Raw genomic sequence first — 56199 nt, 5'->3', positions numbered from 1 at the left:
GGATTGCCGCCGGCTCGACCTCCACACCAGTCTCCTCGAGCACCTCGCGCACCGCGGCCATGTGAGGCTCCTCGCTCGGGTCCGCGATGCCGGTCACCGGGGTCCAGTTCCCATTGTCGGCGCGGCGCACGAGCAGCACGTCCGGCACTGCCCAGTCGGAGGTGTCCGCTGAATCGCGCAACACCACCGCGCACACGCTGGGCACCCACATCAGGTCGGTGCCGATCTTTTTACGGGTTTCCACAATGAACTCCGGGATAGGCATGGGTGCGAGTGTACAATCCCTTCCGATATGAGCACTTCCGTGACCGAACCCGAACAGCCCACGCGCACCTTCCTGCAGCGCGTGCCCACGCCGGTGTTTGTCACGGTCTACGGCGCACTCGTCGTCGCCGCGGTGGTGGGGGCCGTGTTCGGGCTGCGATACACCGCAGACGCGGAAAGCACCGAGGTGTCCCTGCCACAACCGGTGCGCCCGTTTAACCCGGCCCCGGCCGATCCTGCCAATGTGGCGGCGAGTGTGCGCCCCCACCTGATCCAGAACCTGCAGGTGGGCAAAACCAACACTGGTGTGATGGCGCGTGGCGATCTCGCCGAGTACGTCATGAGCGATTCCACCGAGTTCGCCGGCCACGTCTCACGCCTGCTCGAGCAGAACTGCCTAGACACGCTCGAGCTGACCACCCCAGACGGCATGCGGGTGAACTTCTGGGGCTTTTGCTTTGCGACGATACCCGCTACCACCATCCAAAACACCTTCGATTTCGCGGTGGCCCAAGGCGCTGACTCCGCGTCCTTCGCCGTCTACCCCGCCCAGAACAACTTCCACGAAATCAGACTGATCTGGACCGACGCGGAAGCAACCGGCTACGACGCGAAGCAACTCGAGCGGCAGTGGAAGCAACTCGACCGCCCCGACGAGATCGACCGCATCGCGTTCTTCGGCTACTACGACGACGAGGTCATCGTGGTGGACAACGACAAGAAGGACGGCAGGTCCACCAAGACGTTCCCCGCCGGTGAGGCGTTCAACGAGAAGTGGGGCCTCGAGCGCTAACTACCAGCGCGCATTACCAGCTATGATTACCAGCGCTGGGGCACGAGATCCGCGTCAGGCACGACGTGGTTGATCACGGCCATCACCTGGTTGATGTTGGAGTAGCTCATCAGCAGCGGATCCTCCATGCCTTCGAAGCACTCCTCCCCCGCACGGCCAGCCTCGGTGCCTGAGACCACTCCGATGACCGTGGCCCGGCCGTTGATCTCGGTGAACACTGGCCCGCCCGAGTCGCCCGAAGCGGCGCAGACGGAGGCGATGTCGCCGTGGGTTTGGGCCTCGGCGTCGTCGTCAAGGTTCACGATCTGCACACGCTGGGTCGCCTCAAACTTGCCGCAGGTGTAGCCGGTGGTCGCGCCGGTTTTGCACACGCGGTCGAGATCGTGCAGGTCCTTGGCGATACCGGTTGCGATCGGAGCACCAACGACATCCATGAACCGCTCGGCATCGGTGATCTCGATGATGCCAACATCGATACCTCTCGTTTCCTCATTCGCGTCGCCGTACATGCCGGAATAGATGAACTTGCCCACCTCGTGCGCGTAGTCGAAGGCGGTCTCCGCATTCGTCGGCCACACAAGGTCACCCGCACGCCCGCAGTGGCCCGCAGTCACGGCATAGGCTCGGCCGTCAGCGCCAGTAAACGAGAACGCTGCAGTGCACGACTGAGCGGTGAAGTGCTCACCCGGCTCCGGGTAATGGTCCGTGGACTGAATGCGCGTACCCGGCGCCCACGGCGCGAATGCAGGCACGAGCACATTGCTCTCCTCCACCGGTGCAGGCGGAGCCTCATCCGGCGTTTGCACACGCTCAAGCGCGTGGCGCTCCTCCACCGTGGGAGTTGGGAATTGGCTCGTGGTCAGCCCGAGCCACACCACCATCGCAACAGCAGCAAGCGTTGCGACGATCACCGTAATCCACCCACCGGTCCGCAAACCCGTACGCCGCTGAGTGGGCGGCGCAGACAGAGCAGGCTGCGCGGGCGTGCCGGGCACGCCGGGCATGTCCGGGAACTGCCACTGCTGGCCATCCTCCGGCTGGTAGCGCCGCGCCAGGTTGTCGCCGCCTGCCTGATGTTCAGGGAAGGTCAAGCGCGAGCCTTACTTGTCGGCGTCGGAGTTTTCGGCGTCGGTGTCGTCGTCAAGAAAAAACTTGTCACCCTTGGCGGCTTCCTCGGCCTGGATCTTGATGTCGCGCAGGAACTTCTCCGGATCGAACTCCGTGTACTGCTCAGGGCCTGCGAACTGCTCTTGTGCCATCGATGGGGATCCTTTCCTAGACGTCCGTGCGCTCGATTGCGTCGGCGATGAATGCCTTGACCTGCTCGGCGTCATTCGGCAGATCCACAACGTGGCGCTCGGCGTCCATAATCGCGGCGAAGCGCTCCGGCACCTCCGGAAGCTCGCCAATTGCCTCCACAATGGTATCCGCGAATTTCACCGGCAGCGCAGTCTCCAGCACAACAATGGGAGTTTCTACGCTGTCTGCCAGCTGCTGCGCCACGAACACGCCGTCGGCGGTGTGCGGGTCAATAACCACGCCGTACTCGTCCTTGATGCGCTTGATCGTGGCAATGCGGTCCGCATGCGTCGAGGTGCCCGAGCCGAAACCGTACTTGTCGGTGATGCGCTCAAGCGTATCGGTGTCCAGCGCGAAGCCGCCCTCTTTGACCTTGGTGCCGAAGAGCTCGCGGGTGGTGTCCGCGTCGCGGTCCAGCGCGTCGAAGATCATGCGCTCAAAGTTCGACGCCTTGGAAATATCCATCGACGGCGACGAGGTGGCGTACGTGTCGGCTGCGGAACGCGGGCGGTAATCACCGGTGGTGAAGAACTCGTGCAGGACGTTGTTCTCGTTCGTCGCCACGATCAGGCGATCAAGCGGCAGCCCCATCTGCTTGGCAATGTGGCCTGCGCACACGTTGCCAAAGTTACCGGTAGGCACGCAGATCGAAACCTGCTCCTCGTTCGTCTTCGTCGTCTTGAGGTATGTGGCGATGTAGTACACCACCTGCGCAAGCAAACGCGCGAAGTTAATGGAGTTGACCGCGCCGATCGAGTACTTCGACTTAAACTCCGCGTCCGCGCTGACTTCCTTGACCACGTCCTGGCAATCATCGAAAACGCCGTCGAGCGCGATGTTGAAAATGTTCGGGTCATCCAGGCCGAACATCTGGGCCTGCTGGAACGGGGTCATACGCCCGGCCGGGGTGAGCATGAACACGCGGATGTTGTCGCGGCCACGCATGGCGTACTCGGCCGACGAGCCGGTATCGCCCGAGGTCGCGCCCAGAATATTGATCTCTTCGCCGCGGCGCCCGAGTTCGTACTCGAAGAGCTCGCCGAGCAGCTGCATCGCCATGTCCTTAAACGCAGCGGTCGGACCTTCGGAGAGGTGCGCGATGTGCAGGCCGTCGTTCAGACGCGTAACCGGCACGATCTCCTCGTCCGCGAACACCGGGGTGCGGTACGCACGCTTGGCAATCGCCTCAAGGTCCGCTGCCGGGATGTCATCGACGAACAGCTTCAATACCTCTGCGGCAAGTGCGGCGTAGCCGTCGTTGGCCAAAAGGGTGCGCCACTCGTCGAGAAGCGCCGGCGAAAGTGTCGGGTACACCGCCGGCATAAACAGCCCGCCGTCCGGGCTTAAGCCGGTGAGCAGGATGTCAGTGAAGGAACGGGCCTGGGCAGTTGCGTCGCGCGTCGAAATGAAGTCCACGCCGGGCAGTCTACGTGATCGGTGTATGCCCTTGGCCGGAATGGGCATTTACGTTCAGCGTCGGCAGGCCCGGAAAGCCGCACTTTGGTGCGGTCGTGGGGCCTCGATTCGTTCATATGCAGGGCTCGATATGCGTAACTGCAGGTCAGCGCAAAATCGGAAAAACGGCATGAAAGGTATCTCCAAAGCCGTGACCAGGAATTACGCATATCGAGCCCTGCATATGAACGTTGGAGGGGCGGTGGTGCGTGAGCGCGCGACGGCGGGGTGCTGCACCGGTGTGGCTCTGCGCTAGTGGCGCGGGGGCTCCTGGCGGCCGGTGAGGATGTCCACGACGGAGCGGATTGCGGCGTCGCCAAGCGGTGCCACCGAGCGCTCCTTCGGCTGCTCCGGTGTGGATGCCCGGCGCGGGCTCGGCTCGACGGTGACGTTAAGCGTCGTGTCGTCGAGTTCGAGCTTTGCGGACGGGTCGATGCCGGCGACGCGGGCGGCGTCGACGAGTGCGACGAGGTCGGCGAAGGTTGCGTTGTCAAGGTCGATAGTCATGTTCACTGCCATGCCCACAGAGCTTATTGATTCCGCAACCGCCGCGCCTAGTCGAATTCCAGAGACTGCTTTTCGCCCCAGAACACCTCCTCCACCACGCGGTGGGCGCGCCGGGTGATGCGCAGGTAGTCCTCGAGAAACTCTTGCTGGTCGTCGGGGTCGTATCCGGCAGAGCCAGCGACCTGAGCCAGTTGCGGGCCCGGTGCGGGGAGCTGGTCCTCACGCTTGCCGGAGACGAGCACAATAGCGTTGCGGGCGCGGGTCGCGGTGAGCCACGCGGTGCGCAGGGTTCGCGCCTTGTCGGCGGAAAGCACCTCGGGGTCGTCGAGCTCCACGAGGAAGTCCAGTGCGTCAAGTGTGGACGGGGTGCGCAGTTCGTGATGACGATGCGCGTGCGCCATGGTGATCAGTTGGACGGTCCACTCCACATCGGCAAGTGCGCCGCGGCCAAGTTTGGTGTGGGTGGCCCGGTCGGCGCCACGGGGCAGGCGTTCGTTGTCTACGCGGGCTTTGATGCGGCGGATCTCGCGAATATCGGCAGGTGTTGCGCCGGCCTCGGGGTAGCGGAACTCGGCGATGGCCGAAAGGAAGCGCTCCCCTACCTCGCGGTCGCCGGCGACGACGTTGGCGCGAAGGAGTGCTTGGCGCTCCCAGACTTCGCCCCACTCGCGGTAGTAACGCACGTAGGAGGCAATGGTGCGCGTCACAGGGCCGGATCGACCCTCGGGGCGCAGACCCAGGTCCACCTCTAGCGGCGGGTCGCCGGATGGTTTGGACAGGCGGGTACGGATCTGGTCGAGCACCTTCGTGGCCCAAGCGATGGCTTCTGTTTCGTCGACGCCGTCTGCTGGTTCGGTGACCACCATGACGTCGGCGTCAGAGCCGTAGCCCAACTCGGCGCCGCCAAGCCGGCCCATCCCGATCACGGCGATTCGTGCGGGGGCCTCGTCGAGACCAGCGGCGGCAGTGGTCGAATACACCTCTGCCTGCAGCGCTGCTTCGAGCACCGCGTCCCACACGTAGGTCAGTTCCAGGCAAACCTGGCGTACCTCCATCAGGCCTAGCAGGTCGGCGGCAGCGATACGAGCCAACTCGGCCCGGCGCAGGGAGCGCGCCACCGACACCGCTTTCTCCGGGTCGGCTTGGTGGCGCTTCGCCGAGGCAATGATCGCCTTATGCACCTGATCCGGAGCCACCTCAAGCAGGCGCGGTCCTGCGGAGCCATCCCCAAGCAGTTTCACCACGTCAGGTGCGGAAATGATCAGGTCGGAGGTGTACGGGGAGGTGCCAAGGATGTGCATGAGACGTTGGGAGGCCACGCCTTCGTCGCGAAGCATGCGCAAGAACCAACTGCGATCCACCGCTGCCTCGGAGAGTTTGCGGTAGTTGAGTAGGCCCTGGTCGGGGTCGGCGGTGTCGGCCAGCCAATGCATGAGTGTGGGCAGCAGGATCTCCTGCAGTTTCGCCTTGCGGGACGTGCCCTTGATCAGCGCGGTCAGGTGGTCAAACGCGCGCGCCGGGTGGCGGTAGCCCAAGGCTGCCAACTGGTCTTTCACACCGGCAGCGGAAAGTGTTGCTTCGCCGACGGTGAGGTCCACCACGGCGTCCAGCAGCGGGCGGTAGAAGAGACGCTCGTGCAGCGTGGCCACCTCGTGGCGGATGGCCTTGAGGTGCCGGTTCATCGCATCAGGCGCGGACCCACGCGGGCCGGCAGAAAAGCCTGCGGCGCGGGCGAGCCACCGGTTGCGTTTCTCGTCGTCTGCTTCCGGCAGTTGATGGGTGCGCTTGAAACGCTGCAGTTGGAGACGGTGCTCGAGCAGCCGCAAGAACTCGTAGGCGTCGGTGAGCACCTTGGCGTCCTCGCGGCCCACGTATCCTCCCTTGGCCAGGTCGGCGAGGGCTTCGAGGGTGTTGCGGGCACGCAGGGTGTCGTCGATACGCCCGTGCACGAGTTGGAGGAGTTGCACGGCGAACTCGACGTCGCGAAGCCCACCGGGGCCGAGCTTGAGTTCACGGTCGCGCACGTCTGCGGGCACGTTTTCCAGCACGCGGCGGCGCATGGCTTGGACGTCTTCGACGAAGGAGTCGCGCTGGGACGCCTCCCACACCAGCGGCGACAACGCGTCCGAATACGCCTGGCCCAGATCCATCGATCCGGTCATCGGACGGGCCTTGAGCAGTGCCTGGAACTCCCAGGTCTGCGCCCACTTTTTGTAGTACGCCACGTGCGAATCAAGCGTGCGCACCAGGGCTCCGGCTGCCCCTTCGGGCCGCAGGTTCGCGTCCACTTCGAAGAAGCAGGCGGAGCCGATGCGCATCATCTCGCTGGCCACGCGCGTGATCTTGGTGGTCACAGGCTCGGCGACGAACACGACGTCCACATCCGAGATGTAGTTCAGCTCCCACGCGCCGCACTTGCCCATGGCGATCACGGCCAGGTCAGCGTCGATGTCCTCGTCGCCGTAGACTTCCCGCACCGCGACCGCAAGTGCCGCCGTGAGCGCCGCATCCGCCAGGTCCGTGAGCCGGTCCGTGGTGTAGGCGTACGTCATTGGTTCGCCCTCGCCGAAGCCCTTCACCGCGGCGAAAGTGCCGGCCAGGTCTGCGGCTGCAACGCGCATCACGAGGTTGCGGTGGGCTGTACGGAGCTTTTGCTTTGCGACGCCAACCTCACCCACCTCAGCCCGATACAGGCCCGGCCCGTCCGCATCCACGCCAACCGCGCCGAGCATGGCGCGGAACATGTCGGGGCGGGACGGGAGGTCGTCGCAAAGCAATCGCCACTGCTCAGGATTGGCAATGAGGTGATCCGACAGCGCTGTCGAGCCACCGAGCAGCGCGAAGAAGCGCGTGCGGAAGATCGAGTTCGCGCGCAGTTCGGCAAGCAGCTCGTCCCACGAATCCAGCGCCTCGTGCAGGCGGTAGGCGTTGTTGAGTGCCAGATCCGGATCCGCGGCACCCGCCAACGTGTAGCCAAGCTCCTCGGCATCAAAACCGAGCTCGGCTAAGTCCTCGGCGGCGCGCGGGCTGGTCAGGCCAAGTTTCGCGGGCTTCACTACAGATCAATCCCGGTTTCGATCTCCCACGGGGTGATCTTCGAGGTGTACTCGTGCCACTCCTGCCATTTGGCGCGCAAGAAGAATTCGAAGACCTGCTCGCCAAGCACTTCCGCCATGAACTCGGAGCGCTCCAGGTGGCGCAACGCCTGATCGAGCGAGGTCGGCAGGTCCCGGTACCCCATGGCGCGGCGCTCGCGGCGGGTCAGCGCGAACACGTCGTCGCGTGCTGGCTCGTCGAGCTCGTAGCCTTCCTCGATCCCCTTCAGGCCAGCGGCGAGGATGGCCGCGTACGCAAGGTAGGGGTTGCAGGCAGAATCCAGCGAGCGCACCTCCGCCCGGCGCGATTCCGCCTTGTGCAGGCGGTAGGTGGGCACGCGCACCATCGCGGAACGGTTCGAAATGCCCCAGGTCGCGGCGGTGGGTGCCTCGGAGCCGAACTGGAGGCGCTTGTACGAATTCACCCACTGGTTGGTCACCGCGGAGATTTCGCTGGCGTGCTCGATAATGCCGGCGATGAACTGACGGCCGGTTTTGGAGAGGCTGATTTCGTCGTCAGGATCGTGGAACGCGTTGGTGTCGCCTTCGAACAGGGAGAAGTGCGTGTGCATCGCCGAGCCCTCGAGGTCCCCGAATGGCTTGGGCATGAAGGTTGCGTGCACCCCGTTGATCTCCGCGACGGTCTTGACCAGGTAGCGGAAGGTCAGGATGTTGTCCGCCATGGTCAGCGCGTCGGTGTGGCGCAGGTCGATCTCCTGCTGGCCTGGGGATCCCTCGTGGTGGGAGAACTCGGTGACAATGCCCATGTACTCCAGCGCGGATACCGCCATGCGTCGCAGGCGCGGGGCCTCGTTGCGTTTGGCCTGGTCGAAGTAGCCGCCTTTGTCCGCTGGTGTTGGTGGCTGGTCGCCCTGGCCGGGTTTGACCACGTAGAACTCGATTTCGGGGCTAGCCAAAAACTCGAATCCCATGTCGCGGGCGTTGTTGATCTGGCGGCGCAGCACGTGGCGCGGGTCCGCGAACAGCGGGCCGCCGTCGGGCATGGTGATGTCGCAAAACATGCGCGCGGTCTGCAGACCAGAGTCCTCATCGAACGGCAACGGCTGGTACGTCGACGGGTCCGGGCGCAGCAACGTGTCCGACTCGGAGACGCGAGAGAAGCCCTCGATTGAGGAGCCGTCAAACCCCACGCCCTCCTCGAATGCGCTCTCGAGTTCCGCAGGCGACATCATCACCGTTTTCAGCGAGCCGAAAATATCGGTGAACCATAGGCGGATAAAGGCAATGTCTTGCTGCTCGACGAGTCGCAGCACGTTGTCGGTTTGGGCGCTCATGGCACATAACTGTAGCGGGCGCCGCGATTCGAAAACGGGCCAAGCGCAAATCGGCGTGCGCGCTAGACTCGGAGGCATTACATGCGCTGAAACTGCGTCGATCACATGTCGAACCCGCGTCGGTGAGGAGAGCACACACATCATGTCCGAACAGGCTGAACAGACACCCCAGAACTTCCTTGAGGTGGAGATCAAGTTGGCGGTGGACGAGGACACCGGCATTCCAGATCTCATCCAACTGCCGGGGGTGACGTCGATTGAGTCCACGCAGGAGCACAACCTGTCCGCGGTCTACTACGACACTGCGGATCTACGCCTGACGCGTTCCAAGATCACGCTGCGTCGCCGCACCGGCGGTTCGGATGACGGCTGGCACATCAAGTTGCCGCAGGAGGGTGGCCGCAAGGAGGTGCGCATGCCTCTCGACGACCCCACGACCGTGCCCGAAGCCCTCCTTTCGGAAGTTCGTGCCATTGTGCGCACGGAACCGCTAGAGCCGATCGCCCAGGTGGATAACCGCCGCGTAGAGATCACGCTTGCAGGCGAGGGCCGCCCTGTTGCGGAGTTTTGCGACGACCACGTCACCGCCTGGTCCCTCCTTCCAGGTGGTGAGCGCACCACCTGGCGCGAATGGGAGCTCGAACTCGCCGACGCCCTTGCGGGCACCGAGGCGGGCGATGACCTGATTACCCAGGCAGGGTCCTTCCTGATCTCTGCGGGCGCGCGCAAGTCCTCCTCGCCGTCGAAGTTGGCCACCGCGCTTGGTGATTCGATCAAGTCCGCTCCCCTGCCCCCACACGTCCAAGGCGAAGTTGAGGAGGGGACGCCGGCGGCGGCGGTGGTGTCGTCGCTACGCAAACAGCGCGATGCGATCGTCGGTTGGGAGCCACGCGTGCGTGCCGATGAGTTCGATTCCGTCCACCAACTGCGCGTGGCCACCCGCGAGATGCGCTCCCTACTGGAGACGTTCGAGGGCATCCTCGAAGGCGAAGCACTCGCGGCGCTGGAGGATGAACTGAAGTACTCCGCGGGCGTGCTCGGAGTGGCACGCGATGCGGAGGTTGTGGAGGAGCGTTTCCTCGCGCTGCTGGATTCGGACGAGTCTGGTCTTATCGACGACACCGCGCGCGCCCACATCGAACACGACATGCGCCACGACTACGAGGCCGCCCACGCCGACATTGTGGAGATGCTGGACTCCGAGCGGTTCATGTCGCTGCTGGATGCCGTAGATGCGTTGCTTGCGGAGCCGCCGGTGGCGGTTACTGGCGGCGCTGGGGATGCCGATGGTGCCAAGTCGGAGAAGAAACAATCCAAGGAGGTCCTCTACGACCACCTCAAGCGCGGCTACAAGAAGTTGAAGAAGCGCCACAACAAGGTCGCCGAATACTACGACGACACCACCCTGCCGCTGCACGAGCGCGAGGACTACGTCCACGACGTGCGCAAGGCCGCCAAGAAGCTGCGCTACTCCGCAGTCGCCGCCCAGGAAGCAGGCCTGAAGGCAGGGCGTTTGGCCAAGGCGTGCAAGGCGCTGCAAAGCCAGTTGGGTGACTTCCAGGACGCGGTGACCTCACGCGACCGCATCGAGCGACTCGCCAACGAGGCCCGTGAGCGCGGCGAGGACACCTTCTCCTACGGCATGCTCTACCAGCGCGAACTCGACCGCGGTGAGGAAGCGCTTCGTGATTACGACGACACCGTGCGCGAAGTACGCAAGGCGTTTAAGAAGATCAAGCCGTAACGCACGGCCCGGCGGGGCTTACTTCTCCCAAGAAGGGGTCTCGCCCCAGTCATCGTCGGCTTCGTCGGCGGCATCCGCTGCCTTGTTGCGCTGCGCCGCGATCGCCAGCGCGTTCTCGGCCTCCTCGCGCGAGGCGTACGGGCCCATGCGGTTATCCCAGGATGCTTCCTTGCCCTGGGTGACCTCGCCGGTGGACGGGTTGTAGTAGTACTGCTCGTCGGCCATGATCTGCTCCTTTATGTTCGTTGCTTTTACCGCCCCTACCCTACCGAGACGGTTGGTAGTGTGGTGGCCGTTAAGGAGCGTGTAATGGCAGCATTTCAAACCCCCAAAACTTCCCCCGCCCAGCGCGTCCGCGCAGCTCACCCAGGTGACGGGCATGTGGCGTCCGCGCCGGCGACGTGGGTGTTGATCGGCGAGAACGTTGACCACTTTGGTGGTGTGACGTTGGCTGGGACGGCGTCGCTACGTGCGGCTGCGGCGGCGAGCCCGCGTGACGACGACACCATCGCCCTGACCGCCCGCGGCCCCTTCGGCGACTTCACCGCCAAAACAACCCTGGCCGCGCTGCACGAGGACGAGATTGAGGACCCGCTCGCACGACGCTGGACTGGGCTGGTGCAGTCGCTGATCCAACGCCAGGTTCTCTCCCGCGACACTGCAGGCCTGGACATTACGGTGGAGTCCGACGTGCCGCTCGGTGCCGGTCTTGGCTCACTGTACGCCGCCGACGCCGCGATCGCGCTGGCGTTGGCGGGCGGTCACGGCGACATCGATACCGCCCCCTTCCGCACCCGGCTCGCGGAGATCTGCTCGCACGCCGTAGCCACCTACTCATCGCTGGCGGTGCTGCGCGCTCGCCACTCCGTGGCCCTGCGTGGCGGTGGCACAGGCGTAAGTGTTCTCGACTACGCCGACGGGTCACTGACCGAAGCGCCCCACCCCGCCCGCCACGGCGTGCGCGTGTTCTCCCTGGCCAAGGAATTGGGCAAGCCGTACGACGTGCAGACTAAGGCGATTGCGAACCGTCGCGAGTTTATCGACGCCGCCTGCTCCAACTTCGGCGTCGAATCCCTGCGTCAACTGCCCGATGCCACCAACCGCGTCGTCCAGTGGGTCGAGGCGCGCCGCTCCGTCGGCGATGAGACTGCACCCGATCCCGACGTTGCCCGCCAGTGGGTGCAGTTCTGCGAAACCGAAACGCTGCGCTCCCTTGCCGCTGCCAAGGCGCTGCGCTCCCGGCGCGCCAACGAACTGTTCACGCTGCTGAACTCCCCCGCCGAGGCCCACGACCTGACCACCCCGGACGCGCTGGTCGCCCTGGCGCGCGAGCGTGGTGCCGTCGCTGCCCGCCCAGCCGCCACGGGCACCTCCGACGCGGTGATCGCGTTCGTGCCGGTGCAAGACGCCGACACGTTCGCCGCCACCATGGCGAAGGACCTCGAGGTCGTGGAGATCACCCCGGGTGAGGTCGCCCGCCTCGAGGTGTAAGCGCTAGTCCAGCGCTAGTCCGCGGGCCAGGCGAAGCCGACCTCGCGGGCGTCGGTGTCGGCGTGGACGAGTGAGAACTTCGTGGATACGCTTTCCTCGGGCGCACCGGCGGAAGGGGCGAGCACTGGCGGGTCGACGATGAACACGCGGGACTGCTCCTCGCCGGACTTCAGCGTCACACCGTCGAAGTTGTGGCCTACCCACGGCTCGAGCACCGTCGCTTCGGTCAGATGCAGGCAGGCTTTCTCCACGGTGTTGGCCAACTGGGAGGAGCGTCCCATGGTTTTCAGCATGCGTGCGGCGTCGCGGGTGACCCACTCCGGCACGGGTGTGCCGGCGCAGATGGCAAGGCAGACTTCGGTGGCGAAGCGGTCGATAAGCCTGCGCAGCGGCGCCGTAACGTGGGCGTAGTAGCCACCGATCCCGGCGTGGACCTCGGGAGCGTCCTCGGACAGGTCGACGTAGCCGGAGCCGCGCAGGAGTTTCTGGGCTTCGCGCATGACGGCCATGCCGTGCGGGGTGTCCGCGTCCACGCCGGCCAAGAACTCGCCAATGTCGCCGGTGACGTCGAAGCCCAGGTTGCGGGCCTCGCGGCGGAACTCGGCCTCGCTTTCCGCTGACGCCGGCTGGAGGGTACGCAGGAACCCCACGCCGGCGTCCACCATCATCTGTCCTGCGACCATGCCGGTGAGCAGGGAGATCTCCGAGTTGTAGTCCATGATCGGATGGCGTGGCTCAATGGCGAGTTCGTAGGCGTCCCCGTCGCGGGCCACGCGCACGGACGGCACGCGCAGGTTGATGGCGTGCCTGCGTAGCGACGACTGCTGACGCAACCGGCCTACCTCCGGCAACAACGCAATCGAAGGGTGCACCGAGCCATCCGTGAGGGAGGCGTGCACGCCCTCGTAATCCAGGCGCGCCACCGAGTGGACGAGTGCGCGCTCGACGTGGGCTGACTCGACCTCCCCTTCCCCGTCCAGGTCGAAGGTCCACAGCACGGCCGGCCGGTCCACGTCAGGCAAAAGCGACGCCGACCCTTCGGAGACTTCCTCCGGGTGCAGGCGTGCCGGCTCGTCGGGCAGGTAGATCGTCTGGCCGCGCTGCAGCGACTCCTCGTGCACGCCGGATTCACTCTCGACGAACGCCGCCACGTCCGCAATCGCATACCGCACCCGATACCCGCCACCGGCACGCTGCTCCACATATACGGCCTGGTCCAAATCTTTAGAGCCGGCCGGGTCGATGGTGACAAAGGGGATATCGCGGGCGTCGATACGCACATCTGCGAAACGGTCCACCAACTCCGAGGCCTCTGCGTGCAACGATGGCGCAAAGTCGGTGGGCACGTCGAATTCGCGCGCAATGGCGCGGAAGTTCAGGGGTGCGGCGTAGAGCTTCATAAAACGCCATCGTGCCACGAAGTGGGCGAATGAGTCGGCCTATGAGCCGGATTCTGTCCCCCGCAAGCGGGGTGGCGACCATCCATCTGGGTCACCCATCGCTGGGTGCCTCAAGCAGCTACCTTCGGACTGGGCGGGCAGCCTCATCACATCCGACGACCTCTGCGCACGCGCAGGGGTTCTTGCCTTGCTCCCGGTGGGGTTTACCTGGCCACACGTGTTGCCACGCATGCCGGTGCGCTCTTACCGCACCCTTTCACCCTTACCCCGCACAAGGCGGGGCGGTCTACTCTCTGTTGCACTTTCCCGCGGATCGCTCCGGGTTGCTGTTAGCAACCACCGTGCCGTGTGGAGTCCGGACTTTCCTCGACGTGCGCCTGCCTCAATGCTGAGGTGGTTCGCGCCGCCGCGGCCGCCCGGCCGGCTCATTCGCGGTCTAAAGCATACGCCTTTAGGGCGTGAGAGCGGAACCGCCACAAACACGCCGGGTTAGAACGGGACCCCGCTGCGGAAGATGATGTTGGCGTACGGGGTCGTCTCCCCCGTGCGGACCACGAACTTGCAGTCCGCAAGGGCCTGTTTGAGGTGTTCGTGGTCGACGCGGGTGGGGTCGTCGCAAAGTAATGCGACCTCATCGGGCGCTTGCGTAGCGACGACCGCACCTTCCACCACAACCTCATCCAGAATCGCTTCGACGACATCGGCAAAGCGGGGCACGCCGAAGACCAGCGCGAGGTCCACGACCTCTACCCCGGCCGGGATGGGCAGGCCGCAGTCCGCCACGGCGAACGTGTCGGTGTGGCCGAGGCCGTTGATCGCGCGGGCCAGTTGGGCGTTGAGAATGCCTGTCTTGCGCATTACTCGAAGTCGCCTACGTTTTCCTTGGTCACGGTGACAACGTCGACCGGGACGATGGCGGTGGCGTCTTCGTCGCGAAGCAGCTTCGCTGCCTCCTCAACCGCCCGGGCGCCGAGCTCACCCGGCTGCTGAGCGATGGTGGCGTGCATGCGGCCGTCGGTGACCGCCTTGAGCCCGTCGATGGTGCCGTCGAAACCAATGACCTTCACATCTTTACCGGCACGATCACCAAGCGCCTCGATAGCGCCGAGAGCCATCTCGTCGTTCTCCGCGAAGATGGCCTTCACGTTCGGGTACGCCTGCAGCAGGTTGGTGGCCACGTTCAGGCCTTCGGTGCGGTCGAAGTTGGCGGTCTGCTCGCCGACAACCTTGATGTTCGGGTAGTTAGCAATGCCCTCCTTGAAGCCCTTGCCACGATCGCGGGAGGCAGAGGAACCGGCGATGCCCTGCAGGATCAGGATCTCGCCTTCTTCGCCGATGGCCTTGGCCAGCTCGTCGGCTGCCTGCTTGCCGCCAGCGACGTTGTCCGAGGAGATGAAGGAGGCGACGTCGCCACCGTTGGAGGAGCGGTCCACGGCGACGACCGGGATGCTGGCGTTGTTCAGGGCCTCGACGGCCGGGACGACGGCGTCGGAGTCGGTGGGGTTGACGATCACGGCGTCGGTGCCGGAGGTGATCGCATTGTTGAGCTGGTCGATCTGGGTCGCAGCGTCATCGGAAGCATCCTGGACGTTCAGGGCGATGCCGAGCTCGTCGGCTTTCTCCTGGGCGCCGTCGCGAAGCTGGACGAAGAACGGGTTGGTCTGGGTGGACAGCGCCAGAGTGACCGCGCCCTCGTCGGCGGAGTCACGGTTGCAGGCGGAAAGCGACAGGGTCATGGCCGCAGCAGCAACGATGGCGGTGGCCTTACGAGCGAAAGACATTTCGGGGTCTCCTTGAAGTTGTGAAAAGGGGGTCTATACGGTGGTCTTCTTGCGCAGCACGTCGAAGCCGACGGCTGCGGCGATGACCACGCCGATGACAATCTGCTGCCAAAACGAGCTGACGTTGAGCAGGTTCAGGCCGTTGCGGATCACGGCGAGCAGGATCGCGCCGACGAGCGTGCCGGTGGCCTTACCGGTGCCGCCGGCTAGCGACGCGCCACCGATGACCACGGCGGCAATCGCGTCGAGTTCGTAGCCCACACCGGCCTGCGGCTGCGCCGACGACAGGCGGCCAGCCATGACCAAACCGGCAAGCGCGGCGAACAGTCCGCTGAGCGCGTACACAGCGACGAGCACCCGCTTAACCGGAATGCCGGATAGGCGCGCGGCCTCCTCGTTGCCACCGATTGCGTACATGGAACGCCCCAGCACGGTGCGCGAGAGGATGAACCAGCACAGCACGCCGGCCAACAGCATCATCAGAATCGGGATGGGGAACTTGCCGGCATTGGAGCCAAGCCAGTTCACCTCCTCGGCAGTAGCCATCGGCGAGCCCTGGGAGATCACCAAGGTCGCGCCACGGGCAATGGACATCATGGCCAGGGTGGAAATAAACGCCGGGAGTTTGCCGTAGGCGGTGGCGATACCGCTGACCGCACCTGCCGCGAAACCGGTGAGCAGGCCCGCAATCAGCGTGATCCAGCCGGGCCAGCCTGCCTCGACGAAGAAGTGCGCCGAGACCATGGCACTGAGCGCCGCCACCGCGCCGACCGACAAGTCGATGCCGGAGGTGACGATGACGAACGTCATGCCGAACGCCAAAATAGCCACGGTCGCGGCCTGCACGCCCACGTTGATCAGGTTGTTCACCGTGAGGAAGTGCGGGGTAGCGATGAACAGCGCGATGCACAGCACGATCAGGCCGACGAGTGCGCCGTTGTTCATGATCCAGTTGATGACGCGCTGGCGAGTACTCAAGCGCTCATCCGTAGTCGTTCCCGTCATGCGCGGGCCTCCGTTTCTGTAAGTGGTTCGACGTGGTCTTCGACGTTGGACACCGCCAGCGCCATAATCTCGTCCTGGGTGGCACCCGCGGGCAGTTCGCCTGCGATGCGGCCGCCGGACATCACCAGGATGCGATCCGACATGCCAATAACCTCAGGCAGTTCCGAGGACACCATGAGCACTGCGCCGCCGGCCTGGGTGATGTCGTTGATGATGTTGTAGATCTCCACTTTGGCGCCGACGTCGACACCGCGCGTGGGTTCGTCGAGAAGCAAAATGTTCGAGCCCGCCAGCACCCAACGACCGAACACGGCCTTTTGCTGGTTGCCGCCGGACAGGTTGCGGATCTCCTGGTCGATGCCGGCCATGCGCACGCGCAATTGCTTGGCGACGTCATCCGCACGCTTGCGCTGACCACCCACATCCGCAATCCCCGCACGTGACGACGACCGCAACGTGGCCAGCCCAATATTCTCCCCCACCGTGGCCCCAAGCACGAGGCCTTGCGCCTTGCGGTCCTCCGGCACGTGGCCGATGCCGCGCTTGATCGCCTGAGCGACGGAGCCGGACGGGAGTTGTTCGCCGTTGATGGAAACGGTGCCGGAATCGACGTGGTCGGCACCCGCGATGGCGCGCACGACCTCGGTGCGGCCCGCTCCCACAAGGCCTGCCAGGCCGACAACCTCGCCGGCACGGAGCTCGAAGGAGACGTCCTTAAACTTGCCTTCCGTGGTGAGGTTTTCCACGGTCAGCAGCGGTTTGCCGATCTCTTTATCCACCTTCGGGTACTGGTCCTCGATGTCGCGGCCGACCATGTAGCGCACGAGTTCCGCCTCTGGGGTGGTGGCGGGGACCTCGGCGACAAAGTTGCCGTCGCGAAGCACCGCCACACTGTCGGCGATACGGGCGATCTCGTCCAGGTGGTGCGAGATAAACACCATGCCCACCCCGTTGGCCTTCAAATCGTCGACCACCATGAACAACTGGTCAACCTCGTGGCCGGTAAGGGCCGCGGTGGGCTCGTCGAGAATCAGCACACGCGCATCCATCGACAACGCCTTCGCGATCTCAACCAACTGCTGGCGCGCAATACCGAGCTCACCAACCGGCGTGTCCAGGTCCACCTTCAGGCCGATACGGTCGATAGCCTCCGCGGCGATGCGGCGCATCTCCTTGAAGTTCACCAACCCTGCCCGGCGCGGCGTGCGCCCGAGCGTGATGTTTTCTGCCACCGACAGCGTCGGCACCAGGTTCAACTCTTGATGGATCGTGGCAATACCGTGCGCTTCTGCGGCCTTGGTGTCGGGCAGGGTGACCGGTTGGTCGTCGATAAGAATGCGCCCCGAGGTGGGCTGATACACGCCCGACATCATCTTGATCAGCGTCGATTTACCCGCGCCGTTCTCGCCGAGCAGCGCAAGCACGCGACCCGGCTCGACGGCGAGCGAGACGTTATCAATCACGTTGATCGGCCCGAATGACTTCGAAATGCCGTCCAACCTGATCAGGGGTTTTACCGCTGTGGTCATCTGCTGCACCTCCTTGGAGTGAAGTTGAAATTGCTGGATTCTCGGATAGTCAATGTGGTGGGTAACACCTCGTGCTGCGAGGTCGGCTCCCCGCGGATCAGCGCGGCGATCTTCTCCCACGCACGTCTGCCGACGTCCTCCACATGTTGCTCAATTACCGTCAACGGAACGGGCTGCATCTGAAATGCCGGCTGGTCATCAAACCCAACCAGCGCGAGGTCCTCGCCCAGACCGATCTTGTGGTCCAGCACGTACTGCAGCGCCCCGACCGTCATCATGGAATCCCCCGCGATAATCGCCGACGCGCCACGCTTGAGCAGGTCCGCGGCACCCGCGAAGCCCTCCGCGCTGCTGTAGCCGCCGCGGAAGATCAGACCGTTCGTCTCTGGGGTGTCGCGGATCGCGTCGTGGAAGCCTTCCAGGCGCTGCAGCCCCGTCGACGTACTCGACGGGCCCGCGATATAGCCGATCTCCGTATGCCCGTTGTCCTTGAGGTGCTGGACGGCCTTGCGGATGGAAGGTCGCGCGTCCGTAATCACCGACGGCACCTCCAGCCCCGGCAGCACCCGATCCACCTGCACAATCCGCTGGCCCCGGTCCAGCAGCGACTGCACCATCGGCGCACTATGCATCGACGGCACGATGATCGCCCCGGCGAGTTGCTGGCCGCTAAACGTCTGCAGGGCGGCATCGAGTTGGCCAGCGTCCTCGTTGGTCGTGGCAATCATCACCGAAAACCCATCGGTGTCCGCCGCCTGCTGGATCGAGGCCGCCATCTGCGCAAAAAACGGATTGACAAGGCTCGGAATGGTGAGCCCCACCGCCGTCGACGCTGCCGAGCGCAACCCCCTCGCCTGCAAATTCGGCACGTAATTCAACTTCGCCGCCGAATGAAACACCCGGTCCCGCGTTTGTTTCGAGATCGCCGGGTTCCCCGCTAGCGCCCGCGATACCGTGGACGGCGACACGCCCGCGTCGAGCGCAACCTCGCGCAACGTGGCCCGTCCCGCCATGGGTTCCTCCGTGTGTGTCCGGATCGTGTTGGGTGCTAGTGATGTGTGCAAACGTTTGCACCATGTGCAGAACAACCTAAACTGCAGCTGAGCGTCAGGTCAATAGCGCCACACCCCCACACACCCCCGAACGTTGGACTGCCGGCGCCATTTCGTGTGGTTTTGCGGCGGCGTTGGTGGCCGCCGCGGTCGCCCCCCAGTCCGTAGCCCGAGTCCCCTCTACCCGCGGTGGTGGGCGACGTCGTTGACGCAGCGGACCACACCGAATTCACCGAAGTAGTCCACGACAGAGATGCTGGCAAGATCCAAAAACAGGTGCTTGAACAGTTCGGCGTTCGCGCCGAGAGCCTGGCGGACCATGGATTTGATCGGGGTCATGTGGGTCACCACCAGCACGTTCTGGCCCTCGTAGCGCTCCTGAATTTTCAGTCGGGCGCGGGTGACGCGGCGGTGGAAGGCTGTCAGCGACTCACCGGCAGGGGGCGCGTTGTTTGGCGATTCCTGCCACGTCGCATACGTCTCCTCCCCCTTCGCAATCGCCTCGTCGCGGGTCAGGCCCTCGTAGTCGCCGAAGTCGAGCTCGCGGAAGCCCTCGTCAGTACGAACTTCAAGGCCAAGCACCTCGGCGGCGAACTGCGCGGTTTGCTGAGCGCGCGCTTGCGGGGAGGCAACGATGGCGTCGATGCGCCCGAACGTGCGCAGCGCCTCGGCGGCACGCTTCGCCTGGTCACGGCCGATATCGGTGAGGTCCGGGTTAGAAACGCCGGAAAAACGCATCTCGGCCGAGTGTTGCGTCTGCCCGTGCCGCAGCAGAATGAACCGCGTTCGCGGTTCGGAGTTTCCAGCCCAGTGGCCAGCGGCATCGCGCTTTTTCTTTTCGACGACCGGCCCCTCCGCCGGCTTCTCCTCTTGGGCCGAAGCCTTGCCACCGCCGCCCCACACGCCGGTGCCCTTCACAATCCCCGGCTTGTCGCCACGCGCGGCCGCGTCCATGGCCACGTTGGACAACTCGTCGGCCTTCTTGTTCTTGGCGCGCGGAACCCAGGTGTAGGTGACCTTCTCAAAGGAGGAGGCGAGGTCGCGGGCTTCCCGAGCGAGTTGTTGCATGTCCGGGTGTTTGATTTTCCACCGGCCGGTCATTTGCTCGACAACGAGCTTGGAGTCCATGAATACATCCACCCGCGTGGCGCCGACCTCGCGGCACGCCTCCAGCCCGCGGATCAGTCCGTAGTATTCGGCGACGTTGTTGGTGGACTTTTTGCCCACCACATACGCGATCTCACCGAGGGTTTCGCCGTCGGCGTCGTAGACCACGGAGCCGGATCCGGCGACCCCCGGGTTTCCGCGGGAGCCGCCGTCGCAGTACATCTTGACCTGCATTTACACCTCGTCGGTGGCCGGGTTCACGCGCACCAGCAGGGTGCCGCAGTTCGGACAGGCCGGCAGGGTGTCCTCCGGCTCGGCGAGTACTTCGGCGCGCTCGGACGGCGGGAGTTGGATGAAGCAGCCGCCGCAGGCGCGGCCGTTGAACTTGGCGGCGCCGATGTCGTCGTACGCCTTCAGCACGTCCTCCGGCAGGCGGGAACGCAGCGCGTCGGTGTCCACCGCTTCTTCTTCCGGCAACGCATCGACGGCGCGCTGGGCGGCCTCGACCTTGCGGTTGAGTTCATCGACGCGGGCGGCGTGAATGTCGCGGTTGTTGCGCAGCGCAGCGATCTCGTTGTGGGCTTCCTTGAGTTCGTAGAGCAGGTCCGCGATGCGCGACTTCGCGGCGTAGCGGTCGTGCTCCAGGTCCTTGCGACGCTCCGGGTCGGTCTCTGCACTGAGTTGGCGTTTGTCGTCGAGTTCGCGCTTCTTCAGTTTCCGCTCGTCTTCCTGGATGCGCAGGATTTCCAGTTCCATGTCATCCACGGCCAGTTGGGCGGAGGCGGAAGCCTCGGTCATGCGCGTGCGTTCGTCGAGAAGCTTCTGCAATTCTTGCTCTTCGGGACGAACGCGCGTCTGGCCCTTGGTGGCGTCGGCGAGCGCGAGCTCCAGGAGGACGGGTTGCAGGTCTTGGGATAGGTGCATCGGTACTCCTTTAGTTCGCGGGGTGCGCGGACACAGTCCAGGGATCCGTGCGGATGTGCAGGATCTCGGTGTCCACGCCTAGAGGGGCCACGATACTCTCTGCCTGCTCGGTCCAGGGAAACTCGCTGGCCCAGTGGGCGGTATCGATCACGGCAGGCCCACCGGCGCGCAGGTGCTCGTCGACCGGGTGGTGGCGCAAATCGGAGGTGACATACACGTCCACACCGAGCTTGGACACATCCGAAAGGAACGAGTCGCCGGAGCCAGACGACACCGCGACCTTTTGCACGATCTGGTCCGGATCACCGGCGGCGCGCACACCCCAGGCGGTCTCCGGCAGGGCGTTGGCCACCTGCTGGGTGAACTCGCGCAGCGTCATCGGCTCCGGCAACTCGCCCACGCGCCCCAGCCCGGTGGCCGTGGACAAATCTCCGGTGTGCTCGATCTGGACGATGTCGAACGCCGGCTCCTCGTACGGGTGATGCGCGCGCAGCGTATCGACGAGCCCACGCCGCAACCTCGCCGGCGCCACAAACTCCACCCGCAACTCCTTCGCGGTGTAGTGCTCGCCGACCGTGCCGTCGGTAGGGTCAGCGCCCTCGACGGGGGTGAACTCGCCGGTGCCCTCGGTGGTGAAGGCACACTCGCGGTAGTTGCCAATCTCGCCCGCGCCGGCCTCGAACAGGGCGCGCTTCAACCCGTCGGCTTCCGCAGGTGGGACGTGGACGCCCCAGCGGTCGGTGGCGTTAAGAAGCACCGGCTTGATCGGACGGCCGGGTTCGATGCCGACGAGTTCGGCGAGTTTGTCCGACACACCCGGGCGCGCCGAATCGGCGTTCGTGTGCGCAGCGAACAGCGCGCAGCCGCCAGCCAGCAACGTGTGAATGACCTTGCCCTTCGGGGTATTCGCCGCCACCGAATGCACACCACGCAGCAGCAACGGGTGGTGCACAACCAACAGTTGCGCACTCTGCGCCACGGCCCGTTCGGCGACCTCCAGCGTGCAATCCAACGCGAACGCAACCTTGGTCACCTCAGCGTCCGGGTCGCCGCAGACCAGGCCAACTTGGTCCCAACTTTCCGCCAGCGCCGGCGGGTAGGCAGCCTCGAGGGCATCAACAACGTCTTGCACAGTCACAGCAGTCATGGCAGCCAGCCTACAAATTTGGAACAGTGGTGAGGTGTGAACACCACATTGCTTTTCGATGTCGACGGCACCCTCATCGACTCCTTCCCCGGCATCCGCCACGGATTCCTCCTCGGATTAGAGGCCGTGGGCTGGGATAAACCGGACGAGGAGTTCATCAAACGCATCCCCGGCCCACCGATGCCGGAATCGATGCGCGCACTCGGCATGTCGCCTGACCAGGTCGAACAAGCCATGCAGGCCTACTCCGCCTACATGTCTACCGAAGGCTGGCAACGCTTCGAAGTCTTCGACGGCATGGCCGACCTGTTGGCTAGGTTGAAGGGGGAAGGTTTTGGGGTGTGCACGGCGACGTCGAAAAGCGAACGCTTCTCGCGAGCCGCACTCGAGCGCGCAGGGATGCTCGAGCACATCGACTTTTTGGGCGCTGCATCGAACGACGGCGTGCGCGCCAAGAAGGCCGACGTGATCCGGTACGTGCTGGACAACGTCGGGCCCGAACGTCCCCTGATGGTTGGTGATCGCACCCACGACTTCACCGGCGCCGCCACCTTTGACATCCCGAGTGTTGCCGTGACCTGGGGTTACGGTGCCGCACCCGAATGGGACGAGGCGACCTACGTAGCATCGGACGCACGCGAGTTGGAAAGGATCATCCGTGCTGCATATTGATTTCGTCTGCACTGGCAACATCTGCCGCTCCCCGATGGCGGAGGTCATCGTGCGCTCCAAATTGGAGGACGCGGGGCTGGGCGATGCGGTGCGCGTGTCGTCGTCAGGCATCGGCGACTGGCACGTCGGCCACAAAGCCGACGAACGCGCCCGGCGCGAACTGGCCAACCACGGCTACGACGGCGAAGCCCACCGCGCCCAACAGTTTGGCTACGAGCAGGAGCAAGCCGACCTGATCGTCGCGCTGGACACCAACCACGTGTCGGAGTTGGTCGTGCGCGGCGTGCCCGAAGACAAGGTCCGTCTGCTGCGCTCCTTCGACCCCGCCGCACCTGAGGGCGCTGGCGTTGCCGACCCGTACTACGGCGGGCCCGAGGGCTTCACCGTGGTGCGCGAGCAGATCGAAGCCGCCGCCGACGGCATTATCCGCTGGGTGCGCGATCAGCTAGGCTAAGTGGGCGTGAATGCCAACAAGTCCTCCCAAAAGCCGTGGTGGCGCCAACTGCTCAACCCCGGCTGGATCATCGCGGCGATCGTCGTCGGCATTTTCTCCTACTTTGCCTTCACGTTCCTCGCGCCCTGGCAACTCGGCAAGAACGAACAGTTAGTCGAGCGCAACGAACACATCTCCGCGGCGTTCGACCACGATCCCGAACCGCTGGTGGACCGCCTGCCCGGCACCACGCTCGCCCCCGCCGACGAATGGTCACGTGTGGTCGCCACCGGCCACTACACGGGCAACGACGTGTTGCTTCGCCTGCGTTCCGTCGACCGCACCCCTGCGTTCCAGGTGCTCACGCCGTTCACGCTTGACGACGGCCGCACCATCCTTGTCAACCGCGGCTGGGTCCCCGCCGAGGGCTCCACCGGTGTCCCGGACATCGACGCAGCACCCACCGGCGACGTCACCATCACCGGCATGCTGCGCGCCGGCGAAGCCGTCCACCCCACTGCGCCCATACACGACCAGGGCTACGACATGGTCCACTCCATTAACCCCGCCCAAGTCGGGGAGTTAGCCGGTGTAGACGCAGGCGCTGTCATGGTCGAGCCGTACATCCAACTGCTTTCCGACCAGCCCGGCACCCTCACCGCCATCCCCCTGCCCCAACTGGAAACGGGCAACCACCTTTCCTACGGCCTCCAGTGGATCCTGTTCGGCGTCGCCGCCCCCGGCGCCCTGCTCTACTTCCTGTTCTCCGAAAGCCGCGAACGCCGCCGCTACGTCGAGGAGCAGAAGCAACTGCTTAACGACGACACCGTGGCCGGCAGCGGCCCCGAGCCTTCCCCTGTCCCCGGCGAAGAAACCGCCCCGGCGCCGTCCGCTCAGACCCCGACTGCGGCTCCTACGCGTTCCCGCCAGCGCTACGGTTCTTCCCGCACCAACCCGTGGGCCAAGGCTTACGATAAGGAACAAGAACGCTAACTCTGTCCCATGGTCTCTGAAGGGGTTTTGATGTCGCTCGATTCCGTCCTCCGCACCCTCGCCGACGTCGGCGTCGTCCCTGCCCCGGGCGTCGAACCAGCCGATATTGAAGACGCCGCCTTCGACCACGCCGTCGCCTTCGCCAACCGCCCCTTCGCAACCTTGTCGCTTCTCACCGACCCCGAAGGCCAGCCCCTTTTCGCCCTGTCCGACGGCGGTACTTTGCCAGCCCGCGCCGGCTTAGCCTGCGCCGCGCTTGGCCACTCTCTCCACGACATCTCCATCGTCCCCGACTCCCCCACCGCCACCACCGGCTCCGCTCGGGTGCAGTTCTCCGAATGGGACGTCGCAGACGTGGAGTTCGACGGCAACACCCCGGCGTTCGAACTGGGCATCCTCGCCGCCATCGAGAACCGATCGCTCTAGGTACCGGTTCGGGTTAAGCGACAAAATGTGTGTCTGGATTCGTCGATTTGTTTGAGATGATCGGGGGTTTTCCTGAAAGTATATGCTCCTGGGGCTTATATCCGCGCCATGGTGGCGAAAAACCGGGGGGGTGACAGCAGTGTGTGGTAGGGGCTGGTGTTGGCTTGATCAATGCCGAAGAACAGACCACGCTGCCAATGCGGTGGGGAAATGAAACGCAACGGTAAGACCTCCGCCAACCGCAGCCGGTGACGGTGCAAAATGTGCGGCGCTTCCATCACCAAGCAGCTCCCCGATATCACCAACTCCGCTGCCTTCGCAGCATTTATCACCCACCTCACAACCGGTGCGAGCTTGGAAACCGCTGCCGCCGGAGCAGGATGTCATCCGCGTACGCTGCAACACCGGTTTGAACACTTCTGGCTAGTTGATGTCCCCGATCCCACGATCGGGCACGAAGGCTGGGTCTACGACCAGGTCTTTCTTGACGGCACCTACACCGCCGGCGGATGCTTGATTGTTGCTGCCACCTTGGATCACGTCATCGCTTGGCACTGGTGCACACGTGAAACCACCCGCGACTACCAACGACTGCTCGAACGTATCCCCGCGCCCCTGATCCCTGTCATTGACGGCGGCCAAGGCGCTGCCAGCGCAATCAAGGCATGCTGGCCCACAACGAAAGTGCAGCGCTGCCTCGTCCACGCCCAACGCGTGGTGCGCCGGCACACCACCGCACGTCCCCGCACCGATGCAGGACGAGCGATTTACCAGATCGCGCTCAACCTCACGAAGATCACCGATCTTGACGAGGCGGCCGCGTGGGGTGCGCAACTGCACGAATACGGCACTATCTACCGTGACTGGATGAACCAGAAAACGTTCACAACCGACCCGGCGACACGGCAACGCGCCTGGTCATGGACTCATGAACGCACCCGCAAGGCCTACAACAGCCTCAACCACCTATGGCGGGGCAACTTACTGTTGGTCTACCTCGCCCCACCCGACGGTGTGCTCGACGCCAGCCGGATCAAAGCCACCAAACAGCCGGAAGGCGGAATCAACGCCCAGTTGAAACTGCTGGCCCGCACCCACCGGGGAAGATCCGGGAACATCAACGCCGCATGTTGGATTGGTGGCTCTACCTAAAAACGGAACTGCCTGACGACCCCGTTGAGATCGCCGGGCAGCCCAACTGGGGTCAGGACTAACTGGCCAAAGTATCCACCCTGACCCGAAACGAGAACCAAGCCGACCACGAAACTTCGACGACCAGCCTTCTACGAGGGCGCTATCGACACCAACTACACCCACTCAATCGGCATCCAAAAAGGCCACATCTAACCCTCGCGACACGCCGAGCTAGACACCCTTTTTGACCCTTAACGCTCAAATAGTAGTTATAGAATAGCGGCTCACGCAGGAAGCAAGAATTTGAATATACTAGTCTCTGTCTCGTTCACGGTATCTCACCAAGACTACGTACAAAATGCCCGCTAGAGCACCTGTAATCGATAAAATGGGACCTACGGACAAAATCGGATTAGACCACGCAGAAAGTGCTACTTGAATAATACTCAGGATAACACCTATAGCGATAATGATACCGATGACAACACGTAGCAAGCGCATTTATACCTACTGTGACCAGCAAATTCCACCAGGGAAAAGTCTAATTCCTCGATTCCACGTACCGCAGATGCCTAAAATGCCAGATTCCGCCGCTAAGCCTCCAGCAATAGCGCCAGCAAGAAACCCGCCTACACCTGTTTCTGCAGTAATTAACGCAGCTAACGCGGCAACACCAGCGCCAGCGGCGTACGCATTCTGGAGTGCAGATGCCGCGCAGCTATTTAGCAAGATACCGGGTGGTAGCTTTTGGAACCCATTCCGTCCTTGACATGCATCGTAAAACTGAATAGCCGGTTCGATAGCATCCGCTTCGCGTTCAAGAATCGCTAGGTCTGATTCGTCCGCGTCAACATTCCAGCCTTGCGCAAGAAGAGTTCCTGAGAACTCATTCAGTACACCGGAATCCACGTCTGGATCCGACTGAGCTGCTCGATAATCAAACCGTGCATGTTCAAAATCAACATACCTGTCCATCGCCCTAAAAGATGCCTCTTCAGCCACGGTGAGGTTCGAATCCTCGGCAAATAACATCTGCGCCTCAGCGACGTCAATTGGCTTTGCCGTTACCGTCGTAGGGGAGGAGATTCCTAGCGCCGATACCGAAAGTGCAACTGCCAATGCCCTTCTAAAGGGTAGGCGCATTCCTAACCTCTTTCTAAGAATATTCTGCGAGAGCTTGCTCTGTCGAGATGTCCTGCGAGCTCTTGCTCACTTAAGACACCTTGTGAGATGACGGTAACATATTCTTTCGCCCAATGAACGGCAGAGCATTAATGAGAATGTCACGCCGATAGCAGACACACTTTTTGAGCCTTAACCCGCCTTAACCCCAGCCTGCGGACTCACACCAAGCTACGAAAAGGCCCCTCCGAAGAGGGGCCTTGACCTGGTGCGCCATGACGGGCTCGAACCGCCGACCTACTGGGTGTAAACCAGTTGCTCTTCCAGCTGAGCTAACGGCGCGCTGCCCGGTAACACTACCAAAGCACGACCGGAAAAGGAAAACCTGCAGGCTAAGCGCCAAAAACTACCGTTTCGAGGCGGCGAGGCAAGAGCCCTGCCAGTCACCGAAGCGGTCGGCCTTGGTCTGCAGCAGACCGGCCAACTGGGCAGACTCTGCGATCAAGCCCGGGGCGACAACGCCTGGGAAGCCGGCACCAGGAGTCATCAGCCAGATACGGCCGCCGGAACCGAGGTTGCGGGTGGCGTCGACGAGTTCATCGACAAGGTCACCGTCGCCTTCACGGAACCAAAGGAGGACGAGGTCGCAGGGCTCGAGGGTGTCGTCGTCAAGAAGCATTGCTCCGATGGCATCCTCGATGGCTTCCGAGATGGACGAATCCGCATCCTCGCCCCAGCCGATCTCCTGAACGACAAGGTCGGGGCCAACCCCAAAACGGTCGGCGTAGGTGTCCACTCCTGTGGCACTCAAGTGTCTAAATCCTCCAGTTGTAGTTGTACGAATGCACGACAGCATACCGCCCCACCGTGCTCAATGGCGACAAACCAACAATTAGTCTCACCAAAAGCCATCCGATGTAAGAACTAGCGACCAAAAGAACGTATCCTTGTCGGTGTATTGCCCCGATGAACCCAGGAGGTTGAAGTGGCCGAAAAGGACACCGAGATGATCGATGGTCGCGTGAAGAACGCTTCTGACGTCGATACGAATATCCTGTCGCTGCGCGAAGGCGTAGCTTCCTACCTGCATGACGCGGACCCGGAGGAAACCCAAGAGTGGATGGACTCCCTCGACGGCCTGCTCGAGGAGTCCGACCCGGAGCGCGCCCGCTACCTCATGCTTCGCCTCATTGAGCGCGCCAACGCCAAGCGCGTACCGCTGCCGGCGCTGTCCTCCACCGACCTGGTGAACACCATCCCAACCAAACTCGAGCCAGAATTCCCTGGCGACGAGAAAATTGAGAAGCGCTACCGCCGCTGGATGCGCTGGAACGCCGCCGTCATGGTGCACCGCGCACAGCGCCCGGGCATCGGCGTCGGCGGCCACATCTCCACCTACGCCTCCGCGGCAGCCCTCTACGAAGTTGGCTTCAACCACTTCTTCAAGGGCAAGGACGCACCACAGGGCGGCGACCAGATCTTCTTCCAGGGCCACGCCTCCCCAGGCATGTACGCCCGCGCCTTCCTCGAAGGCCGCCTTTCCGAAGACGATCTGGACGGCTTCCGCCAGGAACACTCCCGCAAGCAGGGCGGCCTGCCGTCCTACCCGCACCCGCACGGCATGCCGGGCTTCTGGGAGTTCCCAACCGTGTCCATGGGCCTTGGCCCAATGAACGCCATCTACCAGGCACGCTTTAACAAGTACCTGCAGGACCGCGGCATCAAGGACACCGACCAGCAGCACGTCTGGGCATTCCTTGGCGACGGCGAAATGGACGAGCCCGAATCCCGCGGCCTCATCCAGATGGCTTCCCTCTACGGTCTGGACAACCTCACCTTCGTGATCAACTGCAACCTGCAGCGTCTCGACGGCCCAGTGCGCGGCAACGGCCAAATCATCCAAGAACTGGAAAGCTTCTTCGTCGGTGCCGGCTGGAACGTCATCAAGGTCGTCTGGGGCCGCGAGTGGGACGAACTGCTTGAGAAGGACGAAGAAGGCGCACTCGTCCACATCATGAACACCACCAAGGACGGCGACTACCAGACCTTCAAGGCCAACGACGGCGCCTACGTCCGCGAGCACTTCTTCGGCCGCGACGAGCGCACCAAGAAGCTCGTCGAAGACATGACCGACGAAGAGATCTGGAACCTGCGCCGCGGCGGCCACGACTACCGCAAGGTCTACGCCGCCTACAAGCGCGCCCTGGAGACCAAGGGCAAGCCGACCGTCATCCTCGCCCACACCGTCAAGGGCTACGGCCTCGGCCACAACTTCGAGGGCCGCAACGCAACCCACCAGATGAAGAAGCTGGCCCTGGAAGACCTGAAGCTCTTCCGCGACAAGCAGCAGATCCCGATTTCCGACGAAGAACTGGAAAAGGATCCGTACCTGCCGCCGTACTACCACCCGGGCGAGGACGCCGAGGAGATCAAGTACCTCAAGGCACGCCGCGAGGAACTCGGCGGCTACCTGCCGGAGCGTCGGGAGCAGTACACCCCACTCGAGCAGCCTGACTTTGAAAAGACCTTCAAGGCCCTGTTCAAGGACTCCGGCAAGCAGGAAGTCGCCTCCACCATGGCGCTCGTGCGCACGTTCAAGGCGATCATGCGCGACAAGGAGATCGGCAAGCGCATCGTCCCGATCATCCCGGACGAGGCCCGTACCTTCGGCCTCGACTCCTGGTTCCCGACCCAGAAGATCTACAACCCGCACGGCCAGAACTACGTGCCGGTCGACCACGACCTGCAGCTGTCCTACCGCGAGTCCACCGATGGCCAGATCCTGCACGAAGGCATCAACGAGGACGGCTCCTCCGCATCCTTCATCGCAGCAGCAACGTCGTACGCCACCCACGGCGAGCCGATGATCCCGATGTACATCTTCTACTCGATGTTCGGCTTCCAGCGCACCGGCGACAACTTCTGGGCCGCCGGCGACCAGATGGGCCGCGGCTTCATCGTCGGCGCAACCGCCGGCCGCACCACCCTCTTCGGAGAGGGCCTGCAGCACATGGACGGCCACTCCCCGATCCTGGCATCCACCAACCCGGCCGTCATCCCGTACGACCCGGCGTTCGCCTACGAGATGCCATACATCATCTCCAAGGGCATCGAGCGCATGTACGGCCAGGGCGCGGACAAGGACGAGGACGTGATGTACTACATCACCGTCTACAACCAGCCGCACCACCAGCCGGCACGCCCGGACAACCTCGACGTTGAGGGCCTGCACAAGGGCATCTACCTTTACGACGAAGGCAAGGACCTCGAGCACAAGGTCTCCCTGCTCGCCTCCGGCGTGGGTATGCAGCAGGCACTTCGCGCACAGGAGATCCTGCAGGAGAAGTACAACGTCGGTGCCGCGATCTACTCCGTCACCTCCTGGACCGAGCTCGCCCGCGAGGGTCAGCGCAAGGCTGCCGAGCAGCTCCGCAACCCGGGCGAAGAGGTCGAAGAGGCATTTGCTACCAAGCAGCTCAAGCAGACCGAAGGCCCGTACATCGCGACCTCCGATTTCGCTTCCGACCTGCAGGAGCAGATCCGCGCCTACGTCCCGGGCCAGTACATCGTGCTGGGTGCCGACGGCTTCGGTTTCGCCGACACCCGCGAAGCCGCCCGCCGCTACTTCAACATCGACGCCGAGTCCATGGCCGTCGCCGCCCTGATGGGCCTGGCCAACGAAGGCAAGATCGATCGTGATGTTGCAGCGAAGGCTGCCAAGGATCTGAAGATCGACGATCCGACCGCCGCGAAGCCGACCCTCGACTCCGACGACGAGGGACCGGAGAACGCCGCAGAGTAGTTCTGTGATCCCCCAACCGCCCCGGCCTGTTTTCATTGGCCGGGGCGGTTTTCGTTGTGTGAGGTGGCTTGTCTTTCCGCCTGCCACCCTTTCCGAAAATAGTTCCCCGGCCGGGAACTTTCTTCGGTTTTGGGGCTTTCCGCGGCCGCGTTTCCCCAGGTCGCCGATTTTGCAACACCTTAAAAGCCAAAATAGTTCCACAAATCGGCGCGGACCCGGGAATTATTTTGGCCAGGAGCAGATGCTCCTGACAGACTTCACATCGGCGCCCACCTCAAAACCCGCTGACCTGCGACGATTCCCGGCGCTGACAGATTCTGCCGGAATGTGTCAGAAACCTCGGCGGCTGGTGGCTGTCGCAGGCGCGGTCGCGCCTGCCCTACCCTCGCGCCAGGGCGATGACGCGCTCGATGGCGGCGGTGACGGCGCCGGGGTCGTCGAGAGGCGGCATGTGCCCTGACTCGGGCAGGATTTGGAAGTAGGCGCCTGGCCAGATTGCGGCGAGTTCGGCGGATTGGCTGACGGGGGCGACGTTGTCGCGGTCGCCGACGAGGATGTAGCCGGGGATGGTGGCCAGGACGGCGGCGGCGCCTCGTTCGGAGTGGGTTTGGAGGTCGTCGAAGAAGCCTCGATAGGTGGCGAGCGGCGTGGCTTTAATCATGCGGGCGTGGAATGTGATCAGGGACCACGGTACGGGCCGGAAGTAGAACCAGCGTGCGAGGATCGGGGCGATCATGTCGGTGACCAGGCGCCGGATGCCCTCGGCGGCGTGTGGCAGCCTATCCACAAACCACCCGAGCGACCGGCCGAATCCCCCACCGAGGAGGCGTGGTAGGCCGCGGGCGGTGAAGGGGTCGACGGTGCTGGAGATTTGCACGGATCCGACCCAGTTGAACTGGTGGCGGCGCATCAGGGACAGGGAGATCGGACCGCCGAGGGAGTGTCCGACGGTGATGAGGGGGTCGTCGATACCGAGGTGGCTCAGGACGGCGGCGATGTCGTCGGCGGCGGAATCGATGGTGAGCAGGCTGGGGTCGGCGTAGCCGGTTTTGCCGTGGCCGCGGACGTCGACAAGGATTTGGCGCACGCCGGAAATGGCTTCGACCTGCAGTTTGTATTCGGCGGCGGCGATGTTGAAGCCGTGTGCGTAGACGACGGTCAGGCCGGCGTCGCGGGGGCCGACGTCGTAGTAGTGGATGGTGATGCCGTCGCGGTCGATGGTGCCGGTGCGCATCATAATCCGAATTGTTGCAGGTAGGGCATGGCGGCGAAGCCGATGCCGACGATGACGGCGAGGATGCCGAAGACCAGCGCACCCTTTCGCAGCGGCGTTGATCCAGCGGGCGCAGGCGCGGGCGTTTGCTTCTCGACGACCCCACGTCCCGTATTCGTCACCCTCGCCGTCGTCGAACGCTTCGAGCCGTCGGCGAACGTGGCGGTCACGTCAAGGTTCACGCTGTCGTAGGAGTCCTTGGGCAGGGTCACGGTAATCGCCCCGGTTTTCTGGTCGACTGCGTCGTGATTGCCCTTGACCTCCCACGTCGCGTCGTTAGGAAGGTCCAGGTGGCGGACGTTGGTCGGGGTGAGCGTTACGGTTTGGCCGGGGTCGGCCTCGGCGGAGTCGTATTCCGGATCGTACAGAAACGCGTGGTCCGGGATTAAGGTGACCTCGGGGAAATAGAGGTCCGTCGAGTTGTCCGGAAAGTGCACCCGCACCGGAATCTGCTGCGTGTTCTCGCCGCGCTGCACCGGCGTATCGCCATTCAGGTTGAGGTTGACCCGGAGTTTGTCGTCCACCTTGTCCACCTGAAAGCGGTGGCGGATCGTGTTCTCCCCGGTCAGGCTCCACCGTGCCCCCTCCGGCACGTCCTTCAACTCCAGGTAAACGGGGTTGGTGTAGTAGTCGCCTGGCGGGCCGTACACGTGCGATGTCTCCGGCGCGAAGTACGGCTTGTACGTTTCCGCCATCGTTGCGGCGCCGGCGACGGGGGCGACGAGGCTGGTGATCACAACGGCTGCTGCCGGAACTGCGAGGCGGTGCATGGGCCTATCATAACGGCATGGAACTTTCGCAGCGCTTGGATCTCGGCGGCCTCCAACTCGAGGAGGAAACCCCGGCAGACACGTTCGCTCGTCTCGCGGGATTGGTTGAGGAGGTGACGGGGGTCGTCGTCAAGCAAAGCTCGCGTTTCGACGACACCGCCATCGCCTCCCTCGACCGCATCGAACTCGCCGTGCGGATCGAGGACACCTTCGGCGTGCGTATCGACGACACCGTACTTACCGACCACCCCACCGCCGGCGAACTCGCCGACTACCTGGAGGAACACGAATGATTTCATACCTGACCGACATGGACGGCGTCCTCCACAAAGAGGGCTCGGTCATTCCCGGCGCGAAGGAGTTCATCTCCACCCTGCGCGATGAGGAAATCGAGTTCATGGTGCTGACCAACAACTCGATGCAAACCCCGCGCGACCTCTCCGCGAAACTGCAACGCATGGGCCTGGACATCGAGCCGGAACGGATCTGGACCTCCGCGACGGCAACCGCGAAGTTTCTCTCGCAGCAAGCCGGTGAAGCCTCCGCGTACGTCATCGGCGAGGCCGGCCTGACCACCGCGCTACACGAGATCGGCTGGATTCTTACCGACGCCGACCCCGACTTCGTCGTACTCGGCGAAACCCGCACCTACTCCTTCGAAGCGCTCACCACCGCCTCGAACCTGATCCGGCGCGGCTCCCGCTTCATCGCGACGAACCCCGACCTGACCGGGCCTGGCCCGCGCGGGGTCGTACCCGCAACCGGTTCCGTCGCCGCCATGATCACCGCCGTGACCGGCATGGAGCCTTACTACGTGGGCAAACCTAACCCCGTCATGATGCGCTCCGCACTGAACAACATCGGCGCCCACTCTGACAACACCGTCATGATCGGCGACCGCATGGACACCGACGTGAAATCCGGCCTCGAAGCCGGCATGCGCACCGTACTTGTGCGCTCCGGCATTAGCGACGACGCCGAGATCGCCCGCTACCCCTACCGCCCCACCGCCGTGTTCGACTCGGTGGCGGACCTGGTGGATCGCATCCACGACCCCTTCGGCGACGGCAAGTACACCGACGCCGACTAGGGCGCGCTTCCTTACACCGCCGAGTCGGAGCCGGCGATGTAGAAGCGCTGCTTGTTCACAAACTCGTCCATGCCCAGTGGGCCCAGTTCGCGGCCCAGACCGGAAGCCTTCACACCGCCGAAGGGCAGTTCGGCGCCGCGGGCCTGCGGGATGTTGACGTGGATCATGCCGGTGTCCACCTTGTCGGCAACGCGCTTGGCGCGCTCGACGTCCTCGGACATCACGGCGCCGCCGAGGCCGTAGCGGGAGTTGTTGGCCACCTCGATGGCCTCCTCCTCAGAGGACACCTTGTATACCTCGGCAACGGGGCCGAAGAACTCCTCGTAGTAGGAGTCGGAACCGACCGGGATGTCGGTGATCACGGCCGGGGTGATGTAGGCGCCCTTGCCGGTGACCTCGCCGCCAACGCGCAGGTTCGCGCCTTCAGAGACGGCGATCTTCAGCTGCTGGGCGAGGTTTTCGGCGGCGTCGCGCGAGGACAGCGGGTAGTAACGGCCCTTCTCCGGGTTGAGCGGATCGCCGGCTTCGCACTTGGAAGCGAGGGAGACGAGTTCGTCGACGAATTCGTCGTAAATGTCCTCCATCACGATCATGCGCTTGTTGGAGGTGCAGGCCTGGCCGGTGTTGGAAATGCGCTTGTTCCAGGCGGTTTTCGCGGCGGCCGGGACGTCGGTGGAGTCGAGCACGATGTAGGCGTCGGTGCCGCCCAGCTCGAGCACGCACTTCTTCAGCGCCTGGCCGGCCTGGGAGGCGATGGCACGCCCGGCGCGCTCGGAGCCAGTGAGGGAAACGCCTTGGACGCGGTCGTCGTTAATAATGCGCGAAATTTGCGTGTGCTTCGCGTACAGATTCGTGAACAGCCCCTTGGGCGCGCCGGCCTCCTCGAAAATCTTCTGGATCGCCTCCGCCGAACGCGGGCAGATCTCCGCGTGCTTGACCAGCACGACGTTGCCGGCCATCAGCGCGGGCGCGGCGAAGCGCGCGACCTGGTAATACGGGTAATTCCACGGCATGATGCCCAGGATCACGCCGAACGGAACCTTGCGCATAATCGACGTGCCGCCACGCTTGTTCGGGATCTCCTCGTCAGCCCCGAACTCGGCGCCGTTGTCGGCGTAGTAATTGAAAATCTCGACTACGTCGTCGATCTCACCGTCGCCCTGATCGACCGGCTTGCCCATCTCTTCGGCGATGATGCGGGTGAGTTCGTCGCGTTTGTCGTCGAAAAGCTTCGCGACCTTCCGCAGCACCTCCGCACGCTCCTCAAACGACTTCTCGCGCCACTGCTTAAACGTGTCGTTTGCGGTGGTCAGGGCGGTGTCGAGGGCGTCGTCGCTAATGAAATCGTACGTTGCGACAATCTCGTTGTTCTTCGGATTTTGTACTCGATATTTAGTAGACATGCGCCCCATGGTACGAGCGCTGCGTCAGCCTCGCCACGAAATTCTCCTCCGCCGCCAACCGCTCAATCGCGCGCCGAAACGGCTCAATCTCCGCCTCCGTCGCGCGGATATTCTCCTGGCACGAGTACGTGCGATCCGGCCGCCGCTGCCAGCGCGTGAACCAGACCTCGCCCGGCTCACCCTCAGGCAACAAGAGCATTTGCTTCTCGACGACCCCACGCACCCTGCCCAACATCCCCTCAATGTGGAGCGTCCACGTGAGTCGATTGCGTGTCGGACGGCACGCGCGGGGCGCAGCCAGTGTTGTCGTCATTGGTGGGGACCCTTCTGTGCTTTCAGCATCGGTGCTGTGCCGCTGTTTTGCGTGCAGCACTCGATGTCTTGCTTGGCGCACTCCTGCCCCGGTGACTAAGCGGGACGCCGCGACGGACGGTTGTCCGTGTCCGGGTGACTAGCCCGGGCGGCGGAGTGCGAGACGAGAGGTTCGTCTTCCCCAACGGCCTCTGGTTACTCTTTGAGCCCTTTCGGCTCGCGACCGATCTTGCGTCACACGAGTCACCCTGGGCAACCCTCAACCGCTGCTTGATCCCCCTATTTGCTCGACCTCGGGTTGAGGTTTAGTGGCGCGGTTTTCAGTGCCGAGTGTTGGGTTGTATATGTCGCAAAGTGAGCTTAGGGGCAAACCCGAACTCAGATTCACGAGTTCGGGTTTGCCCCTAAGCTGCGTTTTCTCGCTACTTACCCTCGAGCGCAAACCATCCGCGCGTCGCGGCGCCGATTGCCTACAGCAACCGCACTGCCAGCACTCCGAGGAAGATCACGACCAGGCCGACGAGGCGCGTGGCGGTGAGCGGGTTCTTGCGGGCACCGAAGGCGCCGCGGGCCTCGAGGACCTGACCGGCGGCGATGGTGCCGGCGTTGAAAGCGATCACGGTGGTGGCGGTGCCGAGCAGTGGCGACAGGGTCGCGCCGGAGATCACAAAGGTGGCGCCCACGAGGCCGCCGAGCCACATCCAGGCCGGGCCCGGCGTCGGCTTGCGGGTGAACTGCTTCGGTGAGGTGACCAGCGCGGCGACCAACAGCAGCACCACGCCGACGGAGAGATTGATTTCGCCGGCGTGGAGGGAGGAGCCGGCGATCGTCCCTAAGTAACCGTTCACTGCCGTCTGTACCGCGGAGCCGACGCCGACCAGGACGCCGAGCGCGCGGAAGAGCCAGAGTTCGAGGCCGGAGGCGTCGCCAGATGCAACGGCAGCAGCCGCACCCCTCCCTGACTTGCCTGCGCGCAGCACCACAACGATGCCGACGAACACGACGATGGCGCCGGCGATGCGGGGCGGGGTGACGTCGATACGCGGTGCTCCGAACAACCCAAACCAGTCGATGAGCAGGCCCATCACCACCTGGCCAAGGATCGGCAACACCACAGTCTGCACCGCGCCAAGGCGTGGGAACAGCAGAATGTTGCCCAGCACGAAGCACACACCCATCACACCGCCGAGCCACGTCCACCACGGCGCGGACGTACCCGGCGCGAACTGTGGTAGCGGGTTGCCCTGCAGAATGGTGGTCGCCACGATAGCCACAAGCAACGCCACCGAAAACGAAATCAGCGCCGACACAACTGGGAAGTTGCCCACGCTGAGACGCAAACGCGAGTTGGCCGCGGTTTGGATCGGGATCAGCCCGCCGACAGCGAGCGCAATAAGGAGAAGCACCCGCCTATGGTTTCATACGGGTGGGTTACTTCTTGCGGTCGCCCGCACCGCCAGCGCCAGAGCCCGCACCGCCAGCGCCTCCCGGCCCGGTCGGGTCGATGTAGGCGCGGTAGAGGGCGTCGAGGAATTCTTCGTGGGTGACGTTGCGGCGGTCGTCGATACGATTGCCCAGAATGTCGTGAATATCCTTGCGCGTCGGCGCGTGCACGAGCATGCCGGGGCGTTGCGCGCGCTCGGCACGTTGGCGCAGGGCGCTGGGGGTGCGTGGGAGGCGGTCGCCGACGCGGTGTTTGATCCGGGTGAAGAAATCGTCGACATTCGCCAGCGCCTCGATGCCCGGCACGTGCCAGCCGAACCAGTACGCCGCCACGCCGAGGCCGAAACCAATCAGGGCGGAGATGGCGAGGCCGATGGATTGCAGGTTGAGATCATAAAACAGTTGCACGCTAATCGACGCCACAATCGCCGGCACGACGTACCACTGGCGGTCGATAAGTATGGACGGGATCTGGCCGATCATCATCTCGCGAATCACCATGCCGCCGGTCGCGGTGAGCACGCCCATGAGGATGCAGCCGAACCACGTGATGTCGGCACGCATCGCCGTCACCGTGCCCGTCACCGCCCACACGCCAACGATGATCATGTCGCCGTGGAAACGGAACAACTCCCACGTCAGGCCCGACAGCGGGATCAGAAACGCAAACAGCGACCCCACCAACGCCGTGCCGATGTACCAGGGGTTTTGCAACGCCGACGCGGGCGTGGCACCGATCAGGGCGTCGCGGATCATGCCGCCCGCCATGCCCGAAATGATGGAAATCAGCATGAAACCGACGGCGTCAAAGCGCAATCGCCTAGCGACGAGCCCACCCATCAGCGCATTCAAAAACACCCCAATAAGGTCCATCAGGGCAAACGAGAACCCCACGGCGGTGAACACGTTGTCGAAGTACATGCGCGTCATCGTAGTGGTTTACTCCTGTAATTCCCGGCGTTCGGTCCCGGGCGCCGGTGATGACGGTGTGGGACGTGTGCGTAGGTGTCGCCGGTTTGGCGTGGTTGCCGGTACCGCCAGACACGCTCGGACACACATGGTGAGAATACAACGGTGAAGATGCCGATATTTTGCCGTCCTCACCGTTACGTTCTCACCATGTGTTGGGTGGGGTCGGGAAGGTGGCGTCGCAAAGCTAAACGGCACATCCAACACCGCGCATCTCGCCCAAAATCAGCGAAATGTGCCGTTTGGCCGAGAAGACGGGGCAGGTCTGCGCCTGAAGCGCCTGCCCCTACCCCAGGCGCTGGACTGCGTCGATGACGAGGTCCCAGAAGCGCTCCACGTCCAGGCGCGTGGCCACAGACGTGTTGCAGTCGGACGGGTCCAGCACGCGGAAGTCCGCCACGGTCCGCCCGCGGGTCAGCGCTCCCGACAGTTCCACGGACAGGGGCACGGCCACGGTCTCGACGACGGTGGGGTCGATGACGTAGGCGACGGCGCAGGGGTCGTGAACTGGTGGGTTGTCGAAGCCTTGGGCGTCCTTGTAGTTGCGACGGAAGGCGTCGATGAGTCCGACGCAGAAGTCGCCGACGGAGGTGCCCAGCGCAGCGAAGCGCGACTCCACCTCCGGCGTCGCCAGCGCCTGGTGGGTGAGGTCCAGGCCGACCATGACCACGGGCCAGTCTTCGCCGAAGACGATCGCGGCGGCCTCGGGGTCCACCCACGTGTTGAACTCGGCGGACGCGGTCCAGTTACCGGTGCCGTACGCCCCGCCCATGAGCACGACTTCGCGCACGCGCGAGACGATCCGTGGTTCCATGCGCACGGCCAGCGCGATGTTGGTCAGCGGTCCGGTCGGAACCAACGTCACGGTGCCGGGTTCTTCGCGCATCAGCGTATCGACGATCCACCGCACCGCATGCTCATCCTCCACCCCAACTGCCGGTTCGGGCAGGTCGTAGCTGTGGATTTCCATGCCGGTGTCGCCGTGGATGTCCTCGGCGGTGACGACCTCGTTGATAAGCGGGCGCGTCGCACCCCGGTAGACCGGCACGTTGGTGGCCCCGGCGATAGTCAGCACTTGGAGTGCGTTGTGGGTGACTTTATCGATGGTGTGGTTGCCGCCGATCGTCGTTAAGCCAAGGAGCTCAATGTCTGGATTGCCAAGGGCGAGCAGGATGGCGACGGCATCGTCGTGGCCTGGGTCGCAGTCGATGATGATCTTACGCACGGGCGGCCACGTCCTCTGCTGCGAGCGTGTCCGGGATGGTTTCCGGCTTCGGGATCAGGAACGACGCGGCGAACGCGCAGCCGAGCAGGATTGCGCCGGCGATCATGCCCGCGTGGTAGCTGCCGTTGGTGGCGGTGAACACCGCGAAGATGATCGTGAACGACAGGCCCGCACCCAGGTTGAACGCGCCGCCGTTGAGGCCCGGCAGGTAACCCTGGTTGTGCTTCGGTGCGAGCACGACGCCAAGCGAGCCGAGCATGATGTTGCCCATGCCGGCGTAGGTGATGCCGGCGAGGATCGACATGGCGAGCAGCAGCGCGTGCGTCGCATTGCCGACGACAAACACACCGAACACAACCGACAGCGCCGCACCAGCGATACCGATCTGCAGGATGATCTTGTAGCCCACGCGGCCGGCGAGCCATCCCGACAGCGGCCCCATGACCAGGCCGGCGAGCGCGTACGGGGTCAGCGTCCACCAGGACACGACACCGGCGGACATGCCCGGACCGGCCTCGGCGTCCTGGGCGAGGTTGGGCACGAGGCCGTTCATGACGGCGAACACACCGGTCATGGTGAGGGTGGTGGTGAGCAGCAGCGCCCAGGTGCGGCGCTGGGTGAGCAGTTCGGTGGACATCAGCGGGTGCGGGGTGGACTTCTCGGTGCGCCAGAACCACACCAGCGACGCCGCGCCGATGGCCAGCAGGATGATGACCATGACCCAGTTGGCGGCGGCGAGCTCGCCGGCCATGTTCAGTGCGGTCAGGATCGCGGCAGCACCGATAACCAGGCCGACGACGCCCTTCCAGTCCATCGGCTGCAACTCATTCGACTTGGTTTCCGGCACGCCGAACTGCACGGCGAACACGGCCACGAGCGCGGCGGCGCCGATGACCCAGAAGAGGGAGCGGAAGCCGAAGGCATCGGTAAGCCAGCCGCCCAGCAGTGCGTCCACACCAGCGATACCACCGTTCACCGAGGTCAGGATGCCCACCAGGAACGCGAACTGCTTCTCCTCACGCACAGCCTGGCGCAGCATGACCGACGTCAGCGCGACCGTCGGGCCGGACACACCCTGGATGACGCGGCCGATGAACAGCATGGTCACGTTCGTGGCCAGCGCCGCAACGACCGAGCCGATCACCGTGACCGCCATCATGGTCACCAACACCTTGCGGCGCCCAATCAAGTCACCCCAACGCGGCATAAACAGCGCAAACACGGCCGCGGCGGTGAAGAACGCGGTCTGCGTCATGCCGATCTGCGCGGTGGTCGCGTCAAGTTCGACCTCCATGGTCGCCAGCGCCGGCGACAACATGGACGCGTTGAGTTGGAATGCGAAGACAGCCACCAGCAGCGCTGTCATCAGGGGCACGACCTGGTTGGTCGGTAGCTTCTGCCCCGCTGCTGGTAGCGAGGTGTTCGTCATAGTCATGCGTGCAGTGTAAAACAGCCCTCCGCGCACCGCCCGCCTCGGTTCCGGTGCGTCGCCGAGCATTGCGAGCGCCCCTCAAGCAGCGTCTTTCCGTTCATATGCAGGGCTCGATATGCGTAATCCCTGGTCACAGCGTTTCGGCTCAAATCGCCCGATTTTTCCGAAAACGCCCTCACCTGCAGTTACGCATATCGAGCCCTGCACATGAACAAATCCGCCGCGCCGCACCCGCGCCCACGCACTGCCGCAGGCGCCCACGCACGCGCGCAGGCGCCCTACGCCAGCGCCTCCCACAGCGCCGTGTTGGTTTCCTGCCAGAGGGGTTTGGCCCAGTCGCCGAAGTCGCGGTCCGTGAGCACCACGCAGGCCTGGTCGCCGGCGACCCACAGGTAGGTGCCGGCCATGCCGAAGTGGCCGACGGTGTCGGCGGGCATGCCGTTGCCGGTCCAGTGCGGGGACTTCTCCCCCTTGATCTCAAAGCCGAGGCCCCACGGGCAGGGCTTTTGCATGCCGTAGCCGGGGACGACGCCGCGCAGGTCGCCGAACTGATTCGTAAACGCCTCGCGCACCGTCGAGGGGTCAAGCAACCGAGGCTCGAGTAGTTCGGCGGCGAAGCGCGAAAGGTCCGCGACAGTGGAGCGCCCGCCGTGGCCCGCCGAGCCGTAGATCTCGGTGTCGGTCATGCCAAGGGGTTCGAAAATGCCTTCGCGGGCGTAGTCGGCAAACGTGATGCCGGTGGTTTCCTCGACAATGTCGGCGAGGATTTCGTAACCGGCGGACGAATAGATGCGGCGCTCCCCCGGTGCCTTTTGCGGTTCGCGGGAGTCGAAGCCGACGCCGGCTGCGTGCGAGAGGAGGTGGCGGATGGTGGCGTTTTCGGGGCGGGCGTCGTCGTCAAGCGAAAATGCTCCTTCTTCAACCGCGAGGAGCACGGCGTACGCGGAGAGGAGTTTGGTCACGCTGGCCAGTTCGAAGACGCGCGCGGTGTCGCCGAACGACGCCTCTTGCCTACCGACGAGCGCGCCCGCCACATTGTCAACCGGCCAATCCTGGAAAAACTTCTCGAGCTGCATGGCCCCACCCTACGTGGCGAGTCATCGATACGGCCGGACATCCAGACTCGCGGTGTGGTCGACTTCTCCCATCCGCGTGTTCCACACATGCCGACGTTTCTTCTGCGCATCCAAGCCCGGTTGGATCTTCGACTGAAAGCCAGGATCAAAGTCGTTGCGGGGGACGAACCAACTGGCTGTTTCAATCCGCGCGACTGCCACTGGGTCCGCCACATGTAAATCGTGCACGGTATCTACGACCGGACCCATGTCACTATCGTGCGACGCCAAAACTACTAGATCAATGTCCGGATGCTGCGCAGCTAGCAATGTAGCGAGTCCCACCATCAGATCGACACCTTTCTCTTCAGGTGGTCCCGCCAACGTCTTCTTTCCATTGACATCCATGATCGGCTTACCTCGGCCATCGCGCTGGTACCGATATTTGAGCGGACGTAGGGTCACCTCGACTCCATCCGATTCCCAATTCCGTTTCTGATCCTGGTTTCGCCGATAGGCATCGGGATCATGAATCGAACTTGGTAAACCTCGAAAGACTTTCACCGAATCAAGTGTCGCAGGGGGCGTAGTGGAGTTGGCCGCGTTTCGAGCTGCAATAAGTCTCTTGGCAAAGGCTGCTGGGTCGAGCAACGCTTCATGAAGCCCGACGCCATCATCGCGTGAAAAGACTTCCCAGCCTGTGATGTGCACATTCTGATAGTCGATAAGTACGACAGCATTTAAAGTGCTGCTCCCCCTCCGCTTTGGCATGAGCGACGGTGACGCGTTAATCATCTGATCCCCCCCGGAATTTAAAAACCCCGCCAATCCGTAGATAGCGGGGAACTATGTGAGCGAGTATACCGTTTTGGGTTCGTCTGTCAACCCTTTCGGCTATCCAACCTAAAACGGCAGCGCAGGCAGCGTCAATCCCGGGATCATGCCCGCCGCGCCGGCGCCCACAGCCCCGAGTACGCCGAGCAGCGCCACGACAATCAGCGCGATGTGGTCCGGGGCGAGGGCAAGGCTTATCGACGACGGCGCCACCGGCACGACCCTATTCACATCCTTGCCGCAATCCGCGTATCGCTGCGCGGTGTACGAGGCGGCATTGGCAAGGTAGGCGGCCTCCGAGTGGCTAAACGGGCTGTCGGCGGTGACGGTCAGGCTGCGTGAGGAGTGCTTCAGGTCGTCGAGGACCAGCGCGCTTGAAGTGTGGGTGACGCCGGGTTCCCAAAGTTTGGCGTCGTCGATTTGGGTGAGTGTGCCCCAGCCGTTCTCGCCGATGCCAGCACGCAGCTCGGACTGCTTCTTCTCCCACAGGGCAAGTGCGTCGGTGCGGGAGCCGTTGAAGAAGATGAGGTCGTCGCCAAGCACACCCGCCGCGAGCGCCGGGACCTGGTCGGCGTTGTACTCGATCGAGCATTTACCAGGGTCGCCCGTCGCTGCAACGGCAACCGGCACCGTAGCGGCACCAACAGCAGCAGAAACAACAACCAGCGAGCAAACTGCCGCAGACGCCAAAGACTTACGCATAGCCAGAAACCTTAGACCACGAGTGGCTACTGCGCCCAGGAAATCCGCACGTCAAAATCTTCCTGCTCGGTCCCCTTCACAAGTGCGGCGATGTGGCTGCGTACGAGGTGTTCGGTGCGCTCCCCCGCGCGGTCCAACAGGCCCTGCGACACGGCCTTGTCGCGCGCAGCGTTCTCTTGGCCGGCGATGAAGGTGGTGACGTCGTCGACACGAATTTGGTTGATGGGGTTCATGGATTGGTCGTAGACCTGCACGCTGTCGGCATTGATGTGGGCGCTGAGCACCTCCACCGGTGGCAGCACGACGTCGATCGAACCAGAGCCGACCGAAACGTCGATGGCGGTTGCGTCGCGGATGCCGGCGGTAACGCGGCCGTCGTAAGTTACCAGGAAGTTGCGGCCGGTAAACGGCACGCGCAGCCCGAGGACCTCGAGGCCTTGCTGGTCGAACTTGCCCACGTCGGAGAAGACGTATTCCTCCACGGAGAGTTCGGCGATGTCTTCGAACGACGCCCCGATGGTGGTGGAATCCACCCGCGTCTCCCCCATCCCGATTACGGCTGGGCGCAGCATGACAAGCAACAACCCCACAACCGCCAGGACGGCGATGACGGAGGTCACAACGACGCCACCGCGGCGGGGCTGGCGCGGCGAGAGGTGTAATTCTTGGGCGGTACTCACATCTGGTGATCTTAATTGCACCCCATATTCGGATGGTTTGTACACTCGTTGGAACCTTTGGGCGTACGCGGCTGAAGGATGTATCTGGCCACCGCACGGAAGAGATAACGATGACCGGTTCCACGCGTATCGACGAAACCCGCGCCGACAAGCAGCGCGAAGAAAAACAAAACCAGAACCAACAAGACGGCATGACCGGCTTCCTCGGCTGGATCGAGCGAATAGGCAACAAGCTGCCGGAGCCGTTCTGGCTGTTTGTCATTTTGAGCGGCGTTGTTGTCGTGTCCTCATGGATTGCCAGCAAGGCGGGCCTCTCCGCCATCGACCCCGCCTCCGGCGAAGAGATCAAAGTAGAAAGCCTGCTGACCGGCGAGAATATCTCTCGCATGGTCACGGATGCGGTGGAGAACTTCATCGCGTTCCCGCCGCTGGGCGTGATCCTGGCGGTGATGCTTGGTGTTGCCGTGGCGGAGCAGACCGGTCTGCTGGCGGCGATGGTGCGCGCGATGGTGGACAAGGTCAGCGGCAAGATGCTGACGTTCATGGTCGCGCTTGCCGGCGTGACCGGCTCGATCGCCTCAGATGCGATTTACGTGATCATCATTCCGCTGGGCGCGATGGCGTTTCATGCGGTTGGGCGCTCGCCGGTGGTGGGTGCGATGGTGGCGTTCGCGGCGTCGTCGGCAGGGTTTAACTCCTCGCTGATCCTCAACATCACGGACCTGCTGCTCGCCGGCATTTCCACCTCGGCGGCACAACTTGTCGACGCCAACTACGAGGTCTCCCCGCTTGCCAACATCTTCTTCGTCATCCCGTCCGCGATTGTGCTGGCGTTGGTGATCACTACGGTGACGGAGTTTTATGTGGAGAAGAAGGCGCAAGCGCTTATCGACGACGACCACATCGACGAAGACGAACTCCAAATCAACGACTCCGCCCAGCCGGACGATTCCCACCTGACCGACGACGATGACCTTTCACTGACCCCACTGGAGCGCAAGGGCCTCGCCTGGGCCGGCGTGACCCTGGTGGTCGCCCTCGTCGCTTACTTCGTCCTGCTGCTGGTCCCGGCCTCCCCGTTCGCGCGTCCGGAGGAGGGCTTCATGGAATCGCCCTTGATCCGCGCGATTGCCGTGCCGATCACCCTGATCTTCTTTGTTACCGGCCTGGTCTATGGCCTGATCGTGGGCACCGTCAAGGAGGCTGCGGACCTGCCGAAGTTCATGGCCAAGGGCTTAGAGTCCATGCTGCCGATTCTGGTGCTGTTCTTCGCCGTCGCCCAGTTCCTGGCGTACTTCCAGTGGTCCAACCTGGGCCCCTGGACCGCGATCAAGGGCGCGGAACTCCTGCAGGCGTGGGATCTGCCGAACGCGGTGCTGTTCCTCGCGTTTGTGATCATGGTGGCGCTGATCAACCTGTTTATCACCTCCGGCTCCGCCCAGTGGGCACTGATGGCGCCGGTGGTCGTACCAATGATGATGTACGTCAACGTCTCCCCCGAAGTCACCCAGATGCTGTTCCGTATCGGTGACTCCCCATCGAACATCATCACCCCAATGTCGCCCTACTTCGCCCTCGCCCTGACATTCCTGCAGAAGTACTACAAGAAGGCCGGCGTGGGCACCCTCATGTCGCTCGCCCTGCCGTACTCGCTGTGCATGCTTGCGGGCTGGTTCATCTTCTTCATGATCTGGTACTTCGCCGGCATCCCGCTCGGCCCCGGCTCCCCGATGGGCTACGAGGTATAGTCAGTACCGCACGACATTAAGCGCTGGGTGTTATGCCCAGCGCTTTTGCTTTGCGACGAGCACCTACCGGTAGTACAGAGTTCAAGCCTATTCATCCGGATTTCGCTATGGCACAGCCAGATCTTTTCGGGACTGAGGACGATGACATTGATTTCACAATCTCGCGAGCGAGCGGAGACTAACCCCGCTCGCATCTCGCCGTCCCGAATTACGGTCGCGCGACTGCGCCGAGGCCTCACAAAAGCGGAGCTGGCTGCAGATCTCGACGTTGCCCCAGCAACCCTTTCTCGCTGGGAGAACGAAGGGCCACCGCCTTCCCGCACAGAGCCACTCCTCAAGCGCCTTGAATCAGCACTCGGCTTTACCGACGGCTACTTCCTCTCCGAGGAACTCGAGGTCCCATCGATGAACTCCACACTCTTTCGAGCCGGCAGCCGCGCAACGCAGCGGCAGAAAGGCGTTGCAGTCGCATCCGGGGCAAACGCCTCCACGCTCTTGGCGTGGCTTCGCAGCAACTTCAACTTTCCAGAACCCAACCTCCCGGATCTGTCCGGATTTACGCCTGAGGAGACAGCCCGCCACGCGCGTACGATCTGGCAGCTCGGCGATAGACCAGTTCCAAACTCAGTTCAGCTCGCCGAGTCGTGCGGCATCGCCGTCATGGGCCTTCCACCGGCAGCCTCTGCGGTGGATGCATTTTCCATGTGGGATGGCGAGCAGCCGTTTATCTTCCTCGCTCGGCGCCGCACGCCCGAAGGCGCCCGCTTCGATCTCGCGCATGAATTGGGCCACCTGCTACTCCACAGCACCGACGAGCCACGCAGCGGAGCACGCGAAGAGGATGAGGCCAACCAGTTCGCTGCCGATTTCCTCATCCCACCCGGCATAGTTCATGCGCACCTCCGGCTGCACCCGAGCCTCGATGACATCCTCCGCCTCAAAACCGCGTTGAAAGTGTCAGCCATGGCCATGCTTCGCGCCGCGTACCACCACGGCAAGCTCAGCGAGCGGGAATATCACTTCCACCTGACGACCCTCTCCGCGCGCGGTTTCCGCACCGACGAGCCGGGCAGCACACTGCAATACGAACGCTCCCGCGTCTTCGATTACGTGCTTTCCCCCGAAAGTGGCGCCAGCATCGCGAGCATCGCTGACGAAACACAGCTGCCGCCACAGGACCTGCACGCCCTCATGCTCAGCGCCCACCCCCACACGGTCTCGAGCGCTGCCTCGGCAACCAGCGCCCCGGCCCGCCCAACACTTCGCGTAGTGCGATGAACTACACAACGATCCATGCACCCGCCACCGTTTCCCCTCAGACCATGAGTAAGAGGTGATTCTCAGTGGCAGATAGAAGCTGGGCTGCTCGTAACAACCACAAACGCAAACCTCACTCGTTGCAAAATGAACCCGTCCACGAGCGAACCACCGACCCCCGCCAAGCGGTGCGCGATGCCCTCGACGAGGAGATGCGGTCCCGCCCCACCACAATATGGCAAGCGTTTTGGGACGGCTTCAAACGCGCGTAACCAGTCGGCTCCTCGCGCCTACCTCCCGTAAAGCGATGCCAAAAGGAGCTGCACAAGCAAGTGCACCGTGGTGACGGCTGCATGACGGCCAACCTGCTCATCAAACTCCTCGATCGATGCGTACTCAGTGCCTACTTTGCGGCTTGCCCGTGATACAGCTTGCTGTATCTGTTCCATCGTGAATTTCGGCTTCGCGGTTTTAGTGAATGTTGGCCAATGCGCTTTCAGCGCCGTTTCGACCTCTTTCTGCGAGCGCACCCCCTTTGCTTCGGCGTAATGAAGAAGCAGCCACACCTCAAAGGCGGGAACGCTGAACGCCACGCCTCTGTCCTTTCGCTCGGCTGCCCATTGAAATACCTCGCCAAGCTGCTCTGGTGTGGCAGCGTCCTCGTCAAGCACCACCCAGGCTTGGTCACCTGGCTGCAAGTCCTTAGACCGTTTAAGTTGGGCCAACCAGTCATCTGCCGTTCTCAGCAGCGCAGGAGGATCGGGCTTATCGCCTTGCCGCACTTCAACTTTGACCGACTTGTCCCGAAAGCAATCCATCTCAAAATAGTTCTTTTCGGTCACGCCCTCTGTGACGATTAAGAACACTGCCTTGAGCGAGCGACTGTTTGCAGATGCGGCTTTCCCCCGGAACTTATTCTGCCGAGCGGATCGAACATTCCTACTATTCATCCGGGAACTCCAGCGGTTTGATCGATGGCACTCCACCGAAGCGACCGTTCAGGTAACTCTTCCTCAGGTCGGTTACCTTGCGTGGCCCCTTGAAGTCCGAAAGCACGCTGGATTGCGTTTGGCCGAAGCGGTCCTTTTCGATCACCCATATTTCATCGCGTCGGAGCAACTCTGGGTCCATGAGCAGAAGATCATGTGTGGTGAATAGCAGCTGTACCCGACTGTTTTCATTCGAGTTTGCAAGAAAACCGCCAATAAGTGCGCGCGAGAGCTCAGTATGAAAATTCCGGTCCAACTCATCCACGACGAGAACCGCCTCCGTACCAGCAGATGCCAGCTTTGAGAAAAAGCCCAACAGACGCGCTGCGGATTGCGTGCCATCAGACTCGTCTCGCCATTTCAAAGCTCGGCTTTGCCCTGGACCCGACGAGTGCATCAGGGAAATGCGTTCAGCACTCATCTCCCCGTCTTCCAGGCGTACGGTGAAGCGACCAGCAGGCAGCTCAACATCGATTGGGTTATCCGGATACTGGCGTAAGAGTTGGTCAATCTCTTTCCCACGCTCGGCGCTCATGCCTATCGACGACAACGGCACCGGCTCAGCCTGCACACCGGTGATTCCCGCATCAATCTGCGTGATCACTTCTTTCCAACCTTCGGAGAAGGACATCGTGCTGGATCTGTCAATCACACCTGCCGGGATAACCAGTACTGTCTGCAAGAACACAAGCACAACATCAAACAGGCCCAACCGAAGTTCCTGCGGGAAACGAGAGAGGTTCGCTTCGCTCGCAAACGAGGCTAGCGGCACTTTTTCCGGCACTGATGCCAAAAGCGCGCGGGCCTGGGCGACCTCAGTCGGATACACTGACTCCTTCTTATCCAGGAGCGGGAAATAAAACTCATCGCCACTGCGCTCGAAGATATCTACTTCATCGCGCGAGCGGTACTGTGTTAACCGCTCCGCGACGACACGGTGTGCGTCATAGCGGAGGATGTACTCGTAGATAACATCGTCCACAGAAAACAGAATCTCGAAACTCGTTGGCTCCGCATCCGCCTCGGGCTTGAGTTTGAAAGGGTCATACGGCATCGACTCCGACGGCCGCGGCGGGTCTGTAACGATGTGACGCAGGACGATCAGCGCTCGTACAAACGTTGATTTACCGGCAGCGTTTGCACCAAACAGCGCCGCTACTGGATTCACCCGTTTGCCGTAACGACGTTTCAGCTCAGGACAGCGCTCGCGATGGACCTGCTCCCGGGTGGCGACCATATTTATCGACGCAGGCTCATAAACCGAGCGAAAGTTTCCGATAGTTAAATCGAGCAACACAGCAGTCCCCAACACAATTCCATTTGACACACTTTTCTTGCATCTTATGTGAAATTCGTTTCCGCAGAGACGTTGATGCCCCATATATGTGGATTCCCCTGCTATAGGTCACTCACCGTGGACAAAACAGTCAACTATGGCGATTAGCGGAGCTCTCAACGCGCCCCTCCTTCACCATACAAACTGGGATAGCGTCCCTTTTTCTGACTCAGAAAACTAGTGCCGGTTCTTTTTACTTCGAGACCGAGTTGCGCACCGAGAGCACGCGCGATGGCGCCGCGAGTCAACATTCGGAAGTTCATTCCGCCCCTGTCGAATACGGCTACAACACACAGGTGCAGGTTCGCCCGCCGCGCACCGTCCTCTATAGACCATCCAGATGCTTGGCAAATCTTCTTGAGCTGACGGATAAGCCTTCTTCTACTGTCTGGCACTTGAAAGACCATTTGGTACTTGATCTTCCGCCGTTTCTCCCGTGGCGTAATAGTCCAGTATGTTGAACAGCACTCCAGTCACTGAATTACCCTATTTGTACACGGGAACGGGTTTTAGAGGCTGAAGCAGACATTGAGCGAACGGCATCAAACGAAGATCCTGAGGTTTGCATCCAGCTCTCCGGTATTGCAACGTGGATGTTCGTTATCCATAGATCACCTAAGCCCGTGAGCAGCTGCTAAGCCTGGCATCTTTGCTAAGAGCGCTTCAAGACGGCTGTGTGGCCAAAGCTCTACATTGGGGGCATCTCCCTTGTTGTTCCATGTCTCAGCCCACTCGACAGCAGTCTGTGTAAATGTCCCTGACGTTGCGAAAATCAAAGTTTTTACCACAGGGGGCGGTTGAATTCTCATCAGGTTTACAGTTTCCGCGATTTCCCTAGCGCCAATGGACTTCTTAGTCCAATGCTTGGCCTGAACTATGACCCTCTCCGTCCGTTTCGCTCCGACCCCCAAATCCAACACACGCTCGCAGGAAAGGTCACGTCCCTTGTCAGCTGCGTTAGTCTTCTGTAGCCATTCGACATTTTGGTGGTGTTCCAATGAACGGAGAATATCAAACAGAACTCTTTCGAAGTCGGCTGCACTGAGCTTTTCCCAGGGCAAATCGCTGCTCGCCTCTCCTGGAAGGTCTTGCTGCGAAAGCAGCCCGATATCAACTTCTGGGACAGGCAACGGATCGAACGGGGACTCACCGGCGGCAATCACATCATCCTTGACTTCTGGCCAATCCAATTCCCAGATATCGTGCCAATCTTGCCCCTGGCCAAAAGCCAAATGCCGCCCGAGGTCTCCCCATCTCTTTGCTTTCCGAGGTGAATCTCCAACGAGAACCTCCACCTCAGCAAAAAGCCGTCTCAAACATCTTTCCGATTCACACTCCAGCACATCCGGTGAATCTCTGGCGATATTCTGAAGCAGCCGAGGTAACTCAAGGTCAATCAGCTTTACGACTTCTGTGATCCTGTTTCTCACAGCGCTTCTTCGTGCCCGACCCAGTTTGTAACGATACTCAGCAAGATCTTCAGAGGGCTTGGATTGCATCGCCCATACGAAATAAGGGAGTTCACCGATATCGGCATAGTCAATGAAAGCCTGCCCCATGTCGTTGATGTCCGGGAGTTCTTCTGTAATAGACCAGCCCTCAATCTCCGGAAGCCCTTTAATACAATCAGCCCAGGCCCGTCTTAAATCCTCGTATTCTGGGCTAGTACCTAAGGATGGCCCATCTGGCCAGTATTCGATTGCTTGTTCCAGAATTTGCTCGAGTTTTTGAACGTTGGCGGCAGTCCTATCGATTACGCCCAATAGATCTTCTAAGTCCATGCCCCAAGAATGGCATAGACCTCAACGGCACGACCATCAATTCGCACTGTGCTAAAAATTCAAAAGAAGACCGCTTGTGCCTGGGCTCAAAGACTTTCGCAGGGTTCAATCTGGCCGAATCGACAGCAATATGTACAACGCCCCCTACGCCCCAATCTCCGCCGGCGTACACACCGGCACCTCGCGCATGAACGCCTCCGGCGCACCCTGCTGACGCAGTTTGATGCCGTTGTAGCACGCCTGCGTCATACCCGTCCGCTTCGTGCCATCAGCCGGAATCTTGGCCCACTTGCCGTCCGTGTTCTTGAAGAACAGAACCCAGTCCGTACCCTTCGCACCCGCTACGGCCCACTTGCCGTCGCAGAAGTTCACCGACGTACCAAACCCTGCCGGCCACTCCGGCACAACCGCGTCAAACGCAGCTGGTGAGCACGAGTTCCCCGCCGGCTTCGCATTCTGCTTCGGCGCAAGCGCAGGCACCGACAGCGCCGACGCGATCGCCGCAAGTCCACCAAGCACCTGAGCATTCAGCGGCTCCGGCAGTTCCAGCCACCCCTGCTGCACCGCAACTGCCCCACCAATACCGACGGCTGCCAGGACACCCAGCGAGATGCCCACAATGGCGCCATTGCTTAACGACGACCCCTCATCCCCCGCCGTACCTTCCTCCCGAGTAACAGCGCTATCGCCTTGCGAGGCACTACTTTCCGCTAACGCATACGGAGCAACAACAACGGAGGTGGATACGGCGGCAGCGACGCCGAGAGCAAGCATCGGTTTCTTCATGTCGCCCACCCTACTCACCATCACCGCCTATGTCGCGGGAATGAGCGCAATTCCCCACACCCCAAGCGCAACCGACGCGGCGACGAGCAACCACCACACCACCCCACGCGGCCGGCGAAACCACCGGTCCGACACAAGCCACACCACCGACGGGATGATCAGCGCCAGGCCTAAGAAGGTCAGCGCACGCCAATCCTCAAAGCGCGGCGCCGTGAGCATGAACACCACGCCCAGCCCGATAAGACCACCAGCAAGTGCGTGTGGACGAACCCCACCAACAGGAATAATCATAACCGCCACATTAACGCACAATTATCCGCATTGACCAGGCGATTTTGCACCTATAACAATCCACGCTATTGTTATCTCTCGTTGCACAGCAATGAGCAACACAACAAAATACTCCTCCATAGCTCAGTTGGCAGAGCATTCGACTGTTAATCGAAGGGTCACTGGTTCGAGCCCAGTTGGAGGAGCAGGTTAATATCCCGGTACTTAATCCGAAGTACCGGGATTTTTCAATCAATTAAGCATTCTACTGCCCAACTTCACGCCAGAGCACCTAAAAGCTATCTCTATAGCCGTTGGGCAGAATAGCTTCAATTCAAAGCTCGTACCTATACCCCTTCGGAACTATCAGCAAGATCTGAGCACGCCACTTCCGATCCAAGGCCTTTTTGACTCAGGGAAACACGCTCACACCCCCCAACCAACAACACTGCCTATTTGTCAGTCCACATCAACTTCAGCACGAAGCCGCATTCCACCCCCTAGCCAAAGACCGCGAACCAATCCAACTACACATCATCTACCCTCAGGAGTAGAGTGTGCAGGATACAAATAGTGATCTTTTCCTAAAGGAGTAATAGTGCCACTAAAGGTTGCCTTTGTCGGGTTAGGATATATCGGATTGCCGACAGCAGTGGTGATGGCAAACCACGGCCTGGACGTAACGGGTGTCGATGTCATTCCCGAGAAGGTTGAAGCCATAAACCGAGGTGAGTTGACAATTGTGGAACCGGGTTTGGAATCCGAGCTTCAGTCGGCCCTCCAATCCGGGCGCTTTAGAGCAACCACCGAGATGCCAGAGTCCGATGTCTTCATTTTGGCAGTTCCGACCCCATTCGCCGAGAATCATCAAGTTGACATGCGATTCATCAACTCCGCTGCGGACTCAATTGCACCGGCGTTAACTGGGGGAGAGCTAATTGTCCTCGAATCGACATCACCCCCCGGAACCACTGAGAAGCTCGCCGCCCGAATCATTGAGAGGCGTCCTGAATTTTCAATCGACGGGTTCTCTCACGACGGTAACAAACCCGTGATTTATTTCGCACACTGCCCCGAGAGAATTCTACCCGGCAACGCGATGGAAGAGTTGCGCACGAATGATCGAATTATCGGCGGGATGAGCCCCCAGGCAACTGAACGGGCAAAGTCTATCTACTCCACCTTCTGCCGAGGGCAACTGTTGGAGACGAATGATCGAACAGCAGAACTAGCCAAGCTAACGGAGAACTCTTTCAGGGACGTAAACATCGCGTTCGCCAACGAGCTCTCGGTTATCTGCGATCAACTTGACATCAACGTCTGGGAACTCATCGACCTGGCTAATCACCACCCGCGGGTGAATATCCTTCAGCCCGGTCCTGGAGTTGGTGGGCACTGCATTGCAGTTGACCCTTGGTTCATCGTCTCCACAGCACCCAAAGAAGCCAACCTAATAAGGACTGCTCGCGAGACTAACGACAGAAAACCGCGTTGGGTGCTAAACAAAATCTCTTCGGCGATAAACCATCAAAAAACAAATTCGATCGCACTCTTCGGGCTCGCGTTTAAACCTAATATCGACGATCTCCGTGAGTCTCCGGCCGTGGAAATCGCAACTGCTACCGCAAAGGAGTTCCCTGAAGTTCACATATCCCTCGTCGAACCCAACATTTCGAAACTTCCACAAGTACTATCCAGACTTCCGAATGTAACCCTCGTTGACACGGAGTCCGCGATCAGAGACTCAGACCTTCTTGTAATGCTCGTCGATCACGATGAGTTTAAAGTCGTCGATACAGCAGAACTCGACGGTAAGACGATTATCAATACTCGCAATATCTGGACCGACCAACCTAGCCAATAGGTTCACTTCCTCGGAATCGGTTCCACTAACAGCAGTAAAGTCTTCTCACAAACAACCCGATATGATCCAAAAGTAAATTTGGTTTTGAATAAGGCAGTGACCCGCATTGTGTCCGTAACGGCCCGAACAACTTGAGGAAAACTAGAGGAAGGTCCAATCAATGCCACTCGATAGCACTCTTTGGGCACTCGACAGCAATCTTGCATTCGAAATATCCACCCAGTCTCCTGGACAATTCAGCATATCTGGACATTTTTATGCAGAGCCTGACCAACTAATAGTGGTGGGAATTGATGAGGAATTCAAAGAGCCACCTCCTGGGTTTACCCGCTCTGATGCCGGCTTTGATTTTGTCTATCTTCGCGGTACCGGCAGATTAGATCGTTTCGACTTGCCAGTTGATACGACCACCGACGCTAACTCCCTTCGAGTCTTCATCCGCCGCTGGTATACCGAGTCTAAGATTTTAATCCGCATTGACGGTGTCAATCTGGACGACGGAATCTTCGTAATGGGAAGCTGCGTATCACGAGACACTTTCGAGTACGCATCACTCTCTCTGACGGGCTATCGAGCACGCTTTAGCTTTTCCAGCTTGCACACCCCACCTATTCACTACGAAAACTCACAACTCATGAGAAACCCTAGTGAGTTTCAACGCAGAATGGTTAGAGCCGATCTAGAGAAGACTGGTATTCAATTAGCGCAAACGGCAGCCGGAGAGACCATACTGGTTGATTTCATCGACGAACGTCTCCCCCTTCGCCGAAGCAACTTCTCCCAATTCACTCTGAGCCCAGAGTTCGCGGCAACAGAACTTCCACAGCAAGGGCAAGTGGTAGATGTATTTTCCGAATCGTACTTCCAACAATTCGAAAAAGGTTGGAGCTTTTTTGTATCGGCCATGCAACACAAACGGGTTGTACTGAATCGAGTTTTCTGGGCTACGCACTCTTCAAATGGCGAACAGCTGGAGGATCAATCGCTTATCGCACGGCAGAACGAGAAGCTGGAACGTCTATATACGATAGTTGAGAATGCGGAACACTCATCAACCGTCTTCCTCGACTACGATAACGCGCTTCTTACAGCAGACACCCATCACAAATGGGGCCTTAGCCCTTTTCATTTCTCGAAGGGTTTCTACGAAAGTCAATCCGAAAAGCTATCGGAAATCATCACTTCCGAAGTAAAGTGATTTCTTTTCCCACTGAGAGAGTACGAAAGGTTTTCATTAAGCTTTTCACCTCCTCGGCTCACCCAAGGCTAGACCGCCAACAAGTCATCCATACCATGCTTCGGTGCCATCGAAAGTCGATTCGTGGGTAGATCATACTGGCTTGCCATAACTTGTCGGTTTGAATCGTCCTGGGTTTAGTTCCTACTTATGCCGAGGAAGGATTGCTCACTATATCCAGAACGTATTCCATCGAGACCAGGAAGGAGCTGTCGATCAAATCGTTGAGCTGGTCCCTCTTGAGACTTGCTCGCTGCAACTCGTTTATGAAGAAATCGGGGTGCTGCTTGGTGTATCCCAGTACACGTTGCGCTCATGCTACCGCGAATAGGTTGTGCTTCCCGTCCAAGCGGCATTTCTCGGGTGAGAAAATCTAACAGAGAAGAACTCAACCGGCTACGCCGAGAAAACCGTGAGTTGAAACAAGCCAACGAGATTGGGAGTTGTCAGTGGATGAATGCGCCACCTCGACTTGGAGGTTGTTGTAACTGGGCGTTGGACTCCGAAGGACGTGAAGGCTGCTTCGGTGGCGATTTTACGAATCGATAGTCCCTGTCCACGCAGGTAGCGAATTTGTGCCCATTAGTCCAAAGAAATCACCCATCCAATTTTTTAGGATGGGCTACTTTTCAAAGAGCGCTAACAGCTGGCCCGCCGAAGAAGGCGTTAGCGCGTACACGCGACAACCTTATCGACGACGCGGTGGCGTTGGTGACTGCTGGTATGTCGATACCGAATGCGGCTGCGACGTTAGGCATGTCACCAGGGGCGTTGTACCGGCGGTTGGCGAAAGTCGGTGTGCTCACCGAATGAACTGTCCCAGGTTTTGTTCCGTTTGAGTAGATGGGAAAATCTGGGTTATGCCGAGGAAATTTGATCAGGCTGCTAAGGATCGAGTGGTGCGTCTTGTTGAAGACCGGATTTTGGCAGAAGGACTGTCCACGCAGGCTGCCTGCCAGGTGGTCGCTCCGAAGTTGGGGGGTCGTGGCACACTGCCAGGCAGTGCGTGCAGCAAGCACGCAAGCGGGGATTGCCGCAGCGTGCTGAGGAAGATGTCATTGCCGAAAATGCCAGGTTAAGGCGAGAAAACCAGGAGCTTCGTGATACCAACGAACTGCTGAAAGCAGCGTCGGCTTTTTTCGCGTCGGAACTCGACCCAAAACGTCGGAAATGATCCAGTTCATCGACAACTACCGTGAGCATTTCTCAGTCGAGTTCATCTGCAAGACGTTAAACACCTGTTTCTGATCTGATGTAGGTGGTCCAGTTCGGC

The 56199-nt window shown here is 61.8% G+C and carries 53 protein-coding genes, 2 tRNA genes and 1 other RNA gene (1 of these 56 only partly in view); 17 read left to right on the top strand and 39 right to left on the bottom strand.

All coding sequences use genetic code 11. The features are described from left to right. A protein-coding gene (locus tag HMPREF2617_RS08505; RefSeq protein ID WP_070422147.1) for an NUDIX hydrolase crosses the window boundary here: on the bottom strand, positions 1 to 265 show its 5' portion. Its footprint begins 260 nt before the window's first position; 265 of the gene's 525 nt are visible here — the first part of the coding sequence; the start codon lies at positions 263 to 265; the stop codon falls past the left edge of the window. Between the two features lie 27 nt (positions 266 to 292). Between HMPREF2617_RS08505 and HMPREF2617_RS08500 the strand changes: the two genes are divergently transcribed. Beyond that, complete coding sequence (locus HMPREF2617_RS08500; protein ID WP_141763038.1) at positions 293 to 1057, top strand: hypothetical protein; 765 nt, start codon at positions 293 to 295, stop codon at positions 1055 to 1057. A 26-nt stretch (positions 1058 to 1083) separates the two neighbouring features. On the opposite strand, the gene HMPREF2617_RS08495 is transcribed toward HMPREF2617_RS08500, so the two are convergent. From HMPREF2617_RS08495 to HMPREF2617_RS08475, 6 genes are all read right to left on the bottom strand, one after another. Beyond that, positions 1084 to 2148, bottom strand: a complete 1065-nt coding sequence (locus HMPREF2617_RS08495) for a S1 family peptidase (protein ID WP_246821183.1) — start codon at positions 2146 to 2148, stop codon at positions 1084 to 1086. Positions 2149 to 2157: 9 nt separating this feature from the next. After that, positions 2158 to 2316, bottom strand: coding sequence for a hypothetical protein (locus HMPREF2617_RS12125; protein WP_168161888.1), 159 nt, complete (start codon positions 2314 to 2316; stop codon positions 2158 to 2160). 16 nt (positions 2317 to 2332) lie between these two features. Next, positions 2333 to 3772, bottom strand: coding sequence for a threonine synthase (thrC, locus tag HMPREF2617_RS08490; protein WP_070422145.1), 1440 nt, complete (start codon positions 3770 to 3772; stop codon positions 2333 to 2335). Between the two features lie 291 nt (positions 3773 to 4063). Further along, the gene (locus HMPREF2617_RS08485) at positions 4064 to 4330 is read right to left on the bottom strand and encodes a hypothetical protein (RefSeq protein ID WP_070422144.1); all 267 of its coding nucleotides are present in this window, start codon (positions 4328 to 4330) and stop codon (positions 4064 to 4066) included. 35 nt (positions 4331 to 4365) lie between these two features. Further along, positions 4366 to 7374, bottom strand: a complete 3009-nt coding sequence (locus HMPREF2617_RS08480; RefSeq protein ID WP_070840520.1) for a bifunctional [glutamine synthetase] adenylyltransferase/[glutamine synthetase]-adenylyl-L-tyrosine phosphorylase — start codon at positions 7372 to 7374, stop codon at positions 4366 to 4368. Beyond that, the gene (locus HMPREF2617_RS08475) at positions 7374 to 8708 is read right to left on the bottom strand and encodes a glutamine synthetase family protein (RefSeq protein WP_070840519.1); all 1335 of its coding nucleotides are present in this window, start codon (positions 8706 to 8708) and stop codon (positions 7374 to 7376) included. The genes HMPREF2617_RS08480 and HMPREF2617_RS08475 overlap by 1 nt, the downstream gene beginning before the upstream one ends. Positions 8709 to 8850: 142 nt before the next feature. On the opposite strand from HMPREF2617_RS08475, the gene HMPREF2617_RS08470 reads away from it, so the two are divergent. Beyond that, on the top strand, positions 8851 to 10452 hold the full coding sequence (locus tag HMPREF2617_RS08470) for a CYTH and CHAD domain-containing protein (protein WP_070840518.1): 1602 nt from the start codon (positions 8851 to 8853) through the stop codon (positions 10450 to 10452). A gap of 18 nt (positions 10453 to 10470) precedes the next feature. Here HMPREF2617_RS08470 and HMPREF2617_RS08465 read toward each other — a convergent pair whose 3' ends face one another. Beyond that, positions 10471 to 10677: a hypothetical protein gene (locus HMPREF2617_RS08465; protein WP_070614615.1), complete on the bottom strand. Its 207-nt coding sequence runs from the start codon at positions 10675 to 10677 to the stop codon at positions 10471 to 10473. Positions 10678 to 10761: 84 nt separating this feature from the next. On the opposite strand from HMPREF2617_RS08465, the gene HMPREF2617_RS08460 reads away from it, so the two are divergent. Continuing rightward, positions 10762 to 11943 carry a galactokinase family protein gene (locus HMPREF2617_RS08460; protein WP_070840517.1) on the top strand — a complete coding sequence of 394 codons (1182 nt, stop codon included), beginning with the start codon at positions 10762 to 10764 and terminating at the stop codon, positions 11941 to 11943. A gap of 14 nt (positions 11944 to 11957) precedes the next feature. Here the strand turns inward: HMPREF2617_RS08460 and HMPREF2617_RS08455 are convergent, their stop codons facing one another. The 10 genes from HMPREF2617_RS08455 to HMPREF2617_RS08410 form a co-directional block, all read right to left on the bottom strand. After that, entirely contained in the window at positions 11958 to 13343 is a 1386-nt protein-coding gene (locus HMPREF2617_RS08455; RefSeq protein ID WP_070840516.1) for an RNB domain-containing ribonuclease, read from the bottom strand. Positions 13344 to 13369: 26 nt separating this feature from the next. Next, positions 13370 to 13771, bottom strand: an RNA gene (rnpB, locus tag HMPREF2617_RS08450) — RNase P RNA component class A. Positions 13772 to 13832: 61 nt separating this feature from the next. Then, positions 13833 to 14201, bottom strand: coding sequence for an RbsD/FucU domain-containing protein (locus HMPREF2617_RS08445; protein WP_070422137.1), 369 nt, complete (start codon positions 14199 to 14201; stop codon positions 13833 to 13835). Continuing rightward, a complete protein-coding gene (locus tag HMPREF2617_RS08440; RefSeq protein ID WP_070614617.1) occupies positions 14201 to 15124 on the bottom strand; it encodes a D-ribose ABC transporter substrate-binding protein in 924 nt (307 codons plus the stop codon). The genes HMPREF2617_RS08445 and HMPREF2617_RS08440 overlap by 1 nt, the downstream gene beginning before the upstream one ends. 33 nt (positions 15125 to 15157) lie before the next feature. Next, a complete protein-coding gene (locus HMPREF2617_RS08435) occupies positions 15158 to 16129 on the bottom strand; it encodes an ABC transporter permease (protein ID WP_070840515.1) in 972 nt (323 codons plus the stop codon). Beyond that, complete coding sequence (locus HMPREF2617_RS08430; protein ID WP_070840514.1) at positions 16126 to 17658, bottom strand: sugar ABC transporter ATP-binding protein; 1533 nt, start codon at positions 17656 to 17658, stop codon at positions 16126 to 16128. Before HMPREF2617_RS08430 ends, HMPREF2617_RS08435 begins: the two co-directional genes overlap by 4 nt. Then, complete coding sequence (locus HMPREF2617_RS08425; protein WP_070840513.1) at positions 17655 to 18671, bottom strand: LacI family DNA-binding transcriptional regulator; 1017 nt, start codon at positions 18669 to 18671, stop codon at positions 17655 to 17657. Before HMPREF2617_RS08425 ends, HMPREF2617_RS08430 begins: the two co-directional genes overlap by 4 nt. A gap of 219 nt (positions 18672 to 18890) precedes the next feature. Further along, complete coding sequence (locus HMPREF2617_RS08420) at positions 18891 to 20051, bottom strand: bifunctional RNase H/acid phosphatase (protein ID WP_070771870.1); 1161 nt, start codon at positions 20049 to 20051, stop codon at positions 18891 to 18893. Further along, the gene (locus tag HMPREF2617_RS08415) at positions 20052 to 20741 is read right to left on the bottom strand and encodes a zinc ribbon domain-containing protein (RefSeq protein WP_070450806.1); all 690 of its coding nucleotides are present in this window, start codon (positions 20739 to 20741) and stop codon (positions 20052 to 20054) included. It abuts the gene before it with no gap. 10 nt (positions 20742 to 20751) lie between these two features. Further along, positions 20752 to 21888 carry a Nif3-like dinuclear metal center hexameric protein gene (locus HMPREF2617_RS08410; RefSeq protein ID WP_070840512.1) on the bottom strand — a complete coding sequence of 379 codons (1137 nt, stop codon included), beginning with the start codon at positions 21886 to 21888 and terminating at the stop codon, positions 20752 to 20754. Between the two features lie 36 nt (positions 21889 to 21924). Here HMPREF2617_RS08410 and HMPREF2617_RS08405 point away from each other — a divergent pair, with 36 nt between their 5' ends. The 5 genes from HMPREF2617_RS08405 (at position 21925) to HMPREF2617_RS08385 (ending at position 25564) form a co-directional block, all read left to right on the top strand. Then, positions 21925 to 22560, top strand: coding sequence for an HAD-IA family hydrolase (locus HMPREF2617_RS08405; RefSeq protein ID WP_070840511.1), 636 nt, complete (start codon positions 21925 to 21927; stop codon positions 22558 to 22560). Then, the gene (locus tag HMPREF2617_RS08400) at positions 22547 to 23014 is read left to right on the top strand and encodes a low molecular weight protein-tyrosine-phosphatase (RefSeq protein ID WP_070450800.1); all 468 of its coding nucleotides are present in this window, start codon (positions 22547 to 22549) and stop codon (positions 23012 to 23014) included. The genes HMPREF2617_RS08405 and HMPREF2617_RS08400 overlap by 14 nt, the downstream gene beginning before the upstream one ends. Before the next feature lie 6 nt (positions 23015 to 23020). Continuing rightward, complete coding sequence (locus tag HMPREF2617_RS08395; protein ID WP_246821723.1) at positions 23021 to 23986, top strand: SURF1 family cytochrome oxidase biogenesis protein; 966 nt, start codon at positions 23021 to 23023, stop codon at positions 23984 to 23986. Positions 23987 to 24016: 30 nt separating this feature from the next. Beyond that, positions 24017 to 24412, top strand: coding sequence for a hypothetical protein (locus tag HMPREF2617_RS08390; RefSeq protein WP_141763037.1), 396 nt, complete (start codon positions 24017 to 24019; stop codon positions 24410 to 24412). Between the two features lie 261 nt (positions 24413 to 24673). Further along, positions 24674 to 25564 carry an IS1249 family transposase gene (locus HMPREF2617_RS08385; RefSeq protein WP_256381228.1) on the top strand — a complete coding sequence of 297 codons (891 nt, stop codon included), beginning with the start codon at positions 24674 to 24676 and terminating at the stop codon, positions 25562 to 25564. 489 nt (positions 25565 to 26053) lie between these two features. Here the strand turns inward: HMPREF2617_RS08385 and HMPREF2617_RS11935 are convergent, their stop codons facing one another. The 3 genes from HMPREF2617_RS11935 to HMPREF2617_RS08375 all read right to left on the bottom strand — a co-directional run bounded on the left by HMPREF2617_RS11935 (position 26054) and on the right by HMPREF2617_RS08375 (position 27524). Further along, a complete protein-coding gene (locus tag HMPREF2617_RS11935) occupies positions 26054 to 26578 on the bottom strand; it encodes a hypothetical protein (RefSeq protein WP_168168345.1) in 525 nt (174 codons plus the stop codon). A 356-nt stretch (positions 26579 to 26934) separates the two neighbouring features. Further along, positions 26935 to 27010: transfer RNA gene (locus tag HMPREF2617_RS08380), tRNA-Val, on the bottom strand. A 64-nt stretch (positions 27011 to 27074) separates the two neighbouring features. After that, on the bottom strand, positions 27075 to 27524 hold the full coding sequence (locus HMPREF2617_RS08375; protein WP_070422126.1) for a DUF3052 domain-containing protein: 450 nt from the start codon (positions 27522 to 27524) through the stop codon (positions 27075 to 27077). Between the two features lie 150 nt (positions 27525 to 27674). Between HMPREF2617_RS08375 and aceE the strand changes: the two genes are divergently transcribed. Beyond that, a complete protein-coding gene (gene aceE, locus HMPREF2617_RS08370; RefSeq protein WP_070840607.1) occupies positions 27675 to 30470 on the top strand; it encodes a pyruvate dehydrogenase (acetyl-transferring), homodimeric type in 2796 nt (931 codons plus the stop codon). Positions 30471 to 30849: 379 nt separating this feature from the next. Here the strand turns inward: aceE and HMPREF2617_RS08365 are convergent, their stop codons facing one another. Further along, positions 30850 to 31707, bottom strand: coding sequence for an alpha/beta fold hydrolase (locus tag HMPREF2617_RS08365; RefSeq protein ID WP_083319416.1), 858 nt, complete (start codon positions 31705 to 31707; stop codon positions 30850 to 30852). Beyond that, on the bottom strand, positions 31704 to 32513 hold the full coding sequence (locus HMPREF2617_RS08360) for a YPDG domain-containing protein (protein WP_070840508.1): 810 nt from the start codon (positions 32511 to 32513) through the stop codon (positions 31704 to 31706). Before HMPREF2617_RS08360 ends, HMPREF2617_RS08365 begins: the two co-directional genes overlap by 4 nt. Positions 32514 to 32530: 17 nt before the next feature. On the opposite strand from HMPREF2617_RS08360, the gene HMPREF2617_RS08355 reads away from it, so the two are divergent. Continuing rightward, positions 32531 to 32806: an acyl carrier protein gene (locus HMPREF2617_RS08355; protein WP_070570169.1), complete on the top strand. Its 276-nt coding sequence runs from the start codon at positions 32531 to 32533 to the stop codon at positions 32804 to 32806. Beyond that, entirely contained in the window at positions 32803 to 33603 is an 801-nt protein-coding gene (locus HMPREF2617_RS08350; protein ID WP_070815800.1) for an HAD-IIA family hydrolase, read from the top strand. The genes HMPREF2617_RS08355 and HMPREF2617_RS08350 overlap by 4 nt, the downstream gene beginning before the upstream one ends. Positions 33604 to 33614: 11 nt before the next feature. Here HMPREF2617_RS08350 and HMPREF2617_RS08345 read toward each other — a convergent pair whose 3' ends face one another. The 10 genes from HMPREF2617_RS08345 to HMPREF2617_RS08300 all read right to left on the bottom strand — a co-directional run bounded on the left by HMPREF2617_RS08345 (position 33615) and on the right by HMPREF2617_RS08300 (position 43658). Next, positions 33615 to 35006: an NAD-dependent succinate-semialdehyde dehydrogenase gene (locus HMPREF2617_RS08345; RefSeq protein WP_070484163.1), complete on the bottom strand. Its 1392-nt coding sequence runs from the start codon at positions 35004 to 35006 to the stop codon at positions 33615 to 33617. Further along, on the bottom strand, positions 34996 to 35319 hold the full coding sequence (locus HMPREF2617_RS08340; protein WP_141763035.1) for a hypothetical protein: 324 nt from the start codon (positions 35317 to 35319) through the stop codon (positions 34996 to 34998). Before HMPREF2617_RS08340 ends, HMPREF2617_RS08345 begins: the two co-directional genes overlap by 11 nt. Before the next feature lie 469 nt (positions 35320 to 35788). Beyond that, the gene (locus HMPREF2617_RS08335) at positions 35789 to 36724 is read right to left on the bottom strand and encodes a DMT family transporter (RefSeq protein WP_070840506.1); all 936 of its coding nucleotides are present in this window, start codon (positions 36722 to 36724) and stop codon (positions 35789 to 35791) included. Positions 36725 to 36749: 25 nt separating this feature from the next. After that, the gene (locus HMPREF2617_RS08330; protein WP_168168344.1) at positions 36750 to 37682 is read right to left on the bottom strand and encodes a trimeric intracellular cation channel family protein; all 933 of its coding nucleotides are present in this window, start codon (positions 37680 to 37682) and stop codon (positions 36750 to 36752) included. Between the two features lie 334 nt (positions 37683 to 38016). Continuing rightward, positions 38017 to 38955, bottom strand: a complete 939-nt coding sequence (locus tag HMPREF2617_RS08325) for a uridine-preferring nucleoside hydrolase UriH (protein ID WP_070840504.1) — start codon at positions 38953 to 38955, stop codon at positions 38017 to 38019. Continuing rightward, on the bottom strand, positions 38948 to 40390 hold the full coding sequence (locus HMPREF2617_RS08320) for a uridine transporter UriT (protein ID WP_371441302.1): 1443 nt from the start codon (positions 40388 to 40390) through the stop codon (positions 38948 to 38950). The genes HMPREF2617_RS08325 and HMPREF2617_RS08320 overlap by 8 nt, the downstream gene beginning before the upstream one ends. Before the next feature lie 275 nt (positions 40391 to 40665). Continuing rightward, on the bottom strand, positions 40666 to 41463 hold the full coding sequence (locus tag HMPREF2617_RS08315) for a serine hydrolase domain-containing protein (protein ID WP_070840503.1): 798 nt from the start codon (positions 41461 to 41463) through the stop codon (positions 40666 to 40668). Positions 41464 to 41484: 21 nt separating this feature from the next. Continuing rightward, positions 41485 to 42237, bottom strand: coding sequence for an NYN domain-containing protein (locus HMPREF2617_RS11930; protein ID WP_141763034.1), 753 nt, complete (start codon positions 42235 to 42237; stop codon positions 41485 to 41487). Positions 42238 to 42345: 108 nt separating this feature from the next. Then, entirely contained in the window at positions 42346 to 42978 is a 633-nt protein-coding gene (locus HMPREF2617_RS08305; RefSeq protein WP_070840501.1) for a hypothetical protein, read from the bottom strand. 26 nt (positions 42979 to 43004) lie between these two features. Beyond that, on the bottom strand, positions 43005 to 43658 hold the full coding sequence (locus tag HMPREF2617_RS08300; RefSeq protein ID WP_246821722.1) for a DUF4230 domain-containing protein: 654 nt from the start codon (positions 43656 to 43658) through the stop codon (positions 43005 to 43007). Positions 43659 to 43768: 110 nt separating this feature from the next. Here HMPREF2617_RS08300 and HMPREF2617_RS08295 point away from each other — a divergent pair, with 110 nt between their 5' ends. Then, positions 43769 to 45406, top strand: coding sequence for an AbgT family transporter (locus HMPREF2617_RS08295; protein ID WP_083323256.1), 1638 nt, complete (start codon positions 43769 to 43771; stop codon positions 45404 to 45406). Between the two features lie 141 nt (positions 45407 to 45547). Beyond that, the gene (locus HMPREF2617_RS08290) at positions 45548 to 46684 is read left to right on the top strand and encodes an XRE family transcriptional regulator (protein ID WP_070840500.1); all 1137 of its coding nucleotides are present in this window, start codon (positions 45548 to 45550) and stop codon (positions 46682 to 46684) included. A gap of 269 nt (positions 46685 to 46953) precedes the next feature. Here HMPREF2617_RS08290 and HMPREF2617_RS08285 read toward each other — a convergent pair whose 3' ends face one another. From HMPREF2617_RS08285 to HMPREF2617_RS08265, 5 genes are all read right to left on the bottom strand, one after another. Beyond that, positions 46954 to 47613 carry an RloB family protein gene (locus tag HMPREF2617_RS08285; RefSeq protein WP_083323255.1) on the bottom strand — a complete coding sequence of 220 codons (660 nt, stop codon included), beginning with the start codon at positions 47611 to 47613 and terminating at the stop codon, positions 46954 to 46956. Then, positions 47606 to 48949 (bottom strand): AAA family ATPase, encoded by a 1344-nt coding sequence (locus tag HMPREF2617_RS08280; protein ID WP_070840602.1) that lies wholly within the window; start codon positions 48947 to 48949, stop codon positions 47606 to 47608. The genes HMPREF2617_RS08285 and HMPREF2617_RS08280 overlap by 8 nt, the downstream gene beginning before the upstream one ends. Before the next feature lie 650 nt (positions 48950 to 49599). Then, positions 49600 to 50769, bottom strand: a complete 1170-nt coding sequence (locus tag HMPREF2617_RS08275; protein ID WP_083323253.1) for a restriction endonuclease — start codon at positions 50767 to 50769, stop codon at positions 49600 to 49602. A 144-nt stretch (positions 50770 to 50913) separates the two neighbouring features. Beyond that, the gene (locus HMPREF2617_RS08270) at positions 50914 to 51555 is read right to left on the bottom strand and encodes a hypothetical protein (RefSeq protein WP_141763033.1); all 642 of its coding nucleotides are present in this window, start codon (positions 51553 to 51555) and stop codon (positions 50914 to 50916) included. A gap of 27 nt (positions 51556 to 51582) precedes the next feature. Then, the gene (locus HMPREF2617_RS08265; protein WP_070840498.1) at positions 51583 to 51846 is read right to left on the bottom strand and encodes a hypothetical protein; all 264 of its coding nucleotides are present in this window, start codon (positions 51844 to 51846) and stop codon (positions 51583 to 51585) included. Between the two features lie 112 nt (positions 51847 to 51958). Between HMPREF2617_RS08265 and HMPREF2617_RS08260 the strand changes: the two genes are divergently transcribed. The 3 genes from HMPREF2617_RS08260 to HMPREF2617_RS08250 all read left to right on the top strand — a co-directional run bounded on the left by HMPREF2617_RS08260 (position 51959) and on the right by HMPREF2617_RS08250 (position 54887). Next, positions 51959 to 52031 (top strand) — tRNA-Asn (locus HMPREF2617_RS08260). 392 nt (positions 52032 to 52423) lie between these two features. After that, positions 52424 to 53689 (top strand): UDP-N-acetyl-D-mannosamine dehydrogenase, encoded by a 1266-nt coding sequence (gene wecC, locus HMPREF2617_RS08255; RefSeq protein WP_210400839.1) that lies wholly within the window; start codon positions 52424 to 52426, stop codon positions 53687 to 53689. Positions 53690 to 53849: 160 nt separating this feature from the next. Beyond that, on the top strand, positions 53850 to 54887 hold the full coding sequence (locus HMPREF2617_RS08250; RefSeq protein ID WP_070840496.1) for a DUF6270 domain-containing protein: 1038 nt from the start codon (positions 53850 to 53852) through the stop codon (positions 54885 to 54887). Positions 54888 to 55555: 668 nt separating this feature from the next. On the opposite strand, the gene HMPREF2617_RS12120 is transcribed toward HMPREF2617_RS08250, so the two are convergent. Then, positions 55556 to 55732 carry a hypothetical protein gene (locus HMPREF2617_RS12120; RefSeq protein ID WP_168168341.1) on the bottom strand — a complete coding sequence of 59 codons (177 nt, stop codon included), beginning with the start codon at positions 55730 to 55732 and terminating at the stop codon, positions 55556 to 55558. Positions 55733 to 55932: 200 nt separating this feature from the next. Here HMPREF2617_RS12120 and HMPREF2617_RS12330 point away from each other — a divergent pair, with 200 nt between their 5' ends. Further along, complete coding sequence (locus tag HMPREF2617_RS12330) at positions 55933 to 56100, top strand: transposase (RefSeq protein WP_246821721.1); 168 nt, start codon at positions 55933 to 55935, stop codon at positions 56098 to 56100. Positions 56101 to 56199: the final 99 nt, after the last annotated feature.

The sequence above is a fragment of the Corynebacterium sp. HMSC070H05 genome, assembly GCF_001837615.1.
Lineage (GTDB): Bacteria > Actinomycetota > Actinomycetes > Mycobacteriales > Mycobacteriaceae > Corynebacterium > Corynebacterium coyleae.
The sequence above is the reverse complement of the archived record's forward strand: the minus strand, read 5'-3'. Positions and strand labels throughout refer to the sequence as shown.

What these genes read in the sequence shown, in the direction of transcription:
- HMPREF2617_RS08500 (WP_141763038.1), top strand. Translation starts at nt 293, where the DNA reads ATGAGCACTTCCGTGACCGAACCCGAACAGCCCACGCGCACCTTCCTG.
- HMPREF2617_RS12125 (WP_168161888.1), bottom strand. Translation starts at nt 2,316, where the DNA reads ATGGCACAAGAGCAGTTCGCAGGCCCTGAGCAGTACACGGAGTTCGAT.
- HMPREF2617_RS08485 (WP_070422144.1), bottom strand. Translation starts at nt 4,330, where the DNA reads ATGGCAGTGAACATGACTATCGACCTTGACAACGCAACCTTCGCCGAC.
- HMPREF2617_RS08475 (WP_070840519.1), bottom strand. Translation starts at nt 8,708, where the DNA reads ATGAGCGCCCAAACCGACAACGTGCTGCGACTCGTCGAGCAGCAAGAC.
- HMPREF2617_RS08470 (WP_070840518.1), top strand. Translation starts at nt 8,851, where the DNA reads ATGTCCGAACAGGCTGAACAGACACCCCAGAACTTCCTTGAGGTGGAG.
- HMPREF2617_RS08465 (WP_070614615.1), bottom strand. Translation starts at nt 10,677, where the DNA reads ATGGCCGACGAGCAGTACTACTACAACCCGTCCACCGGCGAGGTCACC.
- HMPREF2617_RS08460 (WP_070840517.1), top strand. Translation starts at nt 10,762, where the DNA reads ATGGCAGCATTTCAAACCCCCAAAACTTCCCCCGCCCAGCGCGTCCGC.
- HMPREF2617_RS08455 (WP_070840516.1), bottom strand. Translation starts at nt 13,343, where the DNA reads ATGAAGCTCTACGCCGCACCCCTGAACTTCCGCGCCATTGCGCGCGAA.
- HMPREF2617_RS08445 (WP_070422137.1), bottom strand. Translation starts at nt 14,201, where the DNA reads ATGCGCAAGACAGGCATTCTCAACGCCCAACTGGCCCGCGCGATCAAC.
- HMPREF2617_RS08440 (WP_070614617.1), bottom strand. Translation starts at nt 15,124, where the DNA reads ATGTCTTTCGCTCGTAAGGCCACCGCCATCGTTGCTGCTGCGGCCATG.
- HMPREF2617_RS08435 (WP_070840515.1), bottom strand. Translation starts at nt 16,129, where the DNA reads ATGACGGGAACGACTACGGATGAGCGCTTGAGTACTCGCCAGCGCGTC.
- HMPREF2617_RS08430 (WP_070840514.1), bottom strand. Translation starts at nt 17,658, where the DNA reads ATGACCACAGCGGTAAAACCCCTGATCAGGTTGGACGGCATTTCGAAG.
- HMPREF2617_RS08425 (WP_070840513.1), bottom strand. Translation starts at nt 18,671, where the DNA reads ATGGCGGGACGGGCCACGTTGCGCGAGGTTGCGCTCGACGCGGGCGTG.
- HMPREF2617_RS08420 (WP_070771870.1), bottom strand. Translation starts at nt 20,051, where the DNA reads ATGCAGGTCAAGATGTACTGCGACGGCGGCTCCCGCGGAAACCCGGGG.
- HMPREF2617_RS08415 (WP_070450806.1), bottom strand. Translation starts at nt 20,741, where the DNA reads ATGCACCTATCCCAAGACCTGCAACCCGTCCTCCTGGAGCTCGCGCTC.
- HMPREF2617_RS08410 (WP_070840512.1), bottom strand. Translation starts at nt 21,888, where the DNA reads ATGACTGCTGTGACTGTGCAAGACGTTGTTGATGCCCTCGAGGCTGCC.
- HMPREF2617_RS08390 (WP_141763037.1), top strand. Translation starts at nt 24,017, where the DNA reads ATGTCGCTCGATTCCGTCCTCCGCACCCTCGCCGACGTCGGCGTCGTC.
- HMPREF2617_RS08385 (WP_256381228.1), top strand. Translation starts at nt 24,674, where the DNA reads ATGTGCGGCGCTTCCATCACCAAGCAGCTCCCCGATATCACCAACTCC.
- HMPREF2617_RS11935 (WP_168168345.1), bottom strand. Translation starts at nt 26,578, where the DNA reads ATGTTATTTGCCGAGGATTCGAACCTCACCGTGGCTGAAGAGGCATCT.
- HMPREF2617_RS08375 (WP_070422126.1), bottom strand. Translation starts at nt 27,524, where the DNA reads ATGCTGTCGTGCATTCGTACAACTACAACTGGAGGATTTAGACACTTG.
- aceE (WP_070840607.1), top strand. Translation starts at nt 27,675, where the DNA reads ATGATCGATGGTCGCGTGAAGAACGCTTCTGACGTCGATACGAATATC.
- HMPREF2617_RS08365 (WP_083319416.1), bottom strand. Translation starts at nt 31,707, where the DNA reads ATGATGCGCACCGGCACCATCGACCGCGACGGCATCACCATCCACTAC.
- HMPREF2617_RS08360 (WP_070840508.1), bottom strand. Translation starts at nt 32,513, where the DNA reads ATGCACCGCCTCGCAGTTCCGGCAGCAGCCGTTGTGATCACCAGCCTC.
- HMPREF2617_RS08355 (WP_070570169.1), top strand. Translation starts at nt 32,531, where the DNA reads ATGGAACTTTCGCAGCGCTTGGATCTCGGCGGCCTCCAACTCGAGGAG.
- HMPREF2617_RS08350 (WP_070815800.1), top strand. Translation starts at nt 32,803, where the DNA reads ATGATTTCATACCTGACCGACATGGACGGCGTCCTCCACAAAGAGGGC.
- HMPREF2617_RS08345 (WP_070484163.1), bottom strand. Translation starts at nt 35,006, where the DNA reads ATGTCTACTAAATATCGAGTACAAAATCCGAAGAACAACGAGATTGTC.
- HMPREF2617_RS08340 (WP_141763035.1), bottom strand. Translation starts at nt 35,319, where the DNA reads ATGACGACAACACTGGCTGCGCCCCGCGCGTGCCGTCCGACACGCAAT.
- HMPREF2617_RS08330 (WP_168168344.1), bottom strand. Translation starts at nt 37,682, where the DNA reads ATGTACTTCGACAACGTGTTCACCGCCGTGGGGTTCTCGTTTGCCCTG.
- HMPREF2617_RS08320 (WP_371441302.1), bottom strand. Translation starts at nt 40,390, where the DNA reads ATGACTATGACGAACACCTCGCTACCAGCAGCGGGGCAGAAGCTACCG.
- HMPREF2617_RS08315 (WP_070840503.1), bottom strand. Translation starts at nt 41,463, where the DNA reads ATGCAGCTCGAGAAGTTTTTCCAGGATTGGCCGGTTGACAATGTGGCG.
- HMPREF2617_RS11930 (WP_141763034.1), bottom strand. Translation starts at nt 42,237, where the DNA reads ATGATTAACGCGTCACCGTCGCTCATGCCAAAGCGGAGGGGGAGCAGC.
- HMPREF2617_RS08305 (WP_070840501.1), bottom strand. Translation starts at nt 42,978, where the DNA reads ATGCGTAAGTCTTTGGCGTCTGCGGCAGTTTGCTCGCTGGTTGTTGTT.
- HMPREF2617_RS08295 (WP_083323256.1), top strand. Translation starts at nt 43,769, where the DNA reads ATGACCGGTTCCACGCGTATCGACGAAACCCGCGCCGACAAGCAGCGC.
- HMPREF2617_RS08290 (WP_070840500.1), top strand. Translation starts at nt 45,548, where the DNA reads ATGACATTGATTTCACAATCTCGCGAGCGAGCGGAGACTAACCCCGCT.
- HMPREF2617_RS08285 (WP_083323255.1), bottom strand. Translation starts at nt 47,613, where the DNA reads ATGAATAGTAGGAATGTTCGATCCGCTCGGCAGAATAAGTTCCGGGGG.
- HMPREF2617_RS08275 (WP_083323253.1), bottom strand. Translation starts at nt 50,769, where the DNA reads ATGGACTTAGAAGATCTATTGGGCGTAATCGATAGGACTGCCGCCAAC.
- HMPREF2617_RS08270 (WP_141763033.1), bottom strand. Translation starts at nt 51,555, where the DNA reads ATGAAGAAACCGATGCTTGCTCTCGGCGTCGCTGCCGCCGTATCCACC.
- HMPREF2617_RS08265 (WP_070840498.1), bottom strand. Translation starts at nt 51,846, where the DNA reads ATGATTATTCCTGTTGGTGGGGTTCGTCCACACGCACTTGCTGGTGGT.
- HMPREF2617_RS08250 (WP_070840496.1), top strand. Translation starts at nt 53,850, where the DNA reads ATGCCACTCGATAGCACTCTTTGGGCACTCGACAGCAATCTTGCATTC.